This is a genomic window from Streptomyces malaysiensis subsp. malaysiensis (assembly GCF_040653035.1).
In the GTDB taxonomy this organism is placed as follows: Bacteria; Actinomycetota; Actinomycetes; order Streptomycetales; family Streptomycetaceae; genus Streptomyces; species Streptomyces malaysiensis.
The window spans coordinates 115,343-171,325 of sequence record NZ_JBEZNG010000011.1 but is presented as its reverse complement, the minus strand read 5'-3'; the positions used below and the strand labels follow the sequence as shown (position 1 = coordinate 171,325).

The 55,983-nt window shown below is 72.5% G+C and carries 51 protein-coding genes, 1 pseudogene and 1 riboswitch (2 of these 53 only partly in view); of the genes and pseudogenes, 26 read left to right on the top strand and 26 right to left on the bottom strand.

Annotated elements, in window-relative coordinates; translation table 11 throughout:
• Positions 1-505, top strand: partial view of a crotonyl-CoA carboxylase/reductase gene (ccrA, locus tag AB0E24_RS23185; protein ID WP_079259971.1) — the end only. Its footprint begins 836 nt before the window's first position; only the last 505 of its 1,341 coding nucleotides appear in the window; the start codon falls outside the window, past its left edge; its stop codon occupies positions 503-505.
• 26 nt (positions 506-531) lie between these two features.
• On the opposite strand, the gene AB0E24_RS23180 is transcribed toward ccrA, so the two are convergent.
• Complete coding sequence (locus tag AB0E24_RS23180) at positions 532-1,866, bottom strand: catalase family protein (protein ID WP_359379529.1); 1,335 nt, start codon at positions 1,864-1,866, stop codon at positions 532-534.
• 238 nt (positions 1,867-2,104) lie between these two features.
• Between AB0E24_RS23180 and AB0E24_RS23175 the strand changes: the two genes are divergently transcribed.
• The 6 genes from AB0E24_RS23175 (at position 2,105) to AB0E24_RS23150 (ending at position 10,108) form a co-directional block, all read left to right on the top strand.
• The gene (locus tag AB0E24_RS23175; RefSeq protein WP_359379526.1) at positions 2,105-2,971 is read left to right on the top strand and encodes an Fpg/Nei family DNA glycosylase; all 867 of its coding nucleotides are present in this window, start codon (positions 2,105-2,107) and stop codon (positions 2,969-2,971) included.
• A gap of 163 nt (positions 2,972-3,134) precedes the next feature.
• Complete coding sequence (locus AB0E24_RS23170; protein ID WP_069860797.1) at positions 3,135-4,346, top strand: FAD-dependent monooxygenase; 1,212 nt, start codon at positions 3,135-3,137, stop codon at positions 4,344-4,346.
• Between the two features lie 153 nt (positions 4,347-4,499).
• Positions 4,500-5,819 (top strand): NAD(P)/FAD-dependent oxidoreductase, encoded by a 1,320-nt coding sequence (locus tag AB0E24_RS23165; protein WP_087684344.1) that lies wholly within the window; start codon positions 4,500-4,502, stop codon positions 5,817-5,819.
• Between the two features lie 52 nt (positions 5,820-5,871).
• Positions 5,872-7,707 carry a transketolase gene (locus AB0E24_RS23160; RefSeq protein ID WP_069860798.1) on the top strand — a complete coding sequence of 612 codons (1,836 nt, stop codon included), beginning with the start codon at positions 5,872-5,874 and terminating at the stop codon, positions 7,705-7,707.
• 56 nt (positions 7,708-7,763) lie between these two features.
• Positions 7,764-8,852, top strand: coding sequence for an NAD-dependent epimerase/dehydratase family protein (locus AB0E24_RS23155; protein ID WP_099015854.1), 1,089 nt, complete (start codon positions 7,764-7,766; stop codon positions 8,850-8,852).
• A 188-nt stretch (positions 8,853-9,040) separates the two neighbouring features.
• Positions 9,041-10,108 (top strand): phosphatidylinositol-specific phospholipase C domain-containing protein, encoded by a 1,068-nt coding sequence (locus tag AB0E24_RS23150; RefSeq protein ID WP_359379522.1) that lies wholly within the window; start codon positions 9,041-9,043, stop codon positions 10,106-10,108.
• 25 nt (positions 10,109-10,133) lie between these two features.
• On the opposite strand, the gene AB0E24_RS23145 is transcribed toward AB0E24_RS23150, so the two are convergent.
• Both AB0E24_RS23145 and AB0E24_RS23140 read right to left on the bottom strand, forming a co-directional pair.
• The gene (locus AB0E24_RS23145) at positions 10,134-10,370 is read right to left on the bottom strand and encodes a dodecin (protein WP_069860459.1); all 237 of its coding nucleotides are present in this window, start codon (positions 10,368-10,370) and stop codon (positions 10,134-10,136) included.
• 84 nt (positions 10,371-10,454) lie between these two features.
• Positions 10,455-10,916 (bottom strand): universal stress protein, encoded by a 462-nt coding sequence (locus AB0E24_RS23140; RefSeq protein WP_079259979.1) that lies wholly within the window; start codon positions 10,914-10,916, stop codon positions 10,455-10,457.
• Positions 10,917-11,023: 107 nt separating this feature from the next.
• On the opposite strand from AB0E24_RS23140, the gene AB0E24_RS23135 reads away from it, so the two are divergent.
• Both AB0E24_RS23135 and AB0E24_RS23130 read left to right on the top strand, forming a co-directional pair.
• The gene (locus AB0E24_RS23135) at positions 11,024-11,875 is read left to right on the top strand and encodes a metallophosphoesterase family protein (RefSeq protein ID WP_079259980.1); all 852 of its coding nucleotides are present in this window, start codon (positions 11,024-11,026) and stop codon (positions 11,873-11,875) included.
• Positions 11,876-12,050: 175 nt separating this feature from the next.
• Positions 12,051-13,343 (top strand): cytochrome P450, encoded by a 1,293-nt coding sequence (locus AB0E24_RS23130; protein ID WP_359379518.1) that lies wholly within the window; start codon positions 12,051-12,053, stop codon positions 13,341-13,343.
• Here the strand turns inward: AB0E24_RS23130 and AB0E24_RS23125 are convergent.
• The 4 genes from AB0E24_RS23125 to AB0E24_RS23110 form a co-directional block, all read right to left on the bottom strand.
• Complete coding sequence (locus AB0E24_RS23125; protein WP_069860463.1) at positions 13,306-14,076, bottom strand: bestrophin-like domain; 771 nt, start codon at positions 14,074-14,076, stop codon at positions 13,306-13,308. The two genes, AB0E24_RS23130 and AB0E24_RS23125, sit on opposite strands and share 38 nt — an antisense overlap.
• 166 nt (positions 14,077-14,242) lie before the next feature.
• Positions 14,243-14,617 (bottom strand): hypothetical protein, encoded by a 375-nt coding sequence (locus tag AB0E24_RS23120; RefSeq protein ID WP_359379516.1) that lies wholly within the window; start codon positions 14,615-14,617, stop codon positions 14,243-14,245.
• A 431-nt stretch (positions 14,618-15,048) separates the two neighbouring features.
• Positions 15,049-15,870: a crotonase/enoyl-CoA hydratase family protein gene (locus tag AB0E24_RS23115; RefSeq protein ID WP_206333943.1), complete on the bottom strand. Its 822-nt coding sequence runs from the start codon at positions 15,868-15,870 to the stop codon at positions 15,049-15,051.
• On the bottom strand, positions 15,867-17,513 hold the full coding sequence (locus AB0E24_RS23110) for an acyl-CoA dehydrogenase family protein (RefSeq protein ID WP_359379513.1): 1,647 nt from the start codon (positions 17,511-17,513) through the stop codon (positions 15,867-15,869). Before AB0E24_RS23110 ends, AB0E24_RS23115 begins: the two co-directional genes overlap by 4 nt.
• A 103-nt stretch (positions 17,514-17,616) precedes the next feature.
• On the opposite strand from AB0E24_RS23110, the gene AB0E24_RS23105 reads away from it, so the two are divergent.
• Positions 17,617-18,360 carry a PaaX family transcriptional regulator C-terminal domain-containing protein gene (locus AB0E24_RS23105; RefSeq protein ID WP_206333945.1) on the top strand — a complete coding sequence of 248 codons (744 nt, stop codon included), beginning with the start codon at positions 17,617-17,619 and terminating at the stop codon, positions 18,358-18,360.
• A gap of 679 nt (positions 18,361-19,039) precedes the next feature.
• On the opposite strand, the gene AB0E24_RS23100 is transcribed toward AB0E24_RS23105, so the two are convergent.
• Genes AB0E24_RS23100 through AB0E24_RS23090 form a run of 3 tightly spaced genes read right to left on the bottom strand, consistent with a single transcriptional unit; the run spans position 19,040 to position 22,392 of the window.
• Complete coding sequence (locus tag AB0E24_RS23100) at positions 19,040-20,044, bottom strand: LacI family DNA-binding transcriptional regulator (RefSeq protein WP_359379509.1); 1,005 nt, start codon at positions 20,042-20,044, stop codon at positions 19,040-19,042.
• Positions 20,045-20,091: 47 nt separating this feature from the next.
• Positions 20,092-21,126, bottom strand: a complete 1,035-nt coding sequence (locus AB0E24_RS23095; protein WP_251770956.1) for an acyl-CoA dehydrogenase family protein — start codon at positions 21,124-21,126, stop codon at positions 20,092-20,094.
• 51 nt (positions 21,127-21,177) lie between these two features.
• On the bottom strand, positions 21,178-22,392 hold the full coding sequence (locus AB0E24_RS23090; protein ID WP_435865311.1) for an acyl-CoA dehydrogenase family protein: 1,215 nt from the start codon (positions 22,390-22,392) through the stop codon (positions 21,178-21,180).
• Between the two features lie 46 nt (positions 22,393-22,438).
• Between AB0E24_RS23090 and AB0E24_RS23085 the strand changes: the two genes are divergently transcribed.
• The 8 genes and pseudogenes from AB0E24_RS23085 (at position 22,439) to AB0E24_RS23050 (ending at position 29,355) form a co-directional block, all read left to right on the top strand.
• Positions 22,439-23,224, top strand: a complete 786-nt coding sequence (locus AB0E24_RS23085) for an SDR family oxidoreductase (RefSeq protein ID WP_069860469.1) — start codon at positions 22,439-22,441, stop codon at positions 23,222-23,224.
• Between the two features lie 15 nt (positions 23,225-23,239).
• Positions 23,240-23,890, top strand: a pseudogene (locus AB0E24_RS23080) (TetR/AcrR family transcriptional regulator); the annotation flags it as partial.
• 137 nt (positions 23,891-24,027) lie between these two features.
• The gene (locus AB0E24_RS23075) at positions 24,028-25,185 is read left to right on the top strand and encodes an acetyl-CoA C-acetyltransferase (protein WP_359379503.1); all 1,158 of its coding nucleotides are present in this window, start codon (positions 24,028-24,030) and stop codon (positions 25,183-25,185) included.
• A 152-nt stretch (positions 25,186-25,337) separates the two neighbouring features.
• On the top strand, positions 25,338-25,760 hold the full coding sequence (locus AB0E24_RS23070; protein ID WP_069860471.1) for a septal ring lytic transglycosylase RlpA family protein: 423 nt from the start codon (positions 25,338-25,340) through the stop codon (positions 25,758-25,760).
• 13 nt (positions 25,761-25,773) lie between these two features.
• Positions 25,774-26,496 carry a cell wall protein gene (locus AB0E24_RS23065; protein WP_359379500.1) on the top strand — a complete coding sequence of 241 codons (723 nt, stop codon included), beginning with the start codon at positions 25,774-25,776 and terminating at the stop codon, positions 26,494-26,496.
• Positions 26,493-27,470, top strand: coding sequence for a MauE/DoxX family redox-associated membrane protein (locus tag AB0E24_RS23060; RefSeq protein ID WP_359379497.1), 978 nt, complete (start codon positions 26,493-26,495; stop codon positions 27,468-27,470). The genes AB0E24_RS23065 and AB0E24_RS23060 overlap by 4 nt, the downstream gene beginning before the upstream one ends.
• Positions 27,471-27,608: 138 nt before the next feature.
• Entirely contained in the window at positions 27,609-28,469 is an 861-nt protein-coding gene (locus AB0E24_RS23055; protein ID WP_069860474.1) for a YhjD/YihY/BrkB family envelope integrity protein, read from the top strand.
• A 142-nt stretch (positions 28,470-28,611) separates the two neighbouring features.
• Positions 28,612-29,355, top strand: coding sequence for a Mut7-C RNAse domain-containing protein (locus tag AB0E24_RS23050; protein WP_359379495.1), 744 nt, complete (start codon positions 28,612-28,614; stop codon positions 29,353-29,355).
• Positions 29,356-29,519: 164 nt separating this feature from the next.
• On the opposite strand, the gene AB0E24_RS23045 is transcribed toward AB0E24_RS23050, so the two are convergent.
• The gene (locus tag AB0E24_RS23045) at positions 29,520-30,365 is read right to left on the bottom strand and encodes a glutathione S-transferase C-terminal domain-containing protein (RefSeq protein ID WP_069860476.1); all 846 of its coding nucleotides are present in this window, start codon (positions 30,363-30,365) and stop codon (positions 29,520-29,522) included.
• A 358-nt stretch (positions 30,366-30,723) separates the two neighbouring features.
• A riboswitch (SAM riboswitch) is annotated at positions 30,724-30,870 on the bottom strand.
• 186 nt (positions 30,871-31,056) lie between these two features.
• Positions 31,057-32,193: a PP2C family protein-serine/threonine phosphatase gene (locus tag AB0E24_RS23040; RefSeq protein WP_374345497.1), complete on the bottom strand. Its 1,137-nt coding sequence runs from the start codon at positions 32,191-32,193 to the stop codon at positions 31,057-31,059.
• Positions 32,194-32,285: 92 nt separating this feature from the next.
• Between AB0E24_RS23040 and AB0E24_RS23035 the strand changes: the two genes are divergently transcribed.
• On the top strand, positions 32,286-33,074 hold the full coding sequence (locus AB0E24_RS23035; RefSeq protein ID WP_069860478.1) for an Fpg/Nei family DNA glycosylase: 789 nt from the start codon (positions 32,286-32,288) through the stop codon (positions 33,072-33,074).
• Between the two features lie 78 nt (positions 33,075-33,152).
• Here the strand turns inward: AB0E24_RS23035 and AB0E24_RS23030 are convergent, their stop codons facing one another.
• Together AB0E24_RS23030 and AB0E24_RS23025 are read right to left on the bottom strand one after the other, a co-directional pair.
• A complete protein-coding gene (locus tag AB0E24_RS23030; RefSeq protein ID WP_359379490.1) occupies positions 33,153-34,133 on the bottom strand; it encodes a CU044_5270 family protein in 981 nt (326 codons plus the stop codon).
• Complete coding sequence (locus AB0E24_RS23025) at positions 34,130-34,726, bottom strand: RNA polymerase sigma factor (protein WP_359149071.1); 597 nt, start codon at positions 34,724-34,726, stop codon at positions 34,130-34,132. Before AB0E24_RS23025 ends, AB0E24_RS23030 begins: the two co-directional genes overlap by 4 nt.
• Before the next feature lie 105 nt (positions 34,727-34,831).
• Here AB0E24_RS23025 and ctaD point away from each other — a divergent pair, with 105 nt between their 5' ends.
• Positions 34,832-36,493 carry an aa3-type cytochrome oxidase subunit I gene (ctaD, locus tag AB0E24_RS23020; RefSeq protein WP_359379488.1) on the top strand — a complete coding sequence of 554 codons (1,662 nt, stop codon included), beginning with the start codon at positions 34,832-34,834 and terminating at the stop codon, positions 36,491-36,493.
• Between the two features lie 2 nt (positions 36,494-36,495).
• Positions 36,496-36,843: a hypothetical protein gene (locus AB0E24_RS23015; protein ID WP_069860482.1), complete on the top strand. Its 348-nt coding sequence runs from the start codon at positions 36,496-36,498 to the stop codon at positions 36,841-36,843.
• A 124-nt stretch (positions 36,844-36,967) separates the two neighbouring features.
• On the opposite strand, the gene AB0E24_RS23010 is transcribed toward AB0E24_RS23015, so the two are convergent.
• The 6 genes from AB0E24_RS23010 to AB0E24_RS22985 form a co-directional block, all read right to left on the bottom strand.
• A complete protein-coding gene (locus AB0E24_RS23010; RefSeq protein WP_359379485.1) occupies positions 36,968-38,863 on the bottom strand; it encodes a transglycosylase domain-containing protein in 1,896 nt (631 codons plus the stop codon).
• 138 nt (positions 38,864-39,001) lie between these two features.
• The gene (locus AB0E24_RS23005) at positions 39,002-40,387 is read right to left on the bottom strand and encodes a sensor histidine kinase (RefSeq protein WP_359379481.1); all 1,386 of its coding nucleotides are present in this window, start codon (positions 40,385-40,387) and stop codon (positions 39,002-39,004) included.
• Between the two features lie 2 nt (positions 40,388-40,389).
• Positions 40,390-41,163 (bottom strand): two-component system response regulator CseB, encoded by a 774-nt coding sequence (gene cseB / locus AB0E24_RS23000; RefSeq protein ID WP_359379478.1) that lies wholly within the window; start codon positions 41,161-41,163, stop codon positions 40,390-40,392.
• The gene (locus AB0E24_RS22995; RefSeq protein WP_187286763.1) at positions 41,160-41,927 is read right to left on the bottom strand and encodes a hypothetical protein; all 768 of its coding nucleotides are present in this window, start codon (positions 41,925-41,927) and stop codon (positions 41,160-41,162) included. The genes cseB and AB0E24_RS22995 overlap by 4 nt, the downstream gene beginning before the upstream one ends.
• 153 nt (positions 41,928-42,080) lie before the next feature.
• On the bottom strand, positions 42,081-42,704 hold the full coding sequence (locus AB0E24_RS22990) for a helix-turn-helix transcriptional regulator (RefSeq protein ID WP_231981170.1): 624 nt from the start codon (positions 42,702-42,704) through the stop codon (positions 42,081-42,083).
• A 298-nt stretch (positions 42,705-43,002) separates the two neighbouring features.
• A complete protein-coding gene (locus AB0E24_RS22985) occupies positions 43,003-43,476 on the bottom strand; it encodes a hypothetical protein (protein WP_359149084.1) in 474 nt (157 codons plus the stop codon).
• Between AB0E24_RS22985 and AB0E24_RS22980 the strand changes: the two genes are divergently transcribed.
• From AB0E24_RS22980 to AB0E24_RS22965, 4 genes are all read left to right on the top strand, one after another.
• Positions 43,475-43,708, top strand: a complete 234-nt coding sequence (locus AB0E24_RS22980) for a hypothetical protein (protein WP_069860487.1) — start codon at positions 43,475-43,477, stop codon at positions 43,706-43,708. The two genes, AB0E24_RS22985 and AB0E24_RS22980, sit on opposite strands and share 2 nt — an antisense overlap.
• Before the next feature lie 79 nt (positions 43,709-43,787).
• Positions 43,788-48,302 carry an HAD-IC family P-type ATPase gene (locus tag AB0E24_RS22975; RefSeq protein ID WP_359379475.1) on the top strand — a complete coding sequence of 1,505 codons (4,515 nt, stop codon included), beginning with the start codon at positions 43,788-43,790 and terminating at the stop codon, positions 48,300-48,302.
• 92 nt (positions 48,303-48,394) lie between these two features.
• Positions 48,395-48,634: a DUF6296 family protein gene (locus tag AB0E24_RS22970; RefSeq protein ID WP_069860488.1), complete on the top strand. Its 240-nt coding sequence runs from the start codon at positions 48,395-48,397 to the stop codon at positions 48,632-48,634.
• Positions 48,635-48,753: 119 nt separating this feature from the next.
• The gene (locus tag AB0E24_RS22965) at positions 48,754-49,755 is read left to right on the top strand and encodes a sigma-70 family RNA polymerase sigma factor (protein ID WP_359379472.1); all 1,002 of its coding nucleotides are present in this window, start codon (positions 48,754-48,756) and stop codon (positions 49,753-49,755) included.
• Here AB0E24_RS22965 and AB0E24_RS22960 read toward each other — a convergent pair.
• From AB0E24_RS22960 to AB0E24_RS22945, 4 genes are all read right to left on the bottom strand, one after another.
• On the bottom strand, positions 49,654-50,073 hold the full coding sequence (locus AB0E24_RS22960; RefSeq protein ID WP_079260003.1) for an STAS domain-containing protein: 420 nt from the start codon (positions 50,071-50,073) through the stop codon (positions 49,654-49,656). The genes AB0E24_RS22965 and AB0E24_RS22960 overlap by 102 nt on opposite strands.
• A 174-nt stretch (positions 50,074-50,247) precedes the next feature.
• The gene (locus AB0E24_RS22955) at positions 50,248-50,949 is read right to left on the bottom strand and encodes a glycoside hydrolase family 75 protein (RefSeq protein WP_069860491.1); all 702 of its coding nucleotides are present in this window, start codon (positions 50,947-50,949) and stop codon (positions 50,248-50,250) included.
• A 151-nt stretch (positions 50,950-51,100) separates the two neighbouring features.
• Positions 51,101-51,940: a class II fructose-bisphosphate aldolase gene (locus AB0E24_RS22950; RefSeq protein ID WP_069860492.1), complete on the bottom strand. Its 840-nt coding sequence runs from the start codon at positions 51,938-51,940 to the stop codon at positions 51,101-51,103.
• A gap of 43 nt (positions 51,941-51,983) precedes the next feature.
• Entirely contained in the window at positions 51,984-52,895 is a 912-nt protein-coding gene (locus AB0E24_RS22945) for an SIS domain-containing protein (protein ID WP_359379469.1), read from the bottom strand.
• 125 nt (positions 52,896-53,020) lie between these two features.
• On the opposite strand from AB0E24_RS22945, the gene AB0E24_RS22940 reads away from it, so the two are divergent.
• Positions 53,021-53,806: a DeoR/GlpR family DNA-binding transcription regulator gene (locus AB0E24_RS22940; protein ID WP_069860802.1), complete on the top strand. Its 786-nt coding sequence runs from the start codon at positions 53,021-53,023 to the stop codon at positions 53,804-53,806.
• Between the two features lie 12 nt (positions 53,807-53,818).
• Here the strand turns inward: AB0E24_RS22940 and aroQ are convergent, their stop codons facing one another.
• Positions 53,819-54,292, bottom strand: a complete 474-nt coding sequence (aroQ, locus tag AB0E24_RS22935; RefSeq protein ID WP_079260006.1) for a type II 3-dehydroquinate dehydratase — start codon at positions 54,290-54,292, stop codon at positions 53,819-53,821.
• 80 nt (positions 54,293-54,372) lie between these two features.
• A protein-coding gene (locus AB0E24_RS22930; RefSeq protein WP_093702698.1) for a pectate lyase-like domain-containing protein crosses the window boundary here: on the bottom strand, positions 54,373-55,983 show its 3' portion. Its footprint extends 195 nt past the window's final position; only the last 1,611 of its 1,806 coding nucleotides appear in the window; its start codon lies beyond the right edge, outside the window; the stop codon is at positions 54,373-54,375.

The window sequence follows — 55,983 nt, the reverse complement described above, 5'->3', positions numbered from 1 at the left end:
GGAGGGCTATCGCTTCTGGAAGGACCCGGTCACGCCCGACCCCAGGGAGTGGAAGCGCTTCGGGTCCCGGATCCGCGAGCTGACCGGCGGCGAGGACCCGGACATCGTCGTGGAGCACCCCGGCCGGGAGACGTTCGGCGCCAGTGTGTATGTGGCGCGGCGCGGCGGCACGATCGTCACCTGCGCCTCGACCTCCGGCTTCCGCCATGAGTACGACAACCGCTATCTGTGGATGGCGCTCAAGCGGATCATCGGCACCCACTTCGCCAACTACCGGGAGGCGTGGGCGGCCAACCGGCTGATCGAGAAGGGGATGGTCCACCCCACGCTCTCCAAGGTCTATCCGCTCGCGGCGGTCGGCACCGCCACCCAGGACGTCCACCGCAACCGCCACTCCGGAAAGGTCGGCGTGCTGTGCCTGGCCCCGGAGGAGGGCCTGGGGGTGCGCGATCCGGAGCTGCGCGAGCGCCATCTGCCGTCCATCAACCGCTTCCGCCAGGACTGACCCGCCCGGATCCAGCGGTCGACTCCTCAGGGAGCGGTCCTGCCGAGGCCGAACCGGCGCAGTGTCCGGCCCAGTGTGACCGGGTTGAGCAGCCCCGGCGGGGCCGGTAGCCGGTGCCAGGGCACACAGCGGTTGACCAGGCCGAAGGCGGCGCGCACCGGCAGGTCGACGGCCGCGCGCACCGGGTCGGGCAGCAGCGGGGCGCGCGGCGGTTCGGCGGTGTGGTGGAGGCGCGGGCCGAGCCGGTCCGCCGCGGCGGTCTCGGACGCGGCCTTGCGGGCCCGGTTGAGATTGCCGAGCGGACGGAACTCCTCGGTGGTGTGCCAGGGGTTGAACGCCAGCCGCTCGACCCGGCCGGCCGCGGACCGGGCCCGGTCGCTGTCCAGGTTCTGGCGCGGCACGGTGAGCACCGCGACCGGGACGACCGGCGCGTCGCTCTCCCGCCACTCCACCGAACCGTCCTCGACCGGGGTGCGCCGGTCGTCCAGATAGCGCTGCACACACAGCTCGAAGGCGATGTCGCCGGTGGACAGCCGCATCGCCAGCTCACGGTGGAGATAGTCCGGGTCGCCGCGGTCGGGCGGGGGAGCGGGGGTGCCGCCGGGCGCCGGGCGCAGTTGGAAGCGCACCGGACCGGCCGGGCCCCACAGGATCGCGCCCCGGCTCCAGAAGGTCTCGCGGGCCAGCGAGCCCACCGTATGGCGGGTGGCGATCCGCAGATTGCGGCGCATCCGGTCGGCGGTGGCCCAGCCCACCGCCAGCGGCAGCTGGACGAAGAGCCCGAACGCCTTCTCCACGGTGCTCCCCGCGCCCGCCGTGGCCTTGGCGAAGGCCACGAACTCATGCGCGTCGGCGGCATGCGACACCGGGAAGCTGGTGGCCAGCAGATCGTGGGTCTCCTCCGGACCTGCCTGCACCCGCACCGCGATCCGGCGCAGATCGGGTGTGGCGCCGTACGGCTCGGTGCCGCTCGCGCTGGACAGCCGCACCACGGCCGGGTACTCGGCGCCCGGCCGGGCGTAGCCCACGCACAGCTCCGGCGGAAGGCCGTCGTGGAACCGCAGCCGGGCGTTCTCCACGCCCAGCGCCGCCCTGGCGCGGAAGGGGCGCAGCAGCTGGGGGACGCCCGAGCCGTCCGCGCGGTCGGGGTGCACCCGCTGCATCCGCAGCAGCTCACGCGTCAGCTTCTCGAAGCGCAGCCGCTCCGCCTCGGGGCTGCCGCCCTCGTACGCCTCATAGCCCTCGTACCCCGCGCGCCGCGCCCCGCCCATCGCCTCGTGCCGCGCCACCTCGCCGACGCGTACCACCTCACCGCCGTCTGCCGTCTCGCTTCGTACGGACTGCTGTCCGGTGTTGATCATGAGGAACGCTCCGTACGGGGCAAAGGGCGACGATAAGGAACAAAAGAGACGGTAGGGGAGCGTTCGCGCGACCGCAGCCCGGAGCGGTGCGTCGGTGGTAATCGGTGGTGATCGGGGTGATCGGGGGTAATCGGTGGTGATCGGGGTGATCGGGTGGTGATCGGCCCTCGGGGGCGCCCCGGCGGGTTCCGCCGCGGGCCCCGGGTGGTTCCGCCGCGGGCTGCGGCACACTGGTGGCATGCCGGAGCTGCCCGAGGTGGAGACCCTCGCCGCGATCCTGGCCGAGCGCGCCGCCGGCCGGGAGATCGCCCGTGTCCTCCCCGTCGCGGTGAGCGTCCTGAAGACCTACGACCCGCCGCTGAGCTCGCTCGAAGGCCGCACCGTCACGGCGGCGGCCCGCCACGGCAAGTTCCTCGACCTGGCCACCGACGGCCCCCATCTGGTCGTCCACCTCGCCAAGGCGGGCTGGCTGCGCTGGCGGGACGGACTCCCCGAGACCCCGCCCCGCCCCGGCAAGGGCCCGCTCGCGCTGCGGCTGCTCCTGGCTGGCCCGGAGCGCTCCGGCTTCGACCTCACCGAGGCCGGGACGCGCAAGGGGCTCGCGGTGTACGTGGTCCGCGACGCCCAGGAGGTCCCCGGCATCGCCCGGCTGGGCCCGGACCCGCTGGACGACTCCTTCACCCTGGAGACCTTCGCCGGGCTGCTGCGCGGCGTACGCCACCGGATCAAGGGGGTGCTGCGCGACCAGAGCGTCATCGCCGGGATCGGCAACGCCTACTCCGACGAGATCCTGCACGCCGCCCGGATGTCGCCCTACCGGCTCGCCTCGGACCTCACCGAGGAGGAGATCGCCGGGGTGTACGAGGCGATGGGCACCACGCTGCGCTCCGCCGTCGAGCGCTCCCGCGGCCTGGCCGCCACCGATCTCAAGGGGGAGAAGCGCGACGGCATGCGGGTGCACGGCCGTGCCGGACAGCCGTGCCCGGTGTGCGGGGACACCGTCCGCGAGGTGTCCTTCCGCGACTCCGCGTTGCAGTACTGCCCCACCTGCCAGACCGGTGGCAAGCCGCTCGCCGACCGCCGGCTGTCCCGGCTGCTCAAGTAGCGGGGCCTCCCCAGGGAGTGGTCTGCCGGCGCCGGCGGCCGTCTCAAATGCCGCCCACCACCGGCCAGTTGATCTCCCGCTCTTGACCCGAGGAGCTCCGGCCCGCCATATGGTGCTGTCGCAACCCCACGACACGACACCCCACGCCACGTCACGGAGCACCATGACCACAGCCCTGATCATCGGTGGCGGCATCGCCGGCACGGTGACCGCGATGGCCCTGCAAAAGGCCGGGATCGACGCGGTCGTCCACGAGACGTACCCCACGGACGCCATCGACGCCGGTGCGTTCCTCGTCGTCGCCGCCAACGGCCTGGAGGCACTGCGCACCATCGACGCCCATGAACCCGTGCTGGAGAACTCCTTCCCGGTCGGCCGCGTCGACTTCATCAGCAACACCGGCAAACGGCTCGGCAACCGCCCCATGTCCGGATCACAGGACGGCGGCCTCGGCTCCGTGACGCTCAAACGCGCCACCCTCGCCCGGGTGCTGCGCGAGGAGGCGGTGCGCCGCGGAGTCCGCATCGAGCACGGCAAACGGCTGCTCGCCGCCCACACCAGCCCCGACGGCCGGATCGTCGGCTCCTTCGCCGACGGCGGCCGTGCCGTGGGCGACATGCTGATCGGCGCCGACGGCATCCACTCGCTCGTCCGCAGGATCATAGACGCGGGCGCGCCCCGCCCCCGCTACACCGGACAGCACACCGTCTGCGGCTACACCCGCGACGCCGACTCGCCCCCGGACCCCGACGCCTACACCATGATCTTCGGCAAGCAGGCGTTCTTCGGCTGCACCACCGCCCCGGACGGCGAGATCTGGTGGTTCTGCAACGCCCCGGCCCAGGAGATGTCCAAGGCCGAGCTCGCCGCCGTCAGCGCCGAGGAGTGGCGGGAGCGGCTGCTGGCGCTCCTCGCCGACGACAACACCCCCGCCGCCGACCTGGTCCGTGCCACCGGTGATTCCATCGTGGCCACCGCCGCCTACGACATCGTCTCCACCCCCGCCTGGTCCGAGGAGGCCATGGTCATCGTCGGCGACGCCGCGCACGCCTGCGCGCCCAATGCCGCACAGGGCGCGTCGATGGCCATCGAGGACGGTGTCGTGCTCGCCAAATGCCTGCGCGATCTGCGCACGCCCCAGTCGGCCTTCGCCGCGTACGAGGCGCTGCGCCGGGGGCGGGTCGAGAAGGTCGCCATGGCCAGTGCGGGCATGGCCCGCCGCACGGCACAGGGGCCCGTGGCGCGCGCCCTGCGCGATGTCACCATGCCGCGCAAGCTGGACCGGGCCGCGGGCGGCGCCTCGGACTGGCTGACCGGCTACCGCATCGACTGGGACGAGCGGATCGACGCACAGACGGCCCGCCGGCGCCGCTGACGCGAGCGCGGCCCCGCCCCCGGGACCGCAGCGGGACCGTCCGGAAGGCGTTCGGAAGGCGGTCCCCGGGGCGGGCCGACCGGGCCGCACGTTTGGTCCGGGCTCTCACGGGCACTTGGAGCGCCCTGGCCCCCGTACGCCCGGGAGATTCGTGTGAGCCCAGTACGCATAGTGATCGTCGGTGCCGGCTTCGCCGGTTACCAGACCGCCCGTACACTCTCCCGCACCCTGCGCGGCGCGGCGGATATCGTCCTGATCAATCCCAACGACTACTTCCTGTATCTGCCGCTGCTGCCCGAAGTGGCGGCCGGGGTCCTGGAGCCCCGGCGGGTCTCGGTCTCCCTCACCGGCACCCTCCCGCATGTCCGGCTGGTGCTGGGCGAGGTCCACGGCGTCGATCTGGACGCCCGCCGGATCTCCTGGCGGGACCCGGACGGACGCCCCGGCGAGATGGCCTACGACCGACTCGTCCTCGCCGTGGGCAGCGTCAACAAGCTGCTGCCCATCCCCGGAGTGGCCGAGCACGCCCACGGCTTCCGAGGTATGCCGGAGGCGCTCTACCTGCGCGATCACATCACCCGGCAGATGGAGATGTCCGGCACCACCTCGGACCCGGCGGAGCGGGAGGCCCGCCGCACCTTCGTGGTGGTCGGCGCCGGCTACACCGGCACCGAGGTGGCCGCCCACGGGGTGCTCTTCACCGACTCGCTCGTGCGGAAGAACACCTCGCTGCGCGACGGGCCGCGCCCCCGCTGGCTGCTGCTCGACATCGCCCCCAGGGTGCTGCCCGAGCTGGACGAGAAGCTGTCCCGCACGGCCGACCGGGTGCTGCGCAAACGGGGTGTGGAGGTCCGCACCCGCACCACGGTCAAGGAGGCCACCTCGGAGGGGGTGCTGCTGGACGACGGCGAGTGCATCGCCACCCGGTCGCTGATCTGGTGCGTGGGGGTACGCCCCGACCCGCTGGTGGAGCGGCTCGGACTGGCGGCCGAACGCGGCCGGCTGAGGGTCGACCAGTATCTGGCCGTGCCCGGCTATCCGGACGTGCTGGCCTGCGGGGACGCCGCCGCGGTGCCCGATCTGACCCGGCCGGGCCAGTTCACCCCGATGACCGCACAGCACGCCCAGCGGCAGGGAAAGGTCGCGGCCCACAACATCCTCGCCTCCCTCGGGCACGGCGACCACAAGCCGTACAAACACCATGACCTCGGGTTCACCGTCGACCTCGGCGGGGTCCAGGCGGCCGCGGACCCGCTGCACGTACCGCTGTCCGGGCCGATCGCCAACGCGGTCACCCGCGGCTACCACCTGATGGCGATGCCGGGGAACCGGGTCCGGGTCGCCTCCGACTGGCTGCTCGACGCGGTACTGCCCCGCCAGGCGGTGCAGCTCGGGATGGTCCCGCCGTGGGCGGTGCCGCTGGACACCGAGTCGCCCGAGATCGCTCAGACGGCCCGGGCGGGCCGCCGCTGACCGCCGGCGCGCCCCGGGCCGCGGCCGACCGCCGCAACCTGGAAGGAGAACAATGCGACACGAACAACTCAGCGAGCTGGGGCAGCAGCTCCGGGTGGACTCGGTGCGTGCCGCCGCGGCCGCCGGGTCCGGCCATCCCACGTCGTCGATGTCGGCCGCGGACCTGATGGCCGTCCTGATGGGAAACCATCTGCGCTATGACTTCGAGCAGCCCGACCACCCCGGCAATGACCACCTGATCTTCTCCAAGGGCCATGCCTCCCCGCTGCTCTACTCGGTCTACAAGGCGGCCGGGGCCCTCCGCGACGAGGAGTTCGTCACCTTCCGCAAGCGCGGCAGCAGGCTGGAGGGCCACCCCACGCCCCGGCTGCCATGGGTGGACGTGGCCACCGGATCGCTCGGACAGGGCCTGCCCTACGGCGTGGGCACCGCGCTCAGCGGCAAGCGGCTGGACCATGTGCCCTACCGCGTATGGGTGCTGTGCGGCGACAGCGAGATGGCCGAGGGGTCGATGTGGGAGGCGTTCGAGCACGCGGGCTACGAGCGGCTGGACAACCTCGTCGCCATCATCGATGTGAACCGGCTCGGCCAGCGCGGGCCCACCCGCCACGAATGGGACCTGGACGCCTACGCGCGGCGCATCCGCGCCTTCGACTGGCACACCATCGAGATCGACGGCCATGACATCGAGGCCATCGACCGCGCCTACGCCGAGGCGCTGTCCACCGTCGGCCGCCCCACCGCCATCGTCGCCCGCACCATGAAGGGCCGTGGTGTCGCCTCGGTGGAGAACCGCGAGGGCATGCACGGCAAGCCGCTCACCCATCCGGACGAGGCCATCGCCGAACTCGGCGGCGTACGCAACCTGGCCGTACCGGTGCTCGGCCCGCCCTCGGTGACCCCCGCCCGGCCCGCCTCCGAGGGCCCGCTGGCCCTGCCGCGCTACAACACCGGCGACTCGGTGCCCACCCGGGACGCGTTCGGGGAGGCGGTGGCCGCCGTCGGCACGGCCCGCGGCGATGTGGTGGCGCTGGACGGCGAGGTGGGCGACTCCACCCGGCTGGAGTACTTCCACAAGGAGCACCCCGAGCGGTACTTCGAGTTCTTCATCGCCGAGCAGCAACTGGTGGCTGCCGCCGTCGGCATGCAGGCCCGCGGCTGGAACCCGTACGTCTCCACCTTCGCGGCCTTCTTCACCCGCGCCTACGACTTCATCCGGATGGCCTCCATCAGCGACGCGAACCTCAACCTCATCGGCTCCCACGCCGGGGTGGCCATCGGCGAGGACGGCCCCTCGCAGATGGGCCTGGAGGACCTGGCGGCCCTGCGCGCGGTGCACGGCAGCACGGTGCTCTACCCGTGCGACGCCAACCAGGCCGCCCAGCTGACCGCGGCCATGGCCGGGGAGTCCGGGATCCGCTATCTGCGCACCACGCGCGGCGGAACGCCGGTCATCTACCCGTCCTCCGAGACCTTCCCCATCGGCGGCTCCAAGGTCGTCCGCGCCACCGACGGCGACCGGGTCACGCTGATCGGCGCGGGGGTGACCCTGCACGAGGCCGTCGAGGCCGCCGACCGGCTCGCCGAGGAGGGCATCCCCGCCCGCGTCATCGACCTGTACTCGCTCAAGCCGGTGGACGCCGAGACGCTGCGCACCGCCGCCGAGGTGACCGGGCGCCTGATCACCGTGGAGGACCACCACCCCGAGGGCGGACTGGGCGACGCGGTGCTCGGGGCATTCGCCGACGGCCGTCCGGTGCCCCGGATGGTCCGGCTCGCGGTGCGCATGATGCCGGCCTCCTCGACCCCCGCCGAGCAGCTGAGCGACGCGGGAATCGACGCGGACGCGATCGTCGCGGCCGCGCGGGAGCTGGTCGGCAAGGGCTGAGGACGGCTGAGGGGCGGGATCGCCGAGAGCACGAAACTGCCGGAAGGAGCGGACAGATGGGCGTCAAGCAGGGAATGCGCGTGGTGGTGGTCGGGGCCACCGGCAATGTCGGCACGAGCGTCGTCCGCGCGCTCGGCGAGGCTCCGGACATCGCGTCGATCGTGGGCATCGCCCGCAGGGTGCCCAACTGGTCGCCGCCCAAGACGACCTGGGTACGGGCGGACATCGGGCGGGACTCCGGCGAGGAGGCGGACCTCGTACGGCACTTCGAGGCCGCCGACGCGGTCATCCACCTCGCCTGGTTGATCCAGCCGAGCCATCGGCCCGCCGTCACCTGGGACACCAATGTCCTGGGCAGCATCCGGGTCTTCGAGGCGGTGGCGCGGGCCGAGGTGCCGGTGCTGGTGTACGCCTCCTCGGTGGGCGCCTACTCGCCCGGCCCCGAGGACGGCCGCCCGGTGGACGAGTCCTGGCCCACCCATGGCTGGCCGGAGGCCGCGTACTGCCGTGAGAAGGCGTATGTGGAGCGGGTGCTGGACGCCTTCGAGCTGGAGCATCCGCAGATCCGGGTGGTGCGGATGCGACCCGGCTTCCTCTTCAAGGAGGAGGCGGCGGCCGAGCAGCGCCGGCTGTTCATGGGCCCCTTCCTGCCCCGGCGGCTGATCCGCGGCACCTTCCTGCCCGCCGTCGTCGACCTGCCAGGACTGCGGCTCCAGGTCCTGCACACCGACGACGCCGCCGAGGCGTACCGGCTGGCGCTCGGCCGTGAGGTGCGCGGCGCCTTCAACCTCGCGGCCGAACCGCCGGTGGACGGCGACACGCTGGCGGGCCTCCTCGACGCGCGCAAGGTGCGCATCCCGCGCCTGGCCGCCCGCTCGGCGATGGCCACGGCCTGGCATCTGCATCTGCTGCCGCCCTCGCCCCAACTGCTCGACGCCGCCCTGCGGCTGCCGCTGATGGACACCACCCGCGCCCAGGAGGAACTGGGCTGGCGGCCCCGGCACACCGCCGTCGAGACGCTCCGGGAGTTCCTCACCGGGCTGCGGCGCGGCACCGGTATGGATCTGACCGCCCCGCTGGCTCCCAAGCCGCCCGGCGGACGGCCGCACGAGACCGCGACGAGCGGTGCGGGGGAGCGCCCCTGACCCCTGAACGTCCCCCGGCGGTGTGGAAAACCGCCCCCGGCCGTGTGAGACGCGGCACATGAGACGGGCTCAGCGGCAGCAACGCCGCCGGGCCCGTACCGCTGTGACCCATGACCCCTCGTAACCCATGACGCGACTCCCGTACGCTTCTGCCCAGTTGGTCGGGACATCGACGAGGGTGGGGGCACATGGGCAAGGCGGGGAGTCCGGCGCGCGGTCATGCCCGGCGCACGGGAACGGTGGCGGTCGCCGCGGCGGCCGCCGCACTGTGTCTGACGGCATCCGCGGAGGCCCGGCCCGCCGCGGCGGACGATCCGTCGTATTCCGCCACCACCTCGGTGGGGGTGCACAACGCGTACGAGGACGCCAAGTACCCCTACTTCGCCGACGCGCTGGACTCCGGCGCCTCGCTCCTGGAACTCGATGTGTGGACCAACGCGTTCGGCGCGGGCTGGCGGGTCTCACACAGCAATCCGCTCGGCAACGACAACAACTGCGAGAACGCCGCCGGACCCGGCGAGCTGCGCACCAAGCCCCGCAACCAGAGCCTGGCCGGCTGCCTCGCCGACATGCGGGCCTGGCACCAGGCCCATCCCGGACACCGTCCGATCTTCGTCAAGGTGGAGCTGAAGGACGGCTTCAACGGCAAGAAGGGACGCGGTCCGGGCGACCTCGACGCGCTCCTCGGCGCCACGCTGGGCGACGCGCTGCTGCGTCCGGCGGATGTGGTGGGCGGCCATGCCGACCTCGACGAGGCGGTACGGGCGGACGGCTGGCCGTCCCGCTCGGAGCTCGCGGGCAAGTTCGTCTTCGAGCTGATACCGGGCACGGTCGAGGAGAACAACCCCCTGGACACGCTGTGGACCGACCGTGAGTACGCCACCCATCTGCGGGATCTGTCCGCCGCCGGGAAGCTCGGTCAGGCCGCCGCCTTCCCCGCCGTCCACAACGCCGCCTCGGGCGACCCGCGCACCCGCTACACCGACGCCACGCTCCGGCCGTGGTTCGTGGTCTTCGACGGGGACGCCTCCACGTATGTCACCAGCGGGATCGACACCGCCTGGTACGACGAGCGGCACTACCTGCTGATCATGACGGACGCGCACAACGTGGCCCCCGCGATCGACGGCACCAACCCCACCGAGGCCCAGGCCAGGGACCGGGTGTCCGAACTCGCCGCCCGCCACGCCAGCTTCGCCACCGCCGACTGGTATCCGCTGCCGTCCGTGCTGTCCACCGTCGTCCCCCGTGGCTGAGCACGCGCCCGCCGGGGCCGCGGGGTCAGCCGGCCCGGTTCCCGGTGCCGGAGTCGGGGTCCTCGAGCCGGAAGCCGACCTTCAGACCCACCTGGTAGTGCGCGATCCGGCCGTTCTCGATATGCCCGCGCACCTGGCCGACCTCGAACCAGTCGAGATTGCGGAGCGTTTTCGAGGCACGGCCGATGGCGCAGCGGATCGCGTCGTCGACGCTCTCGCTGGACGAGCCGACGATCTCGGTCACCCGGTAGATGTGGGCCATCGCAGTCTCCCCGGTGCGTGGGGCGGTCCGTTCGCTTCTCCCACCGTGCCTCACCACGCGGGGCTCCGCGAGCCGGCAGGGGCTCTAGGGCACCACGGTGACCGGCCAGCGCCCCGCCTTGACCAGCCGTACCGCCACCGAGCCGATGAAGCGGTGCCCGGCCTGCTCGGACGCGCCCACCACCACGGCGTCGGCCTTCAGCTCATCGGCCGCCTGGACCAGTCCGTTGTACGGATCGCCCCGGAAGGTGTGGAACTCCCAGCGCACCTCGAAGGCGCCGCGCAGCCGTTCGGCGGCCTGCCGGATCTCCCCCATCAGCTCCTCGGCCACCTCGCCCGTGGTGTCGGCCACCGATGCCCCCAGCGCGGCCCCGGCCGCCAGCACCGGCTGGATGTAGACCACGGCGAGCAGCGCCTTCTGCCGTCTGGCCAGTCCGGAGGCGTAGGCCGCGGCACGCCAGGAGGATTCGGAACCGTCCAGTCCGACCACGATGACCTTCGGTCCGTCGGTTCCCCGTTCAAAAGACGGAGGGAGTTTGTCCACCACATCTGCGAGGCTAGCGCCAGGGACGGTCCGGTGATCAACCGGCCCGTAACCGCGGTGCCCGCGCACCGCGACCGCGTCATGACCGCCACCGTACGACAGGAGAAACAATGGGTGGCACCCACGGGGGCGAACTCCTCGCAATCAGCGACCTTCATGTGGCCTATCCGGAGAACCGGGCGATCGTGGAGCGGCTGCGGCCCGGCTCCGACGACGACTGGCTGATCGTCGCGGGGGACGTCGGCGAGGTGTTCTCCGAGATCGAGGAGGTCCTCGGCCTGCTGAGCGAGCGTTTCGCCAAAGTCATCTGGTCACCGGGAAACCACGAACTGTGGACCCATCCCAAGGACCCCTTGGAAGTCCGGGGGGTGGCTCGCTACGAGGCGCTGGTGGAGATGTGCCGGGCCAAGGGCATCGTCACCCCCGAGGACCCCTACCCCCTCTGGGAGGGCATCGGCGGGCCGCTGGTCATCGCCCCGCTGTTCCTGCTCTACGACTACACCTTCCGGCTCGACGGACTGGCCACCAAGGAGGCCGCGCTGGCCCACGCCCACGAGGCGGGCGTGGTCTGCACCGATGAGCACTTCCTGCACCCCGACCCGTACCCCACCCGCGACGCGTGGTGCCGGGCCCGGGTCGCCGAGACCGAGGCCCGGCTGGCGGCCGTCGACCCGGAGCTGCGGACCGTGCTCATCAACCACTGGCCGATGACCCGGCTGCCCACCCGGGTGCTGCGCTACCCCGACTTCGCGCTGTGGTGCGGCACCGAGCTGACCGCCGACTGGCATGTGCGGTTCCGGGCCGAGACCGTCGTCTACGGCCATCTGCACATCCCCCGGACCACGGTGGAGGACGGGGTGAAGTTCCAGGAGGTCTCGGTCGGCTACCCCCGGGAGTGGAAGGCCCACGGCCGGCTGCCGGAGGACCCGCTGCGCCGGATCCTCCCGGTGCCGGTGCCGTAGGGGCGCGTGAGGCAGGGCCGGGATGCCTGATGGGCCGAGGGGGACGAGTGAGGCCCAGGGCATCCGGCGGCCTTGGGGCGTCCTGATGGGCTGAGGGCGTCCTGATGGGCTGAGGCGTCCGATGGGCCGAGGGCGTCTTGACGGGCCCGGAGGGCGGCGCCGTACGGTCTCGGCTGTGAACCCTGTCGAGGCGTTCCTTCCCGAGACCTACACCGCCGGTGTGCCCTACGCGCTCTTCGCCGAACTGCGCGCCACCCGCCCGGTCTGCCGGATAGACGAGCCCGCGGTCGGGGCCTGGCCGGCCGGCCCCGGCTTCTGGGCGGTGTTCCGGCACGCCGACGTCAAACACGTCCTGCGCACCCCCGAGGTCTTCTCCTCCCACCTCGGGGCCACCCAGATCCGCGACCCCGACACCCCCGCCGATCTGGAGTTCGTGCGGGCGATGATGCTCAACCAGGACCCGCCCGACCACTCCCGCACCCGCCGTATCGTCGCCGCGGCCTTCACCCCCCGCGCCGTACGGGAGCTGGAGGCGGTCATCGAGGAGCGTGCGGTGGCGCTCGTGGACTCAGTGGCCGGGCGCGGCGAGGCCGACTTCGTGGAGCTCGCCGCCGATCTGCCGGTCTGGACCCTCGCCCATGTGATGGGCGTCCCCGAGGGCGACCGGCGGCTGCTGTTCGACTGGGCCGGCAGGGTTATCGGCTACCAGGACGCCGACTACGCCGGACTGTCCACCGCGGCCCAGGAGGAGCTCAGCCCCATGGCGCGCGCCGCCCTCGTCCGCAGACCCGACTCGGCGCCGCGCCGCCCCGACGGCCGGCCGATGAACCCGCGCTCCCGCGAGGCCCTGGCCGATATGTTCGCCTATGCCCACGCACTCGCCGAGCGGCCCCGGCCGGGCAGTGTGATGGCGCGGATGCGGGAGGGCGGGCTGAGCCGGGACGAGTTCGAGAACATGTTCTTCCTCTTCGCCGTGGCGGGCAACGAGACGCTGCGCAACGGCATCCCCGGCGGGCTGCTCACCCTCCTCGACCACCCCGACAGCCTGCGGCTGCTGCTCGACCGGCCCGAGCTGACCGGCTCAGCGGTGGAGGAGATGCTGCGCTTCTGGCCGCCCGTCATCGACTTCCGGCGCACCGCCACCCGCGATGTGGAACTGGGCGGACAGCTCATCCGGCGGGGTGAGAAGGTCGTCGTCTTCCACGCCTCGGCCAACCGCGACGAGACGGTCTTCACCGACCCCGACCGCTTCGACATCACCCGCGCCCCCAACGACCATCTGAGCTTCGGCTTCGGACCGCATGTCTGCCTGGGCGCGCATCTGGCCCGCGTCCAGATGCGGGCCATCCTGCGCGCCACCCTGGACCGGCTGCCGGGGCTGCGCCGGGCGGGTGAGCCGGTGCGGCTGACCTCCAACTTCCAGAACGGGCTCAAGACCCTCCCCGTGCGCTGGGGAACAGATCGGTGAAGGCCGTGGTCGAGTCGCCGACCGACCGTCCGAAGGGCTCGTCGAAGTCCCACACCAGGAAGAGCAGGAAGACGATGAGCGCGGTGAACATCACCGCGAGCAGCAGTTCCCGGGGCGAGCGGCGGATCTGGAGGGTGAAGACCAGCCCGATCACCAGCGCCGCGCCCAGCACCAGGCCGAACCAGACCAGAGGGGGCATCGTGGGCCCCGCGCTCTGCTGCCGGGCGGTGCGCGCGTCGTCCACCGCGGCCACCTGATCCACCATCGGCTGATACGCCTGCGACTGGAGATCGCTGTGCGGAGTCGCGAAGGTGACATCGCGGCGCAGGGTGGTCAGCAGCTTGGTGCCGCGGTCGGTGAGTTCGCCCTTGTCGATCATCACCTTCCACTCGGTGTGCACCACATGGCGCACATACGCGTCCACGTCGTCACGGATCCGGTCGCGCACCGGGCCGGGGTAGACGCTGGCCCGCTCGGCCACCTCGTGCAGCGCCTGCGCCTCCGTACGGACCCCGTCCTGCGCGGCGGAGCGACCCTCCCAGACACCGGCGATCGCCAGGCCCAGCACGATCGCGTAGACCACGCCGATCATCATGATCATGTAGTCGAGGACATCGGGGGTCTCGTCCGGATCGTCATCCTCCCCGAGCCGACGGGAGTTGAGGACCGCCCCGGTCACCACGACCGCGCAGGTCCCGGCCATCACCAGGGTCATAATCAGCCATTCGGGCATGGATAGCCTCCCAAGCGGTTCGGCGGTGCGCTGTCAGCCACGCCGTCCGCCACGCCCGCCGCGCGTGCCGGAGCGCGAACGCGGGCGGAGAGCGGCGGCCGCGAGGACCGCGGGCGCGGTGAGCAGCAGGGTGAAGGTGACCAACGAGGTCCCGTTGTCGGGCTTCTCACGCGTGGGTTTCTGATACGCGTGCATCTCGACGGCACGGGTCCTGGCCGGTGCGGGAGCCGGCGTGGGGGGTGATGCCGGAGGCTTGGTGCGCGGGGGCGAGGGCGGGGGCGGAAACGCCGGCGCGAGTGTGGGCCCCGGCGCGGGGAGCCGCGGAGTGGGCGTGGGGGAGGGGGCCCGCGGTGTCGGGGTGGGTGCGGGAGTGGCACTCCGGGTCGGTGTGGGGGTGGGCGTAGGCGTCGGTGTGGCGGACGGGCTGGGGGTGGGCGTTGGGGACGGTGTCGGCGTGGGGGTGGGCGTCGGTGTGGGCGTGGCAGTGGGCGTAGGCGTCGGTGTGGGGGTCGGCGTGGGCGTGGGGGTCGGCGTGGGGCACCAGCCGAACCGGGCGATGAAGCGGACGCGGCTCGCCGATGCCGCGACGCAGACGCACAGGCCGGGACCGATCCGGATCCGCACCGAGGCGTGCGGTCCGTCGTCCGGGCCTCCCGCCCCGGCCCCGGACCGGGCATCGGCCGTCGGCCGGGGGGAGGCGGGCGCGGCCGCCGGACCGACACCGCCCTCCTCGGCCAGGGCTGTCGCCCCCGCCGAGGCGAGAAGAAGGGCAGTGGTCAGGACCCCCGCACGCCATACGCGCTGCCATCGCTTCACGAGGAGATGTTCGGCCGAACGGGCGCCTGCCAGCCGGGTGAACGCCTGGATTCCCTCGAATAGGGGAATGAACCCGGATATCGGCGCATCGAGGTTTAGCCGAGGACATTCATCCGACGTGCGCTCAGCTCGCCCCGTGACGGGTTCCGTTCCTGGTCAGAGCTGGCCGAAGCTCCCATGCCGACCCGCGCCCGCCGCGAACCGCGCCGCGCCGTCCAGCCCCTCGGCCAGTGTGGTCTGGCCATGGCGCAGCTCCCGCGCCATGGCCTCGTCCTCCGGCAGCCCCTCCTGCTCCAGCAGCGAGGCCCGGTCCGAGCGCAGACACGTCTGTGGGAAGCGGGCGATCTCGGCCGCCAGCCGCTCCGCCTCCGCGCGTGCCCGCCCCGGCGGTACGAGGCGGTTGGCGAGCCCGATGGCGTACGCCTCGTCGGCTGCCACCGGCCGGCCCGTCAGCACCAGGTCCATCGCCCGGCTCGCACCGATCAGCCGTGGCAGCCGTACCGTTCCACCGTCGATCAGCGGGACGCCCCAGCGGCGGCAGAACACCCCGAAGACCGCGTCCTCCTCGGCGACTCGCAGATCGCACCAGAGCGCCAACTCCAGTCCGCCCGCCACGGCGTGGCCGCTGACCGCCGCGATCACCGGCTTGGACAGCCGCAGCCGGGTGGGCCCCATCGGGCCGTCGCCGCCCTCGGCCACGCGATTGCCGCGTGGTGTGCCGACCGCCTTCAGATCGGCGCCCGAGCAGAAGGTGCCGCCCTCGCCCCACAGCACCGCGACCCGCGCCTCGGGGTCGGCGTCGAAGGCGCGGAAGGCGTCGGCCAGCGCCGTGGCGGTCGCGCCGTCCACGGCGTTGCGCACCTCGGGGCGGGAGAGCACGACCGTGGTGACCGGGCCCTCCCGCTCGGTGCGAACCGTAAGGGGCGCACCGGCCGCGTCCGCGGCCTCCGGGCCCGCCGCGCCGTCCGTGGGCGTCACCGCGCGTCCTTCGGACGGGCGCGCTCCAGGATCGGGCCGGTGTCCGTACCGGGCGGCAGGGTGCCGAAGGCGTGCCCCCAGTCCCCGTCGAGCCGCGAGGCGCAGAACGCGTCGGCGACCGCGGGGTGGCTGTACCGCACCAGCAGGCTGCCCTGGAGCACCAGCGTCATCTGCTCGGCCAGCCGGCGCGCCAGCAGCTGCGCCCGCTCGGGGTCGGCGAGCTGCGGCAGCAGCCCGCGCAGCCGGTCCACGGCCGCGTCCAGCCGGGCGTCGGCCCCGGCCGCGGCGTCGACCTCGGCGAGGAACGCCTCCAGGGCGCCGTTGTCGCGGCCCAGCGCGCGCAGCACGTCGAGCGCGGCGACATTCCCCGAGCCCTCCCAGATCGACAGCAGGGGTGCCTCGCGATACAGGCGCGGCATCCCGGACTCCTCCACATAGCCGTTGCCACCCAGGCATTCCAGGGCCTCGGCGGCGTGGGTGGCGCCGCGCTTGCACACCCAGTACTTGCTCACCGCGAGCCCCAGCCTGCGCAGCGCCGCCGCGCCCTCGTCCCCGGCCTCCGCGCCGTCCAGGGCGGCCGCGAGCCGCATCGCGAGCGTCGTGGCCGCCTCCGACTCGACCGCAAGATCGGCCAGTACATTGCGCATCAGCGGTTGGTCGACCAGGTCGGCGCCGAACGCCCGGCGGTGCTCGGCGTGGTGCAGCGCCTGCCGCAGCCCTGCCCGCATGCCGGCCGCCGAGCCGATGACACAGTCCAGCCGGGTGACGTTGACCATCTCCACGATGGTCCGCACGCCGCGGCCCGGTTCGCCGACCCGCCAGGCCACGGCGGACTCGTACTCGATCTCGGCCGACGCGTTCGAGCGGTTGCCCAGCTTGTTCTTGAGCCGCATCAGCCGCAGCGGGTTGCGGCTGCCGTCCGGCAGCACCCGGGGCACCAGGAAGCAGGTGAGCCCCTCCTCCGTCTGGGCCAGCGTCAGGAAGACATCGCTCATCGGCGCGGAGGTGAACCACTTGTGGCCGGTGAGGACATAGCGGCTGGCACCGTCCGGTACGGCCCGGGTGGTGTTGGCGCGGACGTCCGAGCCGCCCTGCTTCTCCGTCATCGACATGCCCGCGATCAGGCCCCGCTTGCCGAGCGGCGGCCGCAGCCCGAAGTCGTAGGTGCGGGCGGCCAGCAGCGGTTCGTACCCGGCGGCGAGCTCCGGTTCGGCGCGCAGCGCCGGGACCGCGGCGTACGTCATGGAGATGGGGCAGCCATGGCCGGGCTCGGCCTGCGCGAAGGCGTAGAACTTGGCCGCGCGCACCAGATGGGCGCCGGGGCGGCTCTCGCTCCACGCGGCCGCGTGCTGGCCGCTCTCCACGGCCACGCCCATCAGCTGGTGGTAGGCGGGGTGGTACTCGACCTCGTCGACGCGATGGCCGTAGCGGTCGTGGGTGTGCAGCACCGGGGGGTGCTCCTCGGCCATCCGCGCCCAGTCCTGGACCTCGGCGGAACCGGCCCGCGCGCCCAGCTCCCGCACCTCCCGCTCGCCCCAGCCGCCGCCGTGCCGCCGCAGGGCCTCCAGCAGGGCGGGCTCGTCCGCCGTGCTGAAGCCGACGAGCGGCGGGGCCTGGTTGAGGACCTCGTGCGTAGCGCTCATGGCAGACATCTCCTCGTTCGCGGTCTCCCGGGGGCGGCCGGGGTGGTCTTACACTTCCATAATGCGCGATGGGGAACTGTAATGGATAGGGTTTCGCGTAACCATGGACGACACCGGAACGCTCACCCTGCGGCCGCTGACCGCGCGCTCGATCGTGCTCAGCACCCTGCTGGGCCATCACCCGCCCCAGCTGCCCGCCCGCGCGCTGGTGCGCGTCGGCGCGCTCTTCGGCACCGCCGAGGGCACCATCCGGGTCGCGCTCACCCGTATGGTCGCGGCCGGTGACCTGGAGCAGAGCGGCGGCACCTACCGGCTCACCGACCGGCTGCTGGCCCGCCAGGCGCGGCAGGACGACAGCCGTGCTCCCCGCACCCGGCGCTGGAGCGGCGACTGGGAGATCGCGGTCGTCACCTCCGACCGCCGCGAGGCGGCCGAGCGGGCCGCCCTCCGCCAGGCCATGGCCGCCCTGCGCCTGGCCGAACTGCGCGAGGGCACGTGGATGCGCCCCGCCAACCTCGTCCACCCGCGCCCGGACGTCGCCGCCGAGCAGTGCGGCTGGTTCACCGGCGCGCCGGAAGGCGATCCGGCCGAGCTCGCCGCGCGCCTGTGGGACCTGGACGGCTGGGCCCGCCAGGCCAGGCTGCTCGGCGCGGCGCTGGACGCCGCGGAGGAACCGGCCGAGCGCTTCACCGTCGCGGCCGCGGCCCTCCGCCACCTCCTCGCCGACCCCGTCCTTCCCGCCCGCCTGCTGCCGAAGGACTGGCCGGGCGCGGCCCTGCGACGCCGCTACGACGCGTTCGAACGGGACTTCCGGGCTTGGCTGCCGCGGTATGCGGGGGGTGGCTGAGCGGGCGCCTCCGCGGCGGGCTGGCGGTACGGGTTGCCCGGCTCGGGTTGGTTTGCTTGGGTTGCTCGGCTCGGTTGGGTGCGGGTTTCGTCTCGCGCCTTCGGCGCATTTGAGCAGCGGGGCAGGGGGCGGGGGGCGCGGCACCGCCGCCGGGCGCCGGCCCGGTGGGTGTGGGCGCCGGTGGCGGCGCCCCTGGCCGAGGGCTGGGGTCGGCGCCGGACAGCCGCGAGGGGTTGGGGTACCCCCTCCGAAAACGTTTGACAAATTAGTTGCTTCAGATCAAGCGTTTTTTCAACGGGTACCCGGAGGAGCCGCCAGCCCAGCACCAAGCAGCCCCCTCCGGTGCCACGGCCCCACCGTTTTCCAGCCCCTGGCAGCCCCGCCCCGACCTGGGCACACGACAGCCACCCGGCCCCCGCCACCTACGCCCCCCACCTCTCTCCAGCCCGGCACCGGCCTCGGCTTCCGGCCTCCGGTGCCGCCCCCGGCGTCCACACCCACCGGCCCGGCGCTCGGCGACGAGGCCCGCGCCCCCGCCTCCCTGCCCCGCTGCTCAATTGCGCCGAAGGCGCGAGACGAAACCCGCACCCAACCGAGCCGAGTAGTCCAAGCCCCCCACGACAGGGCCACCTCGAGGTCACCTCGAGGCCACCCCGAGGGCACCGTGTCGCGCGCCCGGCTACGCCGACTCGCGGAGCACCAACTCGGTGGGAAGAACCAGCGCCGGTTCTATCGGCTCGCCCGCCGTCAGGCGGAGCAACTGGCGGGCCAGGCGGCAGCCGATTTCGGCTATGGGCTGGCGCACGGTGGTCAGCGGGGGCTCGGTGTAGCCCGCGGGCTCGATGTCGTCGAAGCCGACCACCGCCACGTCCTCCGGCACCCTTCGCCCGGCCCGGCGCAGCGCCCGCAGTACCCCGATCGCCATCAGGTCGGAGGCCACGAACACCCCGTCCAGCCCCGGCTCCCGGTCCAGCAGCTCCCGCATCGCGACCGCCCCGGACTCCTGGGTGAAGTCCCCGACCGCCACGTACGCCTCCAGCCGCGCACCGGCCAGCGCCACCCGGTAGCCCGAGAGCCGGTCGATCCCGGCCACCATGTCCTGGGGACCGGCGACCGTGGCGATACGGGTGCGCCCGGAGCGGATGAGATGCTCGACGGCCAGCGCCGCGCCCGCCGCGTTGTCCACTCCCACGTACGGCGGCGACGCTGGGCCCGGCACCCGCTCGTTGCAGACCACCGGGATGCCCATCCGGACCAGCGCGGCCGGCAGCGGATCGGCGCCGTGCATCGACGCCACCATGACGCCGTCGACATGGCGGGCCAGGGCGAAGCGCTCGATGCGGTCACGGCTGGCGGGGGAGCGGGCCATCATCAGCACCAACTGCTTGTCCGCGGCCTCCAGCTCCTGGCTCACCCCGCGCACCACGCCCGGGAAGAACCGGTCGTCGGAGAAGACCCGGCCCGGCTCCTCGGGGAGCACCAGCGCGAAGGAGTCGGTGCGCTGGGTGACGAGGCTGCGGGCGGCCTGGTTGGGGATATAGCCCAGCTCCTGGATGGCACTCAGGACCGCCTCACGGCTGTCCTCGCCGACCTTCGTGGAACCGTTGACGACACGGGAGACGGTGGCGCGCGAGACGCCGGCGCGGCGCGCCACGCTCTCCAGGGTGGGCCGTGGCCGGTGCATCCGCGCATACCTCGCTGTTCGCTCACTGATGGTCGATACAGCATGGATCAAGACCGGTCAGGGCGCGAGGACGCGGCAGCGAGGACGCGGGAGCGGCAGACCGACGGGGAGCCCCAGGCGGTACGCAGGGCGCGGGCCTTGCGGATCCACAGCGAGAGGTCGTACTCGTCGGTGTAGCCGAGCGCGCCGTGCAGTTGGAGGGCGGTGCGCGCCGCCGTGTACGCGGCCTCCCCGGCGGCCACCTTCGCCGCGGCGACCTCCGCGCGGGCCCCGTTCGCGGGCCTCGCCGCGAGCGCGACCGCGGCCCCGTACAGCAGCGGCCGGGCGAACTCCAGCCCGATGAGCGCGTCCGCCAGCCGGTGCTTCACCGCCTGGAACGAGCCGATCGGGCGGCCGAACTGAGTGCGCTGCTTGACGTACGCCGCAGTGCGCTCCACCAGCGCGAGCCCGGTCCCCAGGGACAGCGCGGCCGTGGCGAAGGCGGCCCAGTCCGCGGCGCGCGCGGCGGCCGTGGCCACGGCCGGGCCCCGGGCGAGCGGCTCACCGCCCGGCAGCGGCCGGGCCAGTCGGCGGGCCGGGTCGAACGAGGGCTGGACCGACCCGTGCCCCGGGGCCAGCCACAGCTCCTCGCCCTCGACGGCGAAGACGGCGTCGGCGGCGTCCGCGTCCAGCGCGTACGGCCCGCCGTCGGCCGCCGCGAGCGTCACCAGCGCCCGCCCGTCGGCGATCCGGGGCAGCCAGTGTCCGGCCGCCTGTCCGGCCCGCGCCGTACCTCCCTGGGCGAGCGCGGCCAACAGCACCGCGGCGGCGGCCGTCTCGGCCAGGGGCCCCGGCACGGCGTGCCGCCCCGCCGCGACATACGCCACGCCCAGCTCCACCGGCAGCGGCCCGACGCCCTCGTACGCCTCCGGTACGGCCAGCCCGGTCACCCCGGCTTCGGCGAGCCGCCCCCACACGGCACGCCCCGGCGCATGCTCGCCGCGCGCCCACGCCCGGACGGCGCGCGGCGTGTCGGCCGCGCCGAGCATCCGGTCCAGGGTGCGGCCGAAGTCCGTCTGCGCCTGATCCAGCATGAATTCCATCCAGGCGTTCCCCTCGTCAACCACTGGTCCGGTCACCGGCGACACCACAGCTCACCGGCGCCCCTTCGGAAGCCCCAGCAGCCGCTCGGCGATGATGTCGCGCTGGATCTCATTGGTGCCCGCGTAGATCGGCCCCGCGAGGGCGAAGGTGTAGCCGTCGGACCAGGGGTCGGGCGCGGCGGGGTCGTCCGCGGTGTCGGCGAGTTCGCCGTAGGGACCGAGCAGGTCCAGGGCCGTCTCGTGGAGGGCGATGTCCAGCTCCGACCAGAAGACCTTGTTCAGGCTGGACTCGGCCCCGAGCGAGCCCCCGGCGGCCAGCCGGGAGGCGCCCGCGTAGGCGAAGAGCTCATACGCGCGGGCGCGGATCACCGCGTCGGCGACCCGGTCGCGCACCGCGGCCGCCTCGGCCGCCCCGCTCCCCGGCGCGTCCGCCCGCTCCCGCCACAGCGCCACCAGCCGCCGCGCCGCCGCGGTGAACCGCCCTGGGCTGCGCAGGGTCAGTCCGCGCTCATTGCCCGCCGTGCTCATCGCGATGCGCCAGCCCTGCCCCGGCTCGCCGATGACGTCCTCGTCGGGGACGAACACCTCGTCGAGGAAGAGCTCGGCGAAGGCGGGCTTGCCGTCCAGGCGGCCGATGGGGCGCACGGTCACACCGGGCGCGTCCAGGGCGAACATCAGATACGTGAGCCCCCGGTGCGGTGCGTCCGCCGCCGGATCGCTGCGGAACAGCCCGAAGGCCCGGTCGGCGAAGGCCGCCCGGGACGACCAGGTCTTCTGCCCGCCGAGCAGCCAGCCGCCGTCGGCGCGGCGGGCGGTGGAGCGCAGCGAGGCGAGGTCGGAGCCCGACTCCGGCTCGGACCACGCCTGGGCCCAGATCGTCTCGCCACACGCCATCGGCGGCAGGATCCGGGCGCGCTGCTCGGCGCTGCCGTGCTCGAAGAGGGTGGGGGCGAGCAGGCTGATCCCGTTCTGGCTGACCCGGCCTGGCGCGCCCGCCGCGTAGTACTCCTCCTCGAACAGCAGCCACTCGACCAGCGAGGCGCCCCGGCCGCCGTACTCCTCGGGCCAGGTCACCACCGACCAGCGGTCCGCCGCGAGCATGCGCTCCCAGGCGCGGTGCGCCGCGAACCCCTCGGCGGTCTCCAGGGAGGGCAGGGCGGTGGTGGGCGTGTGTGCGGCCAGCCACCGCCGGGCCTCGGCCCGGAAGGCCAGCTGCCCTTCGCTGAGATCGAGGTCCACCGGACGCCTCCCCCTCCATCCCGCCATCGGACGCTTCCCTAACAAGTGTTTGGTAGGTTACCGTGGCGTTGTGATGGACAACAAGGCGCCGTACGTCCCCGGCCACGGCCTCCTTACCGGTCGCACGGCCGTCATCACCGCCGCCGCGGGCGCCGGAATCGGCGGCGCCACGGCCCGCCGGTTCCTGGAGGAGGGCGCGCGTGTCGTCCTCGGCGACGCCCATGGGCGCCGTCTCAAGGAGACGGTGGCCGCGCTCGCCGGGGAGTTCGGCGAGGAGCGGGTCGCCGGATGCGTCAGCGATGTGACCGACGAGGCGCAGATCGCCGCGTTGTACGACCTCGCCGAGGAGCGCCACGGACGGCTGGACGCGGTGGTCAACAACGCCGGGCTCGGCGGCACCGCCCTGCTGACCGAGATGACCGACGAGCAGTGGGACAAGGTCATCGACGTCACCCTGAACGGCACCTTCCGCTGTACTCGCGCCGCGCTGCGCCGGATGAAGGCCGGTGGCCACGGCGGGGTCGTGGTCAACAACGCCTCGGTCGTCGGCTGGCGCGCCCAGGCCGGCCAGGCCCACTACGCGGCGGCCAAGGCGGGCGTCATGGCGCTCACCCGCTGCGCCGCGGTCGAGGCCGCCGGGTACCGGGTGCGGGTCAACGCGGTCTCGCCCAGCCTGGCCATGCATCCGCATCTGGCGAAGGTCACCACCCCCGAACTGCTGGCCGAGCTCACCGAGCGCGAGGCGTTCGGCCGGTACGCCGAGCCCTGGGAGGTGGCCAACGTCATCGTCTTCCTGGCCAGCGGCTACTCCTCGTACATGACGGGCGAGACGGTGTCCGTGAGCAGCCAGCACGCATGAGGCGAGAATGAGAACGTGCCGAATTCCACCAGGAACCGCGCTTCCACCGGAAACAGTGCGAAGAACAGCGAGAAGAAGACGACCGTGAGCCCGTCCCCCGAGCGGCGACGCGAACTGCTCTCGACCGCGGCGGAGGTCTTCGCCGCGCAGGGCTACAACGCGACCACCGTCCGCCGGATCGCCGACGAGGCGGGGATGCTCGCGGGCAGCCTCTACTACCACTTCGACTCCAAGGAGTCGATGGTCGACGAGATCCTCTCCACCTTCCTGGACGAGCTCTGGGCCGGGTACGAGGCGGTGCTCGGCGCCGGACTCGGCCCCCGGGAGACCGTCGAGGCACTGGTGACCGAGTCCTTCCGGGAGATCGACCGGCACCGCGCCGCCGTCGCGATCTACCAGAAGGAGTCCAAACACCTGTCCGCCCAGCCGCGCTTCGGCTATCTCACCGAGTCACAGCGGAGGTTCGAGCGGGCGTGGCTGGGCACGCTGGAGCGCGGCGTGGCCGAGGGGGTCTTCCGCGCCGACCTCGACATCCGGCTGGCGTACCGCTTTCTGCGCGACACGGTATGGGTCGCCGCGTCGTGGTACCGGCCGGGCGGACAGCACAGCCCGGAGGAGATCGCCCGCCAGTATCTGTCGATGGTCCTGGACGGCATCACTCCGCGAGAACCACAAGACGAGCGAGAACCACGAGCAGAGCGAAAACCACGAGCAGAGCAAGTAGCACAAGCAGAGCGAGAACGACCGGCAGAGCGAGAACGACCGTAAGACCGTCATGACCTGAGGGACCTCAAGGAGCTGCCATGCCCGAGGCATACATCGTCGAAGCGGTAAGGACGCCGGTGGGTCGGCGGAAGGGCGGGCTCGCCTCCGTCCACCCCGCCGACCTCGGCGCACACATCCTGCGCACGCTGATGGAGCGCTCGGGCGCCGATCCGGCCGCCGTCGAGGACGTCGTCTTCGGCTGTCTGGACACCGTGGGCCCGCAGGCCGGGGACATCGCGCGCACCTGCTGGCTGGCCGCCGGGCTCCCGGAGGAGGTGCCGGGCGTGACCGTCGACCGGCAGTGCGGCTCCTCGCAGCAGGCCCTGCACTTCGCCGCCCAGGCGGTGCTCTCCGGCACCCAGGACCTGGTGGTCGCGGGCGGGGTGCAGAACATGTCGATGGTGCCCATCGGCTTCGCCAGCCGTCAGGCGTCCGAGCCCCTGGGGCTGACCGAAGGCCCCTTCGCGGGCTCCGAGGGGTGGCGGGCGCGCTACGGCGACCGGCCGGTCAGCCAGTTCTACGGAGCCGAGCTGATCGCCGAGAAGTGGGGCATCACCCGCGAGGCCATGGAGGAGTTCGCCCTGGGCTCGCACCGGCGGGCGCTGCGCGCCATCGACGAGGGCCGCTTCGACCGCGAGGTGGTCCCGTTCCGGGATGTTCTGGTGGACGAGGGGCCGCGCCGGGACACCAGCCTGGAGAAGATGGCCGCACTCAAGCCGATCATCGAGGGCGGACGGCTCACCGCCGCGCTCTCCTCGCAGGTCTCCGACGGCGCCGCAGCCCTGCTGCTCGCCTCCGAACAGGCCGTGAGGGAGCACGGTTTGACCCCGCGCGCCCGAGTGCACCATCTGTCGGTACGTGGCGAGGACCCGATCCGGATGCTGTCCGCGCCCATCCCGGCGACAGCGCACGCGCTGAAGAAGACCGGGCTGACCATCGGCGACATCGACCTGGTCGAGATCAACGAGGCGTTCGCCCCCGTCGTGCTGGCCTGGCTGAAGGAGACCGGCGCCGACCCCGAGCGGGTCAATGTCAACGGCGGCGCCATCGCCCTGGGCCACCCGCTCGGTGCCACCGGCGCCAAGCTGATGACGACACTCCTGCACGAACTGGAGCGCACCGGCGGCCGCTACGGGCTCCAGACCATGTGCGAGGGTGGCGGCCAGGCGAATGTGACGGTCGTCGAGCGGTTGTGAGGGCCTCGGCCGCCGGCTCGCCGGACGGAGTCCTACGCGTCGTCGAGCGGTTGTGAGGACTCCGACCGGACCCCTTCCCGTGGCGACCGCGCCCGGCCCCGCAGATGATGGTGCTGCTCCGAGGGCCGGACCCAAGCCGGGAGGACAGCGCCATGGCGTGCGGATCGACCAAGCTCTGGAACGGCGAGGCCACCTGGTTCTGTTGTGGCAACTCCTGGGGTCCGTGCGCCACGACGGGCGGCGGCGCGTGCGGCACCTGCCGCTCCAGCGCCCTGCACGCCGCCTGGCCCAACGCCTCCAAGGCGTGCTGGGACATCACCCGGCCGGACCTGTGCGGCGAGGACATACCCCGGCGCGGCTGTGGCTCGGAGATGAAGGTGCGCCACGACTGCTCGGGCGCGAGCGTCTGTGTCACCGTCACCGACTGCGGCCCGCGCACCCGTAGCTTCTGCTCCGAGTCCACCTGCTGCGACGGGGTCTGCCGTACCAACCGGGTCATCGACCTCACCCCCGCCGCCTTCTCCGCCATCGGCAGCCTGAGCTCCGGCACCCTGCCGGTCTCCATCTTCGAATGAGGCGGGCCAGGCCATGAGCGCGTACCGAACCGGCGACCCCCTCGACCGCCGTCGCTTCCTCACCGCCGCCGCTCTCCGCGGCGCCACCGTCATCGGCACGGGAGCGCTGAGCGCGAGCGCCCTGAGCACGGGAGTCCTCGGCACCCGAGCCACCGGAACCACCGGAACCACCGGAGTCATCGGGGCGACAGCCCTGGGCGCCGTGGACGCCGACGCCGCCTTCGCCGCGCCCATACGCCCCCTGGACCCCGCGGTCGCCCGGAGCGCGTTCGCCGAGGGGCGGATCGCCGCGATCAACGGCGACGTCCTGGAGGTCGCGGGCTCCTACGGCGACCACTCCCGGGTGCGGATCACGGGCGCCACCAGCGTCTGGAAGGGCCGGGCCACCACCGCGGCCGATATCGAGACCGGCGACGGACTCTACGCCCGCGGCCTCCCGCTGCCCGACGGCACCCTCGCCGCCGACGCGGTGTGGGTCAACATCGTCAACCTCCACGCCACCATCCGCGGTATCGAGAAGACCCGGCTGCATCTCGCCCACGGGCAGCACGAGATCATCGGCAACCTCATGGCGGAGAGGACCAGCGCCGCGTACGGCGACGCCTCGCCGACCGCCGATCTGTCCCGGCTCACCATCGGACAGAGCGCCCAGGTCCTGGGCGCGTGGCGGCCGTCCGACGGTTCCGTGGACCTCGTACGGGTCGCGGTCGCGCCCGGTGCGGGGAGGCGGCGGTGAGCGCTCTGGCCCGCGACCTCGCCCCGCTGGTGCTCGCCGGGGTGCTCGGACCGGCGGGGGCCGGCAAGCTGTTCGGCCGGGGCACCGCCCGGCAGGCGCCCCGTACCGCGCTCGCTCGGCTGCTGCGCGACGGCGGCCGGGCCGCGCTCTTCCTCCGCGTCCTCGGCGCGGTCGAACTCCTCCTCGCCGCCGCGCTGCTGGCGCCGCCCACCACCCCGCTCCCGGGAGCGGGGGCCGCCCTCCTCGGCGCGGGCTTCCTCGGCTATCTCGGCTACGCCCGCACCGCCGCGCCCGGCTCCTCCTGCGGCTGTACGGCGCGGCAGGAGGCGCCCCTCACCTGGCGCGCCTTCGCCCGCGCCGCCGCGGTTCTCGCGGGCGGTGCCGCGGCGGCCCTGGCGCGGCAGCCCTGGTGGACCGCGGCGGCCCGCCATCCGGCCGCGGCGGCGTGCCTGGTCCTGGCCGCGGCGGTGGCCCTGACGGCCCTCTCCGCCGATCCGGAGCGCCGCTGGCGAATGCCGCTGCGCCGACTCCGGCTGCGGATCGCCGGACATCCGCTCGCCGCGACAGCGACAGCGACAGCGACGGCGACGGCGGCAGCGACGGCGGTGGCGCCTGCGACCACGCAGGCGGCGATGCCGCCCGATGCGGCCGGAGCCCCGCCACCGGTGCCGCTCACCGCGGCCGGAGCGCGGACGGCGGTCCCGGTCGCCGCGACCGTCGAACTGCTGGAGCGCTCCCGCGCCTGGCAGAGCGTCTCCCGTGTGGTGCGCTCCGCTCTGATGGACCACTGGGACGACGGCGGCTGGCGCATCCTCCAGTTCGCCGGGGTGTACGGGGGCGGCACGGCCGCGAGGCCCGTTCTGGTGCTCTTCGCGGTGGACGCCGCGGCCAGCCTGGACACGGTGCGCGAGCCCGCCGTCCGGGTCAGCGTCATCGACGCGGACAGCGGAGCCCCGGTCATGGCCACGGCGTGAGGCCCGCCCAGCGGGCTCGCACGGCCGCCGGGACACCGCATGGGTGCCCCGGGCGAGCTCCCGGCGGAACGTCACCACCCCGAGTAGCCTGGACGGCACTGCCCAGGTCGAGCCGGTGGCGCGGGTAGGGGAGTGGGTATGTCCGAGAATCGGTCCGCGTCCGGCTCCCGGGGGCCCAGATGGTGGCGGCGGCTGGAGGACGCGTTCCACCGGTCGGCGCTCGGACGCGGCTGGCGGCGGGGCAGTGAATTCGAGCTGCTGCACCGCGCGATGGGCTTCGCCGCCCTGGGCTTTCTCACCCTGGTGCCCCTGCTGATCGTGGTGGCCGCGGCCGACCCGGTGAACCGGCTGGGATTCGCCCAGTGGCTGGGCGAGGGCCTCGGACTCTCCCCGACCTCGCGGGACGAGGTGCAGCGGCTGTTCGCCCCGCCCAAGCAGGCGCTGGAGTCCACCACCGCCTTCGGTCTGGCCACGCTCGCCATCTTCGGGCTGCGCTTCGGCACGGTGCTCCAGGTCGGCTACGAGAAGGTGTGGGAGCTTCCGGCCGGCCGCTGGCACACCGTCTGGCGCCATCTGGTGTGGCTCGTGGTGCTGATCTGCTATCTGCTGCTCTCCGCCCATCTGGCGCCCGGTCTCTCCCGGGTGCTGGTGGCGGTGGTGGGCACGGTGCTGTTCTTCTGGTGGTCGCAGCATCTGCTGCTCGGCGGGCGGATCAGCTGGGGCGCCCTGCTGCCCGGCGCGCTGGCCACCGGCGTCGGGCTGCTGGGGCTGCGGGTCTTCTCCCAGCTGGTGTTCTCCCCGCTGATCGCCTCCAGCACGGTCTCCTACGGCCCGGTCGGCACCGTCCTGGTCGTCCAGTCCTGGCTGGTCGGCGTCGGCTTCGTGGTCTTCGGCGGTGCGCTCGTCGGGCGGGTGCTGCACGAGGACTATCTGCGGATGGTGGCATGGCGCCGCAAGAGACACCGCGACCGCGCCAAGGCGGACCCACCGGTCGGCTGACGCCCGGACGACGAGCGTACGGGCCGTTCGGCCCGCCGCCCCCGGTGGTTCCCGCCGACGGTCCGTTTTCATGATCGCCAAGCCTGGCGCCGGACCGGAAACGCCATCGCCCCGAGCCGGGCGCGCCTGGCATGCTGGCGGTGTGAACGGACCCGAGATCCACCTCAGCCTCGCCCCTGAACTGCGGTTCTTCACCGTCCCTGAGCGCCGCCGCCCCTGGACGGCCGTCGTCACCGACGGCGCTTCGACTCTCGGCCATGTCGTCGAGTCGCTCGGGGTCCCGCTCACCGAGGTCGGCAGGCTGCTGGTGGACGGGGACGAGGCCGCTGTCTCGCATGTGCCGAGCGCGGGGGAGACCGTGGAGGTCCACCCGGTCGTCCGCCCGCAGCGAGTGCCGGGCGCGCCGCTGCGCTTCCTGCTCGATGTGCATCTGGGCACGCTCGCGCGCCGGCTGCGGCTGCTGGGCGTGGACGCCGCGTACGAGAGCGAGGACATCGGCGATCCCGAGCTGGCCGCGCGCTCCGCCGCCCAGCGCAGGGTGCTGCTCTCCCGCGACCGCGGGCTGCTGCGCCGCCGTGAGCTGTGGGCCGGGGCGTATGTCTACAGCGACCGCCCCGATGAGCAACTGCGGGACGTCCTCGGCCGGTTCACCCCGAGCCTGGTGCCCTGGACCCGCTGCACCGCCTGCAACGGCCCGCTGGAGGACGCCGACAAGGAGGCGGTCCGGGAGCGGCTCCAGCACGGCACCCGGCGCACTTACGAAGTCTTCGCCCGCTGTACGGCCTGCGGGCGGGTCTACTGGCGCGGCGCCCACCACGCCCGTCTGGAAGCCATCGTGGCCGGGGCGATGGGCGAGTTCGGCGCCGCCAGGGCCGCCCTGACCTGAGCGGAGCCGCAGGTCAGGGCGGTGCCTCGGCGGTGACTGGCGGCGGTGGCCGCTACGGCGACTGGTGGCGATGGCTGCTTACGGCCGCCTTCGACGGTGGCGGTGACCTCCAGGGTCCTCGGCGGTGGCGGTCACCGCCGGCGCGGAAACCCCAGGGCGGAAACTCAGGACACCTCGTCCTGGAGCGCCTCCGGGATCGTGGTGTGGAAGGCCGGATGGGCATGCAGCCGCCGTACATAGGCGCGCAGCCGCCCGTGCCGGGAGACCCGGTGGGCCGCGTCGGCGTCCAGGAGGGGCCGGTACTCGGTGTCGAGCTGGACGAGGGCCACCCACAGGTCCACATCGGCGGCGGTCAGCTCGTCGCCCAGTGCGTACGGCGCGGTCGCCAGCTGTCGGTCGAGCCGGTCCAGGGCGGTCAGCAGCCGCTCGAGCGCCGCGTCCCGGCACTCCGGCTCGTGCGCCGTCCCGGCCTGCCGTGCGGCGTGGGTGATGTCCTCGTCGAGGAGTTCGCGGAGGGCGTCGATGTCCGCGGCGAGGGCCGCCGGGCGCAGCCGGGGAGATCCGGCGCCGCCCGGGTCGCTCAGATGGCCGGCGAGATCGCGCAGGATGTCGGGCGTGTGATTGCTGACGACACGTCCGGTCCAGCCGTCGCACAGCGCGGGCGCGTCCAGCGGTCCGCCGTAGCGGTGCCAGGTGGCCTCGTAGGCCCCGCGCAGCGCGGCGAACGCTTCGGGGGTGTCGTCCGGGAGCCCGAGGAGAGTGGTGGCGACGGTGTTCCGCAGCCCGAGCAGATCGAGGGTGATGGAGACGCGCAGCGAGAGCGGACAGCTCGCGGAGAGATAGAGCCGATAGCGATGCGGCACCGGATAGAAGCCACCGGCGAGGTCGACGCCGATACGGCTGCGGAAGCGGTGCGGCGGTGCGGGCGGGGCGATCCGGGGACGCGGCGAACAGGGGTCGGGGTCGAGCAGAGCGGCGGGACCTGAACTGACGGAAAACGTCTCGGACATGGCTCTCCAAGGCAATGACGGAGCCCCGGCCCCGCCGGTCAGGCGGCGCCGATGGCGCAACGGAAGGGAAGCCCGCGCGGGGCGCCCGCCGGGACGGTGCCGGGACACACCCGGCCCGGCCCCGGCGCGCGAGGCCGCGCTCAGTGCTCGGTGACCGCGTCGATTCAGACGGCTGGACTGGAGGCGCTGCAAATGCGCAGCAGATCGATGTGCAGCCGCCTGGTCAGGAGGTGATCCGCCGGAGCCAGGAGACGGCGGAGCGGGGACAACGGCCGGGGACGCCGACGGGCGCCGTCCCTGTGGCTGTCGGTCCTGGGCATCTCCACCGATCCCATCATCGGGGGCTCGCGAGGCAGCGAGACCGCGCTTGTCCCGTCCACGCCGACGGGACCTGGTCGTCACCCGGGGGCACCCCGTCGCGGAAGAAGGGTTGCCTGTCAGCGAGCCGGGGCCGATGACCCGCCTGAGCGGGGATACCGCACGGTGGGCGCTGACAATCGTGACCGTCCCTGACAGTGTCGTCGCGCTCCGCGAGGGCGTCAACCCATGCCAAGGCGGCCAACGCGGGCCGACGGTACGGCGGATGTACGACGCCGGTGTGGCCGCACCCACTCGGAGAACCGGCTGGGAGAGCCCACTTCGGAGAAGCGGCTCAAAGAACCCACACAAAGAACCCACACAAAGAACCGGCTCAGAGAACCGGCCGCCCCGCGCCGCCGATGACCCGCTCGATGAGGACCATCGCCGCGTCGTCCGACAGCCGCCCCTCCGTATGCCGGACCAGGGCGTGGCGCAGCCCGTCCAGGTACTCGGACGGAGTGGCGCCGTCCAGCGTCTCCATGGTCCGGTGCAGCGGGAAGAACTCGTTGCAGTGGTTGCGGGCCTCGACCACTCCGTCGGTGTGCAGCAACAGCCGGTCACCGGGCAGGAACGGAAAGGTCTCGACGCGGATCGGGGGAGGGGCAAGGAAATCCTCGAGGCCGAGCGGCGGCAGCGGGCGCACCGGGTCCAGGGAGCGCACCTTGCGCCCGCGCATCACCAGGGGCGGCGGATGGCCCCGGTTGATCAGATGGACCAGTGACTCCTCCGACACCTGGGCGAGCAGCACGGTGACGAACTGCTCCTCCAGCTCCTGCGGGTCCTGGAACTGGGAACGGTCCAGCAGCTCGTACTCGCGCCCCAGCGCGGCCGCGCAGCGGTGCATCACCTCGGCGAGATCCTGCTCGTAGTGCACCGCCTCCCGGAAGGCGCCCACCACGGCCGCGGCGGACCGCACCGCGGCCAGCCCCTTTCCCCGCACATCGCCGACGATCAGCCGCACTCCGTAGCGGGTGGACATCGCCTCGTACAGGTCCCCGCCGATCTGCGCTCCGCGCTCGGCCGCCATATAGACACTGGCGGTGTTCACCACGCCCATCCGGGCGGGCAGCGGCCTCAGCACCACGTTCTGGGACACCTCGGCGATCCGGCGGATATGGGCCAGCTCACGGTCCCGGCGCACCCGTACCGCGCTGGTCGCCACGCTCGCGACCGCCACCACCACCAGGGCCAGCAGATTCGCGTACACCACCTCGCTGCCCCACGCGTCGTTGTGGGCGGCGGTGATCCCGCAGATCGCCGCGGCCAGCAGCGCCACACCGGCGCTGCCGAACGGCCCCATGGTCACCGCCGCCAGCGCCGGCGCCGGGGAGAGCAGAGAGCCGGTGTAGAGGGTGTGCGCGGGGGAGAGCTCAATACTGAGCACCGCCGCCAGGACCACGAACGGCAGACACCGTGTGATCGCGAACAACGTCTGGCTGCGACCGCTCGCCCCCGGGGTCGGGCGCATGAATCGCATAATTCGGACTTTAGCCGACGAAAGCCCCCGAAGGGATGATTATCCATAACGCGAGACATCAGCCCCGGGCGTAGCCTGACGCTATGCCCGAGCTACCGGATGTCGAGGGGTTCCGGCGGACGCTCGCCTCCTGTGCCCAGGGCCGCCGCGTCGAGCGGGCGGCGGTGGCCGACGCGGGGGTGTTGCACGGGGTGACCGCCCAGCGGCTGAAGCGCGACCTCAAGGGCCGCCGCTTCGCCGCACCGCGCCGCCACGGCAAGTGGCTGATCGCCCCCACCGACGGGCCCACGGTCCTGCTGCATTTCGGCATGACCGGGCGGCTGGTGTGCGGGCCGGACTCCGAACCGGCCGGCCGGTTCGAGCGCGTCGCCTTCGACCTCGACGACGGCCACCGCCTCGGCTTCGAGGACCAGCGCAAACTCCAGGGCATCTGGCTCGCCGCCACCGACGCCGACATCGACCGGATCATCGGCGATCAGGGCCCGGACGCGCTCTCGCTGAGCCGGGCCGAGCTCGACCGGCTGCTGGCGGGGCGACGCGGACGCGTCAAGGCCACCCTGACCGATCAGGCAGTGATCGCCGGGCTCGGCAATCTGCTCGGCGACGAGATCCTGTGGCGGGCCCGGATCCATCCACAGCGGCCGGTGAACTCGCTGACCGACGCCGAACACGATCGGCTCCACACCGCGATGCGCGATGTGCTGCGCGCCTCGGTGCGGGCGGGCCGGGTGCCGGACGACCCGGACTGGCTCACCGGGCAGCGCGACGACCCGGACCCGCACTGCCCCCGCTGCGGCCATCCGCTGCGCCACGGCCGGATCGCGGGCCGGACCACCCTGTGGTGCCCCCACTGCCAGGGGGAGGAAGCCTGAGGCCGCGCCGGGGCGATCCGTCCCGCCGCGGCACCCGCACCCGCGTCTCCGATGAGCCCCCCGCACTCGCGCGCCCGATCAGTAGATCCACGCCTTGTAGGAGATCACGTCGCCCGCCTTGAGCCGGTACTCCGGATCGTCCCGGGTGATCGTCTCCTCGACGTCCAGCACCGTGCCGTCGGCCGGATCGAGGACGATCAGATACCGGAGCCCGGAAGCGCGCGGGGTGAACCGGAACGCCTGCCCCTCCCGGCCCAGCCGGTCGGTGACCTTGCCCGCCGGGCGCAGCCCCTCGATCCGGGACAGCAGGGTGGCGATGTCGGCCCGCTGGCGCGGGCCCGGAGTCCACACCGTGACGAACGACTCGATGGCCGAGATCAGCTCCGCCGAGTCGCGGTCCGCACCCGGGGACCAGACGGCGAGATAGTCGCGCAGCGCCGCGGCCCCGGCCGGCGGGTCCTCGAAGTAGTCCTGGTTCGCGCTGTTGATCCCGGGTGGATAGCGCTCCTCGCTCAGCACCTCGCCCTCGTGGACGGTGCGCGGCGGGGGACCGTCCTCGATCACCGCGCGCCCCGGATGACGCGGATCGGTGGCCACCTCCAGCGTGAAACCGCTGCCGTCCGCGTTCCACCGGGTCAGCGATTCCCGGGGCAGCGTCACCGGATCCTCGCCCGACTTCATGCTCAGCGCCCAGCTCTGGAGATGGCTGCCCCGCTCGCTCTTCCCCAAGGACTCCTCGGCCGCCGTCCGCGCCCGCCGGTCGATCTCGGCGAGCGATACGTCCGCCCGGGAGGCATGCGCCACCAGCGGCAGTGGTCTGGACGCCGCCACCGCGGAGGAAGGGGTGCCCGAGACGGTCAGCGCGAGGGCGAGGACCGTCCCGGCCGCCGCGGCCTCCAGGCTCCAGATCACGCGTCGCACCGTACGGCGCCCCCGGTCCCGGGACGGCAGCTGCCGCAGCAGCAGCTCGGCGCGCGCGTTCAGCGGCCGGTCCCGCCAGGGGCCGGTGTCGGCGGACACGGGGTTGGCCTCGCGGATCAGATCCAGTTCGTCGGTCATGCGTGTCCATCCTTGTGGGCCCTGTCGGCCCTGTCAGCGCTATGGGCCATGTCGCCCTTGCCGCTCGTGCACCCCACTGAGACCCGGTCGTCCCGGCGCAGGGCCTCTATCTGCTCCCGCAGCCGCCGCCGCGCCCGGTGCAGCCGCATCGCCGCCGCCGACCGGCCGCACCCCAGCACGGTGCTGAGCTCCTCGACGGTCAGCTCCTCCCACGCCGTCAGCCGCAGCACCTCCTGGTCGGCCTCGGTGAGCCGGGACAGCGCCTCCAGCACCCAGGAGCCCGGCCGCTCAGCGTCCGGGCTCGCCACGGTGCGCCCGCCCGCAGTCGCCTCATGGTGGCCCAGCTTGGCCAGCAGCCTGCGGTAACGGCCCTTGCCGCGCACGGTGTTGGCCAGACAGTGCCGGGCCACCCCGTACAGCCACGGCAGCGGTGACTCGGGCACTTCGGCCCGGCGCCGCCAGGCCACCGCGAAGACCTCGGCGACCACTTCCTCGACCTCCCATGCCTGGTCGTCCAGCCGCCGTGCCACAAAACGGCTGACCGCCCAGTAATGCTCGCGATAGGCGGCGTCGAAGGCGTCGTCGGTGCTCATGATCCGAAGGTGTCCGGCACGTCTTGGATCATCACACCCCGGAGCGGAAAACATCGACCGGCCCTCGGAGTGACGATCCGAGGGGGTGCCGGACACCTAGCGGTCATGAGGAACAACACCGTTGTCGCGGCGCCGGCCGCCTTGCCGTCCCGCCGTCCCGGACCGGGGGCCACGGCCGTGGGATGGCTGACCACCACCGATCACAAGACGATCGGCACGCTCTACCTGATCACCTCGTTCGCCTTCTTCTGCATCGGCGGGGTGATGGCGCTCTTGATGCGTGCCGAACTGGCCCGTCCGGGTTCGCAGATCATGTCGAACGAGCAGTTCAACCAGGCGTTCACCATGCATGGCACGATCATGCTGCTGATGTTCGCCACCCCGCTGTTCGCGGGGTTCGCCAACTGGATCATGCCGCTTCAGATCGGTGCGCCCGATGTGGCGTTCCCGCGGCTGAACATGTTCGCGTACTGGCTGTACCTCTTCGGCTCGCTGATCGCGGTGGGCGGGTTCCTGACCCCGCAGGGCGCGGCCGACTTCGGCTGGTTCGCCTACTCGCCGCTGTCGGACGCGGTGCGTTCGCCGGGTGCGGGCGCGGATATGTGGATCATGGGTCTGGCCCTCTCCGGCTTCGGCACGATCCTCGGTGCGGTCAACTTCATCACCACGATCATCTGCATGCGTGCTCCCGGCATGACGATGTTCCGCATGCCGATCTTCACCTGGAATGTGCTGCTGACCGGAGTGCTGGTGCTGCTGGCCTTCCCGGTGCTCGCGGCGGCGCTGTTCGCCCTGGAGGCGGACCGTCAATTCGGGGCGCATGTCTTCGACGCGGCCAATGGCGGTGCGCTGCTCTGGCAACACCTCTTCTGGTTCTTCGGCCATCCGGAGGTCTATATCATCGCCCTGCCCTTCTTCGGCATCATCTCCGAAGTCATTCCGGTCTTCTCCCGGAAGCCGATGTTCGGTTATGTCTCGCTCATCGCGGCGACGATTTCCATCGCGGGTCTTTCGGTCACCGTCTGGGCGCACCACATGTATGTCACCGGCGGAGTGCTGCTGCCGTTCTTCTCGTTCATGACGTTCCTGATCGCGGTGCCGACCGGTATCAAGTTCTTCAACTGGATCGGCACGATGTGGCAGGGGTCACTGAGCTTCGAGACCCCGATGCTCTGGGCGATCGGCTTTCTCATCACCTTTGTCTTCGGCGGTCTGACCGGCGTGATCCTGGCCTCGCCGCCGATGGACTTCCATGTCTCGGACACCTACTTCGTGGTGGCTCACTTCCACTACGTCATCTTCGGCACCGTGGTCTTCGCGATGTTCGCCGGATTCCACTTCTGGTGGCCCAAGTTCACCGGCAAGATGCTGGACGAGCGGCTCGGAAAGATCACCTTCTGGACCCTCTTTCTCGGCTTCCACGGCACGTTCCTGGTACAGCACTGGCTGGGCGCAGAGGGAATGCTCCGCAGAATTCCCGACTATCTCGCCGCCGACGGCTTCACCACGCTGAACACCATCTCCACCATCAGCTCCTTCGTCCTCGGCCTGTCGTTCCTGCCGTTTCTCTACAACGTCTGGAAGACTGCCAAGTACGGCGAGAAGGTCGTCACCGACGACCCCTGGGGATATGGCCGTTCCCTGGAATGGGCGACCTCCTGCCCGCCGCCGCGCCATAACTTCGTCAGCCTGCCGAAGATCCGTTCCGAATCCCCCGCGTTCGATCTGCACCATCCCGATGTCGGCCAGAAGGAGAGTGTGGCGTGAGCATGGCCAGAGCCGCCGAGCCCCCCGGTATCGCCACCGGGATCAACCAGATCGAGGGCTATCTGCTGCTCCAGACCGAGCGGGACGCGGCCCGGGAGCGGGCCCGCCGCCTCACCGGTCGGCTCGACTGGCTGACCTCCGCCCAGCGGGCGGAGGTCGAGCGGCTCTACCTCCAGGACCAACTGGCCGTCACCGAGCGGACGTTGCGCACGGTGGTGCGGCGCTGCGAGGAACTGCGGGCGGAGTACCAGCAGGTGTACCGGACGCTGCGCCGCCGGCTGCTTCTGATCTGCCTCCTCGGGGCAGCGGGCCTCGTCGGCGGCTTCGCCGCCGCGCTCACCGTTCGCTAGGCGGATCGGCGGAAGTCTGCTGCGGTTCAGTGGCGCCCCGAAGGGGCGCGGGGCTGCGATCGATGTGCGGCTCCGCCGCGGGGCGCGACCAGCCACGACGGTGCCGCGGACGATCGACGGCAGGTCAGGGCACTTCCGATCCAGCGGAGCGCTTAGGCACCATCTGGTCCGGGACCGGCAGCGTTCCCGGCCCGGGGCCCCTGTCGAACCAGGTCGCGGGCACACCCCGCAGCGCCTTCTCGGTGTACTCGCTCCAGAGGTCGGCGACCCGCTGAACACCGGCGTTCCTCAAGGGGATCTGCTTCCGCTTCTCGGCGTCCTCGCCGAAGAGGGCGATCGCGGTGACCAGGTCCGGGGTGTAACCGACGAACCAGGCCGCCCTCTTGTCGTCGGAGACCCCGCCCTTGCCCGCGGTGGGCCGTTTGGTGGCGCGTGCGGTGGTCGCCGCGGCGTCGTCGACGAGGTTCTGGGTGATCAGCCGGGCCGCCGTGGGGTGGATCGCCTGGTCGCCCACCGCCTTCGGCGGTCCGGCCGTTTCGTCGCCGCGCCGCGCGGACTTCACGATGCTCGGGGTGACCCGCTTGCCCTGGTGGCCGAACGAGGCGTAGACACCGGCCATCCTGAGCGGGCTCGAGCCCATCAGCCCCAGCCCGACCGACTCCTTGGTGTCGAAACCGCCGCCGTCGGTGTCCATGCCCAGGGCCCCGGCGGTGCGCTTGACCTCGGGCAGCCCACCCGCGGCCCGCTCGTTCCGCATCTTGGCGTCCATGGCCGTGGCGGTGGTGACCGGTTCGAAGACGGCGCCCACCTGGTAGTCGCCCCGGGTCGCGTTGGACAGATAGTGCCGGGTGTAGTCCCGGCCGCCGTAGAGCGCGAGGATCCGACCGTTCTCCGGGTCCACCGAGACCGCACCGCCCTGGGTGGCGGCGGCGTCCGCACGGGCCTGCTTGCCCTTGGCGGCGCCGTCCCGGCCCTGCCGCATCGTCTCCTCCAGGGCCCGCTGTTTGTCCGGATCGACGTTGAGGGTGATGGTCCAGCCGCCCGCGGCGAGTTCCTGTTCGCTCATGCCAGAGGCGATCAGCTCATTGCGGGCCGCGTCCACCAGATAGCCGGCCTGGCCCCCGAGACCGGGGGCGGGCTCGGGCGCTACGGGAGCGGGGAAGCGCATGCCCTTCCGCTGGTCGGGGTCCAGCCACCGCATGTCGACCATGTTGTCCAGCACATAGTTCCAGCGCCGTTTGACCAGGCGCCTGGCCGTGGGGCTCGCGACGGCCCAGTCGTACTGGCTGGGGGCCTGCACCAGCGCCGCCAGGTACGCGCCCTCCTCGACCGTGAGGTCGTCCACGTCCTTGTCGTAGTACGCACGGGCGGCGGCCTGGATGCCGTAGGCGACGCGGCCGAAGTAGCTGGTGTTCAGATACCCCGCGAGGATGTCCTCCTTGGAGTTGCGCTGGTCGACCTTGAGGGAGATCACCAACTCCTTGATCTTCCGGGTGGCGGTCTGCTCCTGGCTCAGGTAGTAGTTCTTGACGTACTGCTGGGTGATGGTCGAGCCACCCTGGGTGCCCTTGCCGGTCGCGGTGTTGACCAGCCCCCGCAGGATGCCCATCGGGTCCACGCCCGAGTCCTTGTAGAAGGACTTGTTCTCGGCCGCCACGAACGCGTGCTGCACACCGGTGGGTACCCGGCCGAGAGTGACCATCTCGCGGTTGATCTCACCGGTCCGGGCGAGGATCGTGCCGTCGCCGTACTTGTAGACGTTGCTCTGCGCCTTCGCCTGGGCGTTGGCCCTGGGGATGTCGATGGAGTAGTAGAGCACGGTGAACGCCCCGATCAGCAGGGCGCACAGGGTGAGCGCATAGGCGACCAGCTTCCGCCAGGTGAAGAACCGCCGGATGCCGGTCCGCTTCCGCCTTCCGTGCCCTCTCGCCCGGCGGCGGCCCGGGGGTCTGGTGTCCCGCGGCGTCTGCTCCGAGTCCGGTGTGAACCGTACGCGTAGTGCCGTCAGGGGACCTGCCATGCCGATTGCTCCTCCGTCGATCCCGGCCGCGAGGTTTCGCGGGGGTCGGCGCCATCCTCCTCAGCGAAGATCTTCGGAACCGCAACGGACGGTGTCGGCCTGGGCTCGGCCGTGCCTCGACTTCCGCTCGATGATGTATCAGCCGTGTATCGGTCCGGGCTCGGGCAGCTCAGGCAGGTCGGAGAGCTCCGGCCGCTCGGGCTCTTCGGGCAGACGCAGCGTGGCGACCGCGCCACCGTCCGGTGCGTTGCCGAACTCCAGTGTGGCGCCGATGACTTGAGCCTGGCCGACCGCGATCGTCAGCCCGAGGCCATGGCCCCGGCCGCGCTCCCGGACCCCGGTGCGGAACCGCTGCGGGCCCTTCTCCAGCAGATCGTCCGGATAGCCGGTGCCGTGGTCGCGCACGGTCACGGTCCGGCCGTCCGCCGCCACCGTCACCTCGACCGGTTCGCGGCCGTGGCGATGGGCGTTGACCACCAGATTGGCGACGATACGGGTGAGCCTGCGGGGGTCCGTCCACACCTTCGGGCCGTCCGCGGAGTGCCACGGCCCGGTGTCGTCCGCGGAGTCCCGCTGTCCGGTCCGGTCCGTGGCATCCCGCTGACCGGTGTCCTCCGCGGAGTCCGGCTGTCCGGTGCCCTCCGCCGTGCCGGTCCGCAGCCGTGCCGACAGCCCGGTGCCGGCGATGGCCTCGTCCAGCACCGGCCCCAGAGGACACGGGGACAGATCGGCCTCCTCCGCGCCCGCGTCCAGCCGGGAGATCTCCAGCAGTTCCTCGACCAGGGTGCTCAGCACCCGTACCCGGTCGCGTACATACCCGGCCGCCTCGCCCGGCGGCAGCAGTTCGGCGGCGGTGACCAGCCCCATCAGCGGCGTGCGCAGCTCATGCGCCACATCGGCGGTGAACCGCTGCTCGTCCAGGAGCCGTTCCTGGAGCGCGGCGGCCATCGAGTCCACGGCCCCGGAGATCTCGGCGATCTCGTCGTGCGGGCGGGCGGCGGGGGAGATCCGGGCGTCCAGGTCCCCGGCCGCGATCCGCCGCGCGGTGGCCGCCGCGAGCCGCAGCCGCCGGCTCATCCGCTCGGCGGTCAGTACGCCGAGTGGCAGCACCACGGCGGTGGTCATCAGCCCGGCCAGGATGATGTTGGTGTCCAGCGCGCTGATGTTGCGCATCGCGGTGCTCATATCGACGCGTACGGACAGGACTTGGCCATCGGCGGGCCGGGCCGCCCACATCGCGGGCCCGTCCGGGCCGGTGGCGAACTCGGTGCCCTGGTGCCCCTTGGCCACCAGCCGCCGCAGCCCCCCGGGGAGCCCGGGTGCGTCCAGCACCGCGCCGGAGCCCTGGACGCCGCCGGTGCGGGCGTAGCCGAGCGCGGCGCGCTCGAGGGTGGTGCGCGCCCCGTCGCGCGCCTGGGACAGTTCGCGGTCGCGTGAGGCATGGTGCACCAGCACCCCCACCGCGGCCGCGGCGGCACAGGTCGCCGCCGCCACCAGGGCGACGATCCGCCATCGCAGCGTCATCGTCAGCGCCGCAGCTTGTATCCGAAGCCGCGGACCGTCTCGATCCGTTCGGCGCCTATCTTCGCGCGCAGCCGCTGCACATGGAGGTCGACCACCCGGGTGTCGCCCTGCCACGCGTGGTCCCAGACCCGGCTGAGCAGCGTACGGCGCTCCAGCACCACACCCGGCGAGCCGGCGAACTCCAGCAGCATCCGCAGTTCGGTGGGGGTCAGGGCGAGCGGCTCGCCCGCGCGGCGCACCTCCATCCCGAGGGTGTCGATGGTCAGTTCGCCGAAGACGAGGGTGTCCGGTCCGGCCGCGCCATCCGGCTCCGGAGCCCCGCCGCGCGCCTCGGCGTGCGGGGCGCGGGCCATGGGGGCGAAGGAGGCGCGGCGCAGCAGCGAGCGGATACGGGCCACCAGGACGGCGCTCTCGCAGGGCTTGACCACATAGTCGTCGGCTCCCGCCTCGAGACCGGAGACGACGTCGAGGGAGTCACCGCGCGCGGACATCATCAGGATCGGCGCCAAACTGAACTCGCGGACCCTGCGGCACAGTCCGATGCCGTCCAGCTCGGGCAGCATCACATCCAGCAGGAGCAGATCGGGCTGTCTCGCACGGAAGATCTCCAGCCCGGTGAGGCCGTCGCCCGCGGTGGACACGGTGAAGCCGTACCGCTCCAAGGACATCCGTACCGTATTGCGGATCACCTCGTCGTCCTCGACGAGCAGCAGATGCGCCTCGGTCGGGGAGCCGGGGCCCGGGGCGGCGCCGGGTGGGGTGAAGCCGGTGGTCATCGCGTCGTCCTCGTCTCCGTACGGTTGGCCGGGTCCGCCGCGCCGCCGTCCGACGGTACGGCCCGCGGTTCGGACGTGACGTCCGGCCGGGGGCCCGCGCCGTCCTCGGGCGTCATGGCGGCCATGACGGTGCCGTTCCAGTGGAAGCGGGTGGTGACCCGGCCGTCCTCGCCGATCGAGCTGATCAGCAGATCGCGGCCGAAGGTTTCGCCGGTGAGCCCCGGCGGGCCCCAGTAGATCAGCACCGGGCGGACCGTGTGGCCGGAGGCCGTGTAGACCTGGAGCAGCGTCCGGTCGAATCGCGGCAGATCGACCGCGACCACCAGTTCGTCCCGCCCGTCGCCGGTGAGATCGCGGTGGACGGCGTCCCGCAGCGCGCAGTTGCCACGACCCGGACAGACGGAGATCTGCTTCTGCACCAGCGCCGGCACATTCGGGTCGTGGAGCAGCAGGTCCTTCGCGGAGAGGGCGGCCAGTCCGCCCGCGGGCAGCCGGACCTTGTCCACGGGCAGATAGCGGGCGAGATCGGGTTTCTCACGGGGCGGGGCCGTGACCGAGGGGGTGTACCCGGGCCAGAGCGGAACCGCGCTGGCCGGTGCCGAAAGCGAGGGCGCCGCGCCGTCGTCCCGCACCCCCGCCTGGGCCGCGCATCCCGTGGCGGTCAGGGCGGCGCATACGGCGAGCACGGCGGGCAGCAGGCCGCGTGGCAGCCGGTGGCGGGGGCGCCGTCGTGCGGGGCGCGACCGGGAGGGGAGTGAACGCATGGCCGTCTCAGCCTACTGAGCGGCGGAGGTGTCCCACGCGGGGCCCGTGAAGTCGCCGGAATGTGAAGTGTCCGCCGGGCGGCGGAAATCCACAGGCCCGGGGCGCTGGCGCCCCGGGCCCGAAGGGAGTGACACGGCGTCACATGATGAACATCACTTGATGAATTCGGGGCGCACCCGGGCCGGCCAGGTGCCCACGGTCAGCATGCCCGCCGCGTAGGCGCGCGAGACCAAGGCGGCCCGGTTGGGTGCCTTCATCTTCCGCAACATCGCTCCTACGTGGTATTCGACGCCCTGTCTGCTGAGATAGAGCTTGGCGGCCATCTGCACGGTGGACGCGCCGGTGGCCACTCCCTCGAGTATTCGGGCCTCCAGCGGAGACAGTAGCTTCTGGCCGGTGGGAGGCGGTTCCTCCGCCGGCCGTTCATCGTCCGGTTTGACCATCACGACGATGGCCGAGAGCCGGTCGGACCGGCCCTGGATGGCCGTGCCGGTCAGCTTGCCCGAGAAGACCCGGCCGCGTGAGTGGTAGCCGAGGACGCGCTCGGTGAAGCGGGTGCGCCGTCCGTCGTGCAGTCGCGAGAAGTGTTCCCGCAGGACGGAGGGGGCGCTGGGGTGCAGCAGATCGAACAGGCTGCGCCCGCACAGCTCGGCCGATGACGCGCCGAAGTGTCGGAAGAAGTCCTCGTCCCCGGCCACCACATGGAGGTCGGGGGCGAGTGTGGCCATTCCGGTGGCCGAGTGCCGTGAGGCGGCGGGCACTGCCTGTCCGGGCACTCGAGGGGCACTCTGAGCGCTGTGGGGGAGGGCCAAGAGGAGTCACCGCTTTCGGTCGATTCGTGACGGAGTGGTCAGTCCGCCTCGGGTGAACCCCCAGGTGACGGAGGGTCGACGACACCGCGGCCAAGCAATGCGCCGGACCCCAGGGGGATTTCAGTGACGGGTGTTAGGCCCGCTTCCTGGTGTATACCAACGCTACAGTGACTGTGGGGTGCCCGTTTCCAACAGAGTTGTGCCCGACTTCTGCCCGCTTTGCGGACGGAATCGACCTGATGGGGAGCCGCTGGTCGGAGCGTTACGTCGCGGCCTTGGCGGATCCACGTGTCTGGGAACGGCCTCCGGAGCGGCCGCTCTTGGCCCGTCCGGCGGTGCGGCCCTCGGTGCCCTTCTCGGGCTGGGCCATCATGCCGCCTTTGCGCAGCACCGCGTAGCCGACCCCGATGCCGATCGCCACCGGCCATTCGATGACCTCCACGGCACCGAGCGCGCCGAGCCCCACGTACAGGGGGAGTCCGCCCTTGGCGGGCAGCACCCGGCGGGCCATCTCGATCGGCTTCATCGCCACTTTCGCGGCCCCGCCGGTCGCGCGGCCGGTGGCCTGGCCCACGGTGTCGAGGGTCTCCTTGGTGGCGTGGCCCACGGTGTCGAGGGTTTCCTTCGTGGCGTGGCCCACGGTGTCGAGCGTCTCCTTGGTGGCGTGGCCCATGGTGTTGAACGTGGGCACGGTGACGGTCAGGCTGCGCCTGCCGTCGGCGGACGATATCTCCATGGGGCCCTTGGCGGCCTTCGCCGTCCGCTGCCGCTGCGTGGTCTTGGACGGCCTGCCGGCCCTCGTCGGCCGCTTCGCCTGTGAGGTCTTCGACGCGGCCGACGGAGCCGCCGCGGTCCGGGACTTCGTCGACGTGCCGCCGCGTGCCGGTGCCGTCTTCTTCGCGGCTGTCGAGGAACTGCGCTTGCGTGAAGTAGCGGGAGTGGTCACTGGTCTCACGTCCACACGGTGATGGCGAATTGAATCTTCTTCCCTTTTCAGGGTAATAGGGATGAACCGGGCAGGCTGCCCGGGGAGCGGAGGTTCCCTCGATGTCACCGCTGTCCTCGCTGTCCTCGCTGGCAGCGCTGCGCCTGCCCCTGCCGCCCTCACTGCTGCTCGCACCCCTCAAGGGCGGTGTGGCCGCGGGGATGCGGGACGCCGCCGGAGCCGTCGGGCGGCTGGTCCGGCCCTCCCAGCGGGGGGTCTGGTCCTATCCGGGGCGTTACTACATCGAGGTCCGCGGGGTGCACGGGATCGGGGGCGAGCTGGTGGCCCGCCGAGTGGAACGGGCCCTCGAAGAGCATCCGCGGGTGGCGTGGGCACGGGTGAACGCCCCCTCCGAGCGCGTTGTGGTGGCCGTGGACAGGCCGCCCCCTTCCGAGCAGGACCTGATCGCCAGGATCGAGCGCGCGGAGGTCCGGGCGCCCGTCGCGCCCACCGAGGAGTTCGACGAGTGGGCCCCGGAGCCGCGCCATCCCTCCGGCGGTCCCAAGGAGGCACAGTCGCTGGCCGTCGTGGCGGCGGACGTCGTGGGACTGAGCGTGGCCAGCGCCCTGCGCCTGACCCCCTGGCTCAAGCTGCCGACCGAGGTGGCGGCGGCCATGTCGATCATCCAGAACCACCCCCGTCTGCGGCGGCTCGCCCTGGCCGTCACCCGCGGGGAGCCCACCGAGGCGGCACTGCCGGTGCTGACCGCGCTGACCCAGGGCGTGGCCACCCGGGGCGGCGGGCTCGCGCTCGACCTCATCCAGCGGATGGCACTGTGGCGGGAGGCGGAGGCGGAGGGCCGGGCCTGGGCCGCGATGGAGCCGCACCTGGTGCACGGCCCCCAGGACGTGGTGGCCGAGCCCATCGTGGTCGAGCGGCCGGGACCCTCCCCCCAGGACACCGTGGAGCGCTTCGCGGAGCGCTCCATAGCCGCCGGGGCCGTGGCCGGTGTCCTCGCCGCCCCCTTCGCCGGGCCGCGCCGCGGGTTCGCCGTCGGGTTCTCGTCCGTGCCCAAGGCGCCGGGGGCCGGCCGGGAGGGGTTCGCGACCAGCCTCGGCCGGTTCCTGGCGCTGCGCGGCGTGCTGGCCATGGACCGCAGCTGTCTGCGGCGGCTGGGCCAGGTCGACACCGTGCTGCTGGACGAGGCGGCGCTGCGCGGTGACCGCTACGAGCCCATCGACCTGGAGCTCCTCGGCGGCGCCGACCCCGAGCGCACCGCCGAGCGGCTCTTCGACCTCTTCGACCCCGACGAACCCCTGGAGACCCGCCACGACAGCGGATGGGTGCTCGGCCCCCTGGACCGGCTGGAGCTGACCGGCCGCACCGGGCAGCAGACCGCGGCCAGGCTCCGCCGCCGGGGCAGCGAGCGCGTGCTCGGCCTGGCCCGGGGGCGCACGCTCCAGGCGGTGGTGGGCCTCGCCCCGCAGACCGTGCCGGGCGCCGAGGCCGTGGCGGCCGCCGCCCGCCGGGCCGGGTCCCGCATCGTCCTGGCCACCGACCGGCAGCAGCCCACGGACATCACCTTCGCCGACGCGGTGGTGCCCTCCGGCGGCCGTCTCGTGGCCTCCGTACGCTCCCTCCAGGCCGATGGGGCCGTGGTGCTGCTGCTCTCCGGCAACCGCCGGGCCCTGGGCGCCGCCGACTGCGGCATCGGGGTGCACCGCGAGGGCGAGCCCCCCGCCTGGGGCGCCCATCTGCTCGTCGGCGCCGACCTGGAGTCGGCCGGGCTCATCGTGGACGCCGTCGGCGTGGCCGCACGGGTCGACCGGGAGAGCGCCCTGCTGTCCTCCGGCGGCAGCGCCATCGGCGCCGTGGCCGCCCTCCAGGCGGTGCCGAACCAGGCCACCGCGCGCGCCGCGGCGTCCAGCACCAGCGCGGGGACCCTGGCCTTCGCCCTGGGCAACTGGCGGGCGCGCCAGCTCCTCGCCCGCCCCATGGACCCGCCGGTGACCACCACCCCCTGGTATCTGATGCCCGTCCCCCGGGTGCTGGAGCGGCTGCGGACCGGGCATGACGGCCTGACCCCGGAGGAGGCCGCCGCCCGCACCGGGCAGGGGCCGCGCCGGGGCGAGCCCACCGGCACCAGCCTGCCCGCCGCGTTCATCGAGGAGCTGGCCAACCCCCTGACCCCGGTCCTCGCCGCCGGGGCCGCTCTGGCCGCCGCCGTGGGCTCGCGCACCGACGCCGCGCTCGTGGCCGCCATCACCGGCATCTCCGCCCTCGTCGGCGGCTTCCAGCGGGTGAGGACCGAGCGGGCGCTTTCGGAGCTGTTCGCCCGGTCGGCGATCGGCGCCCGGGTCCGCAGAAGCGGTACGGAACGCCTGGTGACCGCCGGGGACCTGGTCCCCGGCGACATCGTCGTACTGGGCCCCGAGGACGTGGTGCCCGCCGACTGCCGGGTGCTGGAGGCCGAGGGGCTCGAGGTCGACGAGTCCTCGCTGACCGGCGAATCCCTCCCCGTGAACAAGTCTCCGGTGCCGGTCGTCGCCGCCCACATCACCCAGCGCCGCTCGATGCTCTACGAGGGCACCACGATCTCCGCGGGGCGGGCCGTGGCCGTCGTCGTGGCCACCGGACCGGCCACCGAGGTCGGCCGCAGCCTGGCCACCGCCCGCCAGGCCGCCCCCGTCACCGGTGTCGAGGCGCGGCTGACCTCACTCACCCGGGCCAGCGTGCCCATCGCCCTCGGATCCGCCGCGGCGGTCGCCGGTGCCGGGCTGCTGCACGGCCTCCCGCCCACCGAGAACCTCGCCTCCGCCGTCAACCTCGCCGTCGCCTCCGTCCCCGAAGGGCTTCCGTTCCTGGTCAACGCGGCCCAGCTGGCCGCCGCCCGCCGGCTGGCCGACCTCGGTGCCCTGGTCCGCAACCCCCGCACCATCGAGGCGCTCGGCCGTGCCGATGTGCTGTGTTTCGACAAGACCGGGACCCTCACCGAGGGCAACCTCGAGCTCGCGGCCGTCAGCGACAGCGGCGGCCCGCTCCCCGCCGACCGGCTCGACGCGCCCCGTAAGGCGGTGCTCGCCGCCGCGCTGCGCGCGACTCCGCCGGCCCGCCAGGCCGAGCCCATGGCGCACCAGACCGACCGCGCGGTGAGCGTCGGGGCGCGCCGGGCCGGGGTCGGGGTGCGGCGCGGAGCGCCCCGCTGGCGCCGCACCGACTCGCTGCCCTTCGAACCCTCCCGCGCCTACCACGCCACCGCCGGGCGCACCGCACACGGCGCGCTGCTCAGCGTCAAGGGGGCGCCCGAGGGCGTCCTGGAGCGGGTCGCCCGGCGGCGCGCACCGGGCACCGGAGAGGCCACCGAACTGGACGCGCGGGACATCGAGAAGCTGGCCGACGCCGCGGAGGAGCTGGCCGGTGCGGGGCGGCGGGTGCTGGCGGTGGCCGAGCGCCGGATGCGGGAGGGCGAGGAGCTGACCGACGACACCGTGCGGGACCTGGACTTCCTCGGCTTCATCGCCATCGCCGACCCCGTCCGCACCAGTGCCGCCCCCGCCCTCGCGCGGCTGCGCGAGTCGGGTGTGCAGACCGTGATGCTCACCGGCGACCACCCCGCCACCGCGGACGCCATCGCGGCCCCCATCCTGGACGTCCCAGAGCCGAAGGTGTCCACCGGTCCTGAGCTGGACGAGATGGACGACGAGCGGCTGGACGAGCTGCTGCCGACGGTGGACGTGATCGCCCGGTGCAGCCCGCACCACAAGGTCCGCATCGTCCAGGCGTACCAGCGCCTCGGCCGGGTGGTGGCGATGACCGGGGACGGCGCCAACGACGCCCCCGCGATCCGGCTCGCGGACGTCGGGATCGCCCTGGGGCGGCGCGGCACCCCGGCCGCGACCGCCGCGGCGGACCTGGTCGTCACCGACGACCGTCTGGAGACCATCGTCTCGGCCCTCATGGAGGGGCGCGCCATGTGGGCCTCGGTCCGGGCGGCCCTCGCCATCCTCATCGGCGGCAACTTCGGCGAGGTCACCTTCAGCGTGGCCACCTCCGCCCTGACCGGCTCCACCCCGCTGAGCGCCCGTCAGATCATGCTGGTCAACCTGCTGACCGACCTCGCGCCCGCGCTCGCCATCGCGGTGCGCGAGCCGACCGGGCACACCGGCGAACGGCTGCTCAAGGAGGGCCCCAGCCGCTCGCTGGGCGTGGCGCTGACCAAGGAGATGCTGCTGCGGGGCGTCATCACCGCCGCCGGGGCCGGACTGGCGTGGACCGGCGCCCGGCTCACCGGCAGGGGCCGCCGGGCCAGTACGGTGGCGCTCGCGGCCCTGGTCGGCACCCAGCTGGCGCAGACCCTGACCACGGGCGGCCTGGACCCGCACGTCCTGATCGCGGGGCTGGGCTCCGCCCTGGTGCTCGCCGCCATCATCCAGACCCCGGGCGTCAGCCACTTCTTCGACTGCACCCCGCTCGGGCCGGTGGCCTGGGGCCTGACCCTGGGGTCGATCGCCGTGGCCACCCTGTTCGGCCCCGTCCTGGCGCCGCTGCTGCACCTGGAGCAGGCCCCCCTCGGGGCGGAGGCGGCACAGGGCCCGGACGCCGCCGACGGGGCGGAGGTCCCCGCCGCATCGCGGTGAGCCCCGAACCTCTTGCGCCGCCCGGCCCGAGCGATAGTGTTGATTGTCCCGGTTTGAGATGGCGGGGGCGGGTCGGTGCGGAGGAGGGCGTGATGCGGAGCCGAGAGCGGTATGAGCTGGTCTTCGTGGATACGACCGCCCCGGACCCGGGGGCCGAGGACGTGGTGGTGGTGCACCGTACGGACACCAGTGGTCCGGGCGGGCATCCCGTGTACGTGGACGACACCGGCATCGTGCGGGCCGAGATCAGCGACCGTGCGGAGGTGCGGATGATCGCCAGCGGTGGGCATCAGGTGCACGCCGCCACGGTCAGTGCCCGACCGATGCCCTGAGCATCCGTCCTGGGACCCGAGCCGTCTGTCGTTTCCGCAGGTCGGCGCCGTTGTCAGTGGTGCCCGCTAGTTTGGCGGCCATGGGAGTCCGAAGAGCGATGAAGCGATGAGGTGCGGCGATGAGTGATGTGGCGGCGGTGGACGGCGCGACCGGTGTGGAGCTCCAGCTGGAGCCGTACCGCACGCAGCTGACCGGTTACTGCTATCGGATGCTGGGCTCGGCCTTCGAGGCCGAGGACGCCGTTCAGGAGACGATGGTGCGCGCCTGGCGGGGGCTGGACCGCTTCGAGGGCCGGTCCGCGCTGCGGTCATGGCTCTACCGCATCGCCACCAATGTGTGCCTGGACATGCTCAACGGGAGCAAGCGGCGGGCCCGCCCCATGGACCTGACCTCCGCGGCCACCCCGTTCCCGGCCGCGCTCGCCGAGCAGCCGGAGGCCACCTGGATCGGGCCGGTCCCGGACGGCCAGGTGCTGCCCGACGGGGGAGACCCCGCCGAGGTGGCCGCCCAGCGGGACGCGGTGCGGCTCGCGTTCATCGCCGCGCTCCAGCATCTGGCGCCCCGCCAGCGGGCGGTGCTGATCCTGCGCGAGGTGCTGGCGTGGAAGGCGAGCGAGGTCGCCGAGCTGCTGGGCACCACCGTCGCGTCTGTCAACAGCGCCTTGCAGCGCGCCCGGGCCACCCTCGCCGCGAGCGAGATCAGCGACACCGACCCGGTCAAGCCGCTTGACGAGGAGCAGCGCGCGCTGCTGGCCCGCTATGTGGACGCCTTCGAGCGCTATGACCTGGACTCCCTCACCGCCCTGCTGCACGAGGACGCCACGCTCTCCATGCCGCCGTACGAGCTGTGGCTGCGCGGCCACGAGGACATCCGCCAGTGGCTGCTGGGCCATGGCATCGGGTGCCGCGGCTCACGTCTGGTCCCCACGGTGGCCAACGGCATGCCCGCCTTCGGCCAGTACCGTCCGGGGGGCGCCGACGGCCGCCATGAGCCCTGGGCGCTCCAGGTCCTGGAGATATCAAGGGGCCGGATCACCGGGCTCAACTCCTTCCTCGACACCGAGCGCCTCTTCCCGCTGTTCGGCCTCCCCGCCTCGCTCGGCTCCGAGGACGCCGTCTAACGCGGCGGGGGCGGCCAGGGCCTCGTCCAGCCCCGTCCAGGCGAGCAGCCGTCGCAGCTCGCCGCGGGCGTTGCGGAGCTGGATCCGGCACCCCAGCCGGCCGGCGGTCAGCCGCAGCCGGGCCAGGGCCTCGACCACGGCCAGGTCCGGCCGGCCCACCCCGCCCACATCCACGGTGACCGGCCCTGGACCGGCCCGGCGCGCCAGCGCGCTCAGCCGTTCGCACAGCCGCTCCACCTCGGCGCGGGTGACCGGCTGGTCCAGGACCAGCACGGCCGGGGACAGCGTGGGCGGGTTCTCGGGCTCGGGACCGGCCAACGTCCACCTCCTGTCGTGGCGTTCACCGATGAAGACCGCCCGGCCGGGGAAAAGTCATCGGCTCCACCCTCCGGCCGCGCCCGGGGGAAGCCGCCGCTCGGCGGCGCGACGACTGTGGCGCACGGCCGCCGACGGCCGTGCACCACAGTGCGGTCGCCGCCGGTGGCGGCGGGGTCAGTTGCTCTGGACGAACTGCTTCGCCAGCCCGTCGCCGACCGATACGGCCTTGTCGTGGTTCTCGATGGGGGAGACGGAGGAGTTCTTGAAGAGGATGTACGTCACCCCCGATTCGGTGCCGCCGGTCTCCGGGTCGGGGTCGATGCCGAGCGCGCCGGCCGTGGCGTAGGACGCCTCACCGATGATCGCCGTCGGCCCGGTGTCGCCCACCACCGCGTACTCGACCTTGTTGTTGTAGATGACCGCGACCACACCGCCGCCCTTGATACCGGCCTGGCGGTAGTCCCAGGTGGAGCTGGGGCTCGGCACCACGACATACGGCAGCTTGTCGGCGATCAGGGGCTTGCCGTCCGACTGGTGGAAGGCGGTGTCGTCCTGGAACCACGGGTCGGTGTCCCCGTTGCACCGGGAGGTCACCTGGCCATCGCAGTCGATGTCCATGTCGGCCTTCCAGAAGACCGCCCCATTGGCGCCGCAGACCGGGATGGTCGCCGAAGTCTCCTCGTCGGTGCGGTACTTGCCACTGGATATCTGTGAACAGCCCTGCACCTTGGCGAGCAGCTGCGCCGCGGTGACCGTGCCCTCCTTGGTGGACGCGGGGGCCGGTGCGGGACCCCGGGTGTTGGCATGGGCGCCGGCGGTGACGGACCCGGCCAGCAGACCGGTCGCGGCGAGCACGAAAGCTAAACGCTTGCGCATAGGACACCCCTTTGTTAGGAACCTTTCCTAACCTCGTCGGGGGCATCCTGGACGAGTTGATAAGCTCATGTCAATACGCCCGGCCCGCAGAATTCCGATACTCATTGCCGCGTGAATCGACTGCGTTGGGAACAGCTTCCGGCAGGTGCTCTCAGTGCGTGGCCCGGACCAGTTTCAGCAGCCGGGTCACCTCGCGCGCCACCGCGTCACGCGCGGCCGCGACATACCGTCGCGGGTCGACCACATCGGGATCGGCGGTGAGATGGTCGCGGATCGCCCGGGTGTAGGCCACGTTCAGATGGGTGGCGATGTTCACCTTCGTCAGCCCCGCCTCCACCGCCCGGGTCAGATCGGCCTCGGGCACCCCGGAGGAGCCGTGCAGCACCAGCGGTACGGGCACGGCCGTGCGCAACGCCGCCACCAGCGACAGATCCACCACCGCGGCCTTGACGACCATGGCGTGCGAGGTGCCCACCGCGACCGCGAGCGCGTCCACACCCGTGGCCGCCACATAGGCGGCGGCCTCGGCCGGGTCGGTCCTGGCCCCCGGTGCGTGGACGCCGTCCTTGCCGCCCACCTCGCCCAACTCGGCCTCCACCCACACCCCGTGGGCATGGCAGTCGGCCGTCACCCCGGCCGTCGCCGCCACATTGCCGTCGTAGTCCAGGGCCGAGGCGTCGAACATCACCGAGCCGAAGCCAAGATCCACCGCCTCCCGTACCAGCTCCGGCCCGGTGGCGTGGTCCAGATGCACGGCCACCGGCACCCGCGCCGCGCGGGCCACCTCCACGGTCGCCCGCCCGATGGCGGCCAGGGCGCCGTGATACCGCACCGCGTTCTCGCTGATCTGGAGGATCACCGGCGCGCCCGCCGCCTCCGCCCCGGCCACGATCGCCTGGGCGTGCTCGATCTGGATGACATTGAACGCACCCGCGCCGAGCCCGGCCCGCGCGGCCGTCCCGACGATCTCCCCGGTGGCCACCAGTGGCATCAACCGGCTCCTTCCACCCGTTCCCGTGCTCCGGCCGTATCCGTCATGCGCCCGTCCCCGTTCCCCCGAGGATCACCGAGCGGGTGAGATGGCGCGGCTCGTCGGGGTCCAGCCCGCGCTCCGCCGCGATCGCCACCGCGAGCCGCTGCACCACCACCAGCTCCGCGAGCGGATCCCGGCCGTAGCCGGCGACCCGGCCACCGGTGCGGGTGATCTCCTCGTCCGCCACGTCCGAGACCCCCTCGCCCAGCCACCACACCGCGCTGCGCGGGCCGGTCACGCTGATCGGGCCGTGCCGGTACTCCTTGGCCGGATACGCCTCGGTCCACGCCCCTGCCGCCTCGCGCATCTTGAGCGCGGCCTCCTGGGCGACCCCGTAGGTCCAGCCCCGTCCGAGGAAGGTGAACTGCCCGGCCGTCACGAGCTCCCCGGGCAGCGGCTCGGCGAGCGCCGCCCGGCCATCCGCCTCCAGATGCTCCAGTGGCGCGCCCAAATGGGCGCGGAGCAGGGCGAGTTCGCTGGTGGCCCAACGGGTCTGCACCACCGAACGCTCATCGGCGAAGTCGAGCACGACCGCTGCGTCCGCCGCGGCCACGACCGGGGAGTCGGGGACCGCCGTGACGACGGTGGTGGGCACCCGGCCGCGCACCGCGCCCAGCAGCTCCAGCACCTCGGTCGTGGTGCCGGACCTGGACAGCGCGAGCACCCGGTCGTAGGCGCGGCCGGCCGGCATCTCCGACGCCGCGAACGCGTCCGTCTCGCCGTGGCCCGCCGCCTCGCGCAGCGCCGCGTACGACTGGGCGATGAACCAGGAGGTGCCGCAGCCGACGACGGCGACCCGCTCACCCGCCCCGGGCAGCGCCGCCGCTACGGGCCCCTCCGGATCCCGGGCCAGGGCGATGGCGCGCCGCCAGCAGTCGGGCTGGCTCGCTATCTCGGCCTCGGTGTGGCTCATGGGACTCCCCTCGTCGGATGACCCCGACAGCTCGAATGCTCGGAGTTGTTTCGTACGAGCCGATAATGCGCAGAATCACGCACGGAAGTCCAGAGCCGATGTGTGTACGGGGTAGGGTGATCGACGTGAAACGGCCCGAGCGCTGGAACGCCCTGCTGGATCTGCTGACCAGGGACGGCAGGATCGATGTCGAGGAGGCGGCCGCCGAGCTGGCGGTGTCCGCCGCGACCATCCGGCGCGACCTGGATGAACTCGCTCAGCAGCAGATGCTGACCCGTACCCGGGGCGGCGCGGTCGCGCACAACCTCTCGTACGACCTTCCGCTGCGCTACAAGACCGCCCGGCGCGCCTCGGAGAAGCAGCGGATCGCGGCCGCCGCGGCCCGGATGGCCGAACCGGGCTCGATCGTGGGCCTCAACGGCGGAACGACCACCACCGAGGTCGCCCGCGCGATCTCCACGCGCGGGGATCTGTCCACCACGGGCGGCGGCCCGGCCGTCACGATCGTCACCAACGCCCTGAACATCGCCAGTGAGCTGGCGGTGCGCCCCCAGGTCAAGATCGTGCTCACCGGCGGGGTGGCCCGGCCACAGTCCTTCGAGCTGATGGGGCCGCTGGCCACCGGGGTGCTGGCCCAGGTGTCGCTGGATCTGGCGATCCTCGGCGTGGACGCGGTGGACGCGGACCAGGGCGCGACCGCCCACCATGAGGGGGAGGCCAGCATCAACCATCTGATGGCGGGCCGGGCCGCCCGGGTGGTGGTCGTGGCCGACAGCTCCAAGCTGGGCCGCCGGGCGTTCGCCCGGATCTGCGCGCTGGACGAGATCGATGTGCTGATCACGGACACCGGCGCCGATGAGGAGCTGGTCGCTCCGTACACCGAGGCCGGTGTCCGCGTGATCAGGGCCTGAGGTCCGGCGCGCTCACGCCTTGGCGGCGGCCCGCAGGGCGGCCACCCGCTCGACGGCGAAGGCGTAGCCCTGGACACCGCATCCGGCGATCACCCCGTTGGCCAGCGCGGAGACATAGGAGTGGTGCCGGAACGTCTCCCGCTGGTGGATGTTGGAGATATGCACCTCCATGATCGGCAGACCGTCGCAGATCGCCAGGGCGTCGCGCAGGGCGACGGAGGTGTGGGAGTAGCCCGCGGGGTTGATGATGATCGCCGCGTGGCGCTCCCGGGCCTCATGGATCCAGTCGATCAGCTGCCCCTCGTGATTGCTCTGCCGGCAGTCGGTCGTCAGACCGTGCGGCGCGGCCGTCTCGGCGACCAGCTTCTCGATGTCGGCCAGGGTGTCGGTGCCGTAGATCTCGGGTTGCCGGCGGCCCAGGAGGTTCAGGTTCGGTCCATTGAGCACCATGATCGTGGAACGGTCGCGCACGGGGGTGGTCGCCATGGCGTGGTGGTCCTTCCTGGGCGTTCGGCTCTTCGAGGGGCGGTTCACCGGGGGCACCGACTCCCGCGAGGCATCGTAGATCAGGGATATGACACCACGGTGGACGGCACGGTGGAGGTGCCCGAGGTGGGAGATCCGGTGTCATTGATGACGCGCTCGTACTGGCCTTGGCCGCCGAGCGAGACGACCAGCAGATTGTGGAACTTCACCCCGGAGTTGTTCGGGGCGGCGAAGCCGTGGTGCTGCACGATGCTCGGGTCGACGTTGTAGTAGCAGTAGCTGCCGAGCCCCCATCCCTCGTGCGTGGTCACCGAGTCCGCCACCTTGTAGGCCGCGTAGCCCTTGATGGAGCCGTTCTGGATGGCCGCCTGGTTCGGGGCGTCGTACGCCTTCTCGTTCTGGAAGAAGATGGTGCGGCCGCGCTGCCCGTACCACTCCACGTCGTACTTGTTGAAGTGCTCCACGAAAAGACCCGTGGCGAGCACATCGTCGCCGTTGACCCGGACCCCGTAGTCGGAGCGGTTGGTCTCCCAGCCGACCCCGTCACCGTGGTCGGCCCGCCAGACCCAGGTGTGGTCCACGATGGTGTGACGGCTGTTGATGACCATGCAGGTGGTGGCCTTGCCGGGGCCCGCGCCGCCGATGCGGATGAACACATCCTGGACGGTGGTGGGGTTGGCCGAGTGGTCGGCGGAGGCGCCCTGCGGACCGACCTCCAGCAGGGTGGCGGAGTTGACCGGCCCGGCGTCGATGAGGAAACCGGCCAGCCGCACCCCGTCCACATCGGCCACCTTCATCGCGGTGACGCCGTTGTCGGGGATGAGGGTGGCGTAGCCGAGCCCGAGGACGACGGTGTTCGCCCGGTTCACCTGGATCGTCCGGTCGAGGTGGTAGATGCCCGGGGTGAACAGCAGATGGAGCCCCTGGGTGAGCGCCTCGTTGAGGGTGGCCGCGGTGACACCGGGCTTGGCCACGTAGAACTGCGACAGCGGGAGCGAGGTGCCTCTGGGGGTGCCGTTGCCCCAGGTGACGCCGCGGGCGTCGGTCCGCTTCTCGGGCAGGAAGACCCGGTACTCGTTCCCGTTGAGGTACAGGAAGGGCTTCTCCCGGGAGATGGGGGTGTTGTTCAGCGTGGTGTACGGCGGGTTGGGGAAGCTCTGGCCCGGCGCGCCCTCCACACCCGAGAACACCATGTTCCACACGCCGTTGAGCCAGCTGCCGATCGCGCTGTCGCGGGTGTACCACTGCTGCTGGGAGTACGGCCCGACCTCGCCGTCGATACGGCTGTCCGCGATGTAACCGCCGCTCGCCCAGCCGTAGCCGTTGGGGGCGAGGTTCAGCCCGCCGCGCACATGCATCCGCCGGAAGGGCGCCGCCTGCGCCACCGCCCAGCGGTTGGTGCCGTTGACCGGTACGACCGCGAGGTTCTCCGCCGAACGCCAGAAGTTCTGGGTGGCATTGCCGTTGAACCACCCGGCGTCCACCGTGATGTCGCCGTTGATGGTGGTGTCATCGGGGGACAGCCCCAGCCCGGCGATGGAGGTGTAGAAGCCGATCTGGGCGTTGAGCCCGCTATAGCTGCCGGGCTTGAACAGCAGGGCGTAGCGCCCGGTGCCGAACTGCGCCGACTCCTGCTTCTTGAACACCTCGTCCAGCTTGGCCTGGATACCGGCCGTGGACGGGTCGAAGAC

Coding starts and splice junctions, on each gene's coding strand:
- AB0E24_RS23180 (WP_359379529.1), bottom strand. CDS start 1,866: ATGATCAACACCGGACAGCAGTCCGTACGAAGCGAGACGGCAGACGGC.
- AB0E24_RS23175 (WP_359379526.1), top strand. CDS start 2,105: ATGCCGGAGCTGCCCGAGGTGGAGACCCTCGCCGCGATCCTGGCCGAG.
- AB0E24_RS23170 (WP_069860797.1), top strand. CDS start 3,135: ATGACCACAGCCCTGATCATCGGTGGCGGCATCGCCGGCACGGTGACC.
- AB0E24_RS23160 (WP_069860798.1), top strand. CDS start 5,872: ATGCGACACGAACAACTCAGCGAGCTGGGGCAGCAGCTCCGGGTGGAC.
- AB0E24_RS23155 (WP_099015854.1), top strand. CDS start 7,764: ATGGGCGTCAAGCAGGGAATGCGCGTGGTGGTGGTCGGGGCCACCGGC.
- AB0E24_RS23150 (WP_359379522.1), top strand. CDS start 9,041: ATGGGCAAGGCGGGGAGTCCGGCGCGCGGTCATGCCCGGCGCACGGGA.
- AB0E24_RS23145 (WP_069860459.1), bottom strand. CDS start 10,370: ATGGCCCACATCTACCGGGTGACCGAGATCGTCGGCTCGTCCAGCGAG.
- AB0E24_RS23135 (WP_079259980.1), top strand. CDS start 11,024: ATGGGTGGCACCCACGGGGGCGAACTCCTCGCAATCAGCGACCTTCAT.
- AB0E24_RS23125 (WP_069860463.1), bottom strand. CDS start 14,076: ATGCCCGAATGGCTGATTATGACCCTGGTGATGGCCGGGACCTGCGCG.
- AB0E24_RS23110 (WP_359379513.1), bottom strand. CDS start 17,513: ATGAGCGCTACGCACGAGGTCCTCAACCAGGCCCCGCCGCTCGTCGGC.
- AB0E24_RS23105 (WP_206333945.1), top strand. CDS start 17,617: ATGGACGACACCGGAACGCTCACCCTGCGGCCGCTGACCGCGCGCTCG.
- AB0E24_RS23100 (WP_359379509.1), bottom strand. CDS start 20,044: ATGCACCGGCCACGGCCCACCCTGGAGAGCGTGGCGCGCCGCGCCGGC.
- AB0E24_RS23095 (WP_251770956.1), bottom strand. CDS start 21,126: ATGGAATTCATGCTGGATCAGGCGCAGACGGACTTCGGCCGCACCCTG.
- AB0E24_RS23090 (WP_435865311.1), bottom strand. CDS start 22,392: ATGGCGGGATGGAGGGGGAGGCGTCCGGTGGACCTCGATCTCAGCGAA.
- AB0E24_RS23085 (WP_069860469.1), top strand. CDS start 22,439: ATGGACAACAAGGCGCCGTACGTCCCCGGCCACGGCCTCCTTACCGGT.
- AB0E24_RS23075 (WP_359379503.1), top strand. CDS start 24,028: ATGCCCGAGGCATACATCGTCGAAGCGGTAAGGACGCCGGTGGGTCGG.
- AB0E24_RS23070 (WP_069860471.1), top strand. CDS start 25,338: ATGGCGTGCGGATCGACCAAGCTCTGGAACGGCGAGGCCACCTGGTTC.
- AB0E24_RS23065 (WP_359379500.1), top strand. CDS start 25,774: ATGAGCGCGTACCGAACCGGCGACCCCCTCGACCGCCGTCGCTTCCTC.
- AB0E24_RS23055 (WP_069860474.1), top strand. CDS start 27,609: ATGTCCGAGAATCGGTCCGCGTCCGGCTCCCGGGGGCCCAGATGGTGG.
- AB0E24_RS23045 (WP_069860476.1), bottom strand. CDS start 30,365: ATGTCCGAGACGTTTTCCGTCAGTTCAGGTCCCGCCGCTCTGCTCGAC.
- AB0E24_RS23040 (WP_374345497.1), bottom strand. CDS start 32,193: ATGCGCCCGACCCCGGGGGCGAGCGGTCGCAGCCAGACGTTGTTCGCG.
- AB0E24_RS23035 (WP_069860478.1), top strand. CDS start 32,286: ATGCCCGAGCTACCGGATGTCGAGGGGTTCCGGCGGACGCTCGCCTCC.
- AB0E24_RS23030 (WP_359379490.1), bottom strand. CDS start 34,133: ATGACCGACGAACTGGATCTGATCCGCGAGGCCAACCCCGTGTCCGCC.
- AB0E24_RS23025 (WP_359149071.1), bottom strand. CDS start 34,726: ATGAGCACCGACGACGCCTTCGACGCCGCCTATCGCGAGCATTACTGG.
- ctaD (WP_359379488.1), top strand. CDS start 34,832: ATGAGGAACAACACCGTTGTCGCGGCGCCGGCCGCCTTGCCGTCCCGC.
- AB0E24_RS23015 (WP_069860482.1), top strand. CDS start 36,496: ATGGCCAGAGCCGCCGAGCCCCCCGGTATCGCCACCGGGATCAACCAG.
- AB0E24_RS23010 (WP_359379485.1), bottom strand. CDS start 38,863: ATGGCAGGTCCCCTGACGGCACTACGCGTACGGTTCACACCGGACTCG.
- AB0E24_RS23005 (WP_359379481.1), bottom strand. CDS start 40,387: ATGACGCTGCGATGGCGGATCGTCGCCCTGGTGGCGGCGGCGACCTGT.
- cseB (WP_359379478.1), bottom strand. CDS start 41,163: ATGACCACCGGCTTCACCCCACCCGGCGCCGCCCCGGGCCCCGGCTCC.
- AB0E24_RS22995 (WP_187286763.1), bottom strand. CDS start 41,927: ATGCGTTCACTCCCCTCCCGGTCGCGCCCCGCACGACGGCGCCCCCGC.
- AB0E24_RS22980 (WP_069860487.1), top strand. CDS start 43,475: ATGGGGCCCTTGGCGGCCTTCGCCGTCCGCTGCCGCTGCGTGGTCTTG.
- AB0E24_RS22985 (WP_359149084.1), bottom strand. CDS start 43,476: ATGGAGATATCGTCCGCCGACGGCAGGCGCAGCCTGACCGTCACCGTG.
- AB0E24_RS22975 (WP_359379475.1), top strand. CDS start 43,788: ATGTCACCGCTGTCCTCGCTGTCCTCGCTGGCAGCGCTGCGCCTGCCC.
- AB0E24_RS22970 (WP_069860488.1), top strand. CDS start 48,395: ATGCGGAGCCGAGAGCGGTATGAGCTGGTCTTCGTGGATACGACCGCC.
- AB0E24_RS22965 (WP_359379472.1), top strand. CDS start 48,754: ATGAGTGATGTGGCGGCGGTGGACGGCGCGACCGGTGTGGAGCTCCAG.
- AB0E24_RS22955 (WP_069860491.1), bottom strand. CDS start 50,949: ATGCGCAAGCGTTTAGCTTTCGTGCTCGCCGCGACCGGTCTGCTGGCC.
- AB0E24_RS22950 (WP_069860492.1), bottom strand. CDS start 51,940: ATGCCACTGGTGGCCACCGGGGAGATCGTCGGGACGGCCGCGCGGGCC.
- AB0E24_RS22945 (WP_359379469.1), bottom strand. CDS start 52,895: ATGAGCCACACCGAGGCCGAGATAGCGAGCCAGCCCGACTGCTGGCGG.
- aroQ (WP_079260006.1), bottom strand. CDS start 54,292: ATGGCGACCACCCCCGTGCGCGACCGTTCCACGATCATGGTGCTCAAT.